57 protein-coding genes (2 of these 57 only partly in view) are annotated in these 55898 nt (G+C 59.5%); 27 read left to right on the plus strand and 30 right to left on the minus strand.

All coding sequences use genetic code 11. The features are described 5' to 3' along the window. The 3 genes from PY308_RS17510 to PY308_RS17520 all read left to right on the plus strand — a co-directional run. A protein-coding gene (locus PY308_RS17510) for a MaoC family dehydratase (RefSeq protein ID WP_275785117.1) crosses the window boundary here: on the plus strand, positions 1-10 show its 3' end. The gene continues 479 nt to the left of window position 1, outside the view; 10 of the gene's 489 nt are visible here — the last part of the coding sequence; its start codon lies off the left edge, out of view; it ends in the stop codon at positions 8-10. A 112-nt stretch (positions 11-122) separates the two neighbouring features. Continuing rightward, a complete protein-coding gene (gene rpsB, locus PY308_RS17515) occupies positions 123-986 on the plus strand; it encodes a 30S ribosomal protein S2 (protein WP_338051074.1) in 864 nt (287 codons plus the stop codon). A gap of 17 nt (positions 987-1003) precedes the next feature. Beyond that, on the plus strand, positions 1004-1594 hold the full coding sequence (locus PY308_RS17520) for a hypothetical protein (protein ID WP_275785120.1): 591 nt from the start codon (positions 1004-1006) through the stop codon (positions 1592-1594). Between the two features lie 16 nt (positions 1595-1610). On the opposite strand, the gene PY308_RS17525 is transcribed toward PY308_RS17520, so the two are convergent. The 4 genes from PY308_RS17525 to PY308_RS17540 are packed head-to-tail and all read right to left on the minus strand — an operon-like array spanning position 1611 to position 6788. Further along, positions 1611-2195: a sarcosine oxidase subunit gamma gene (locus tag PY308_RS17525; RefSeq protein WP_275785122.1), complete on the minus strand. Its 585-nt coding sequence runs from the start codon at positions 2193-2195 to the stop codon at positions 1611-1613. Next, positions 2188-5181, minus strand: a complete 2994-nt coding sequence (locus PY308_RS17530; protein WP_275785125.1) for a sarcosine oxidase subunit alpha — start codon at positions 5179-5181, stop codon at positions 2188-2190. Before PY308_RS17530 ends, PY308_RS17525 begins: the two co-directional genes overlap by 8 nt. Next, positions 5178-5522: a sarcosine oxidase subunit delta gene (locus tag PY308_RS17535; protein WP_275785129.1), complete on the minus strand. Its 345-nt coding sequence runs from the start codon at positions 5520-5522 to the stop codon at positions 5178-5180. Before PY308_RS17535 ends, PY308_RS17530 begins: the two co-directional genes overlap by 4 nt. A gap of 12 nt (positions 5523-5534) precedes the next feature. After that, positions 5535-6788 (minus strand): sarcosine oxidase subunit beta, encoded by a 1254-nt coding sequence (locus PY308_RS17540; protein ID WP_275785132.1) that lies wholly within the window; start codon positions 6786-6788, stop codon positions 5535-5537. A gap of 378 nt (positions 6789-7166) precedes the next feature. Here PY308_RS17540 and rpsU point away from each other — a divergent pair, with 378 nt between their 5' ends. After that, positions 7167-7439 (plus strand): 30S ribosomal protein S21, encoded by a 273-nt coding sequence (gene rpsU / locus PY308_RS17545; protein ID WP_275791188.1) that lies wholly within the window; start codon positions 7167-7169, stop codon positions 7437-7439. Positions 7440-7723: 284 nt separating this feature from the next. Further along, positions 7724-8614 (plus strand): tetratricopeptide repeat protein, encoded by an 891-nt coding sequence (locus PY308_RS17550; RefSeq protein ID WP_434064166.1) that lies wholly within the window; start codon positions 7724-7726, stop codon positions 8612-8614. A 117-nt stretch (positions 8615-8731) separates the two neighbouring features. On the opposite strand, the gene PY308_RS17555 is transcribed toward PY308_RS17550, so the two are convergent. Together PY308_RS17555 and PY308_RS17560 are read right to left on the minus strand one after the other, a co-directional pair. After that, positions 8732-8878 carry a DUF1127 domain-containing protein gene (locus tag PY308_RS17555; protein ID WP_275785137.1) on the minus strand — a complete coding sequence of 49 codons (147 nt, stop codon included), beginning with the start codon at positions 8876-8878 and terminating at the stop codon, positions 8732-8734. 172 nt (positions 8879-9050) lie between these two features. Beyond that, positions 9051-9755 (minus strand): transcriptional regulator NanR, encoded by a 705-nt coding sequence (locus PY308_RS17560; protein WP_275785139.1) that lies wholly within the window; start codon positions 9753-9755, stop codon positions 9051-9053. A gap of 166 nt (positions 9756-9921) precedes the next feature. On the opposite strand from PY308_RS17560, the gene oiaX reads away from it, so the two are divergent. Together oiaX and PY308_RS17570 are read left to right on the plus strand one after the other, a co-directional pair. Beyond that, the gene (gene oiaX, locus PY308_RS17565) at positions 9922-11175 is read left to right on the plus strand and encodes a 3-oxo-isoapionate-4-phosphate decarboxylase OiaX (protein ID WP_275785141.1); all 1254 of its coding nucleotides are present in this window, start codon (positions 9922-9924) and stop codon (positions 11173-11175) included. Positions 11176-11179: 4 nt separating this feature from the next. Continuing rightward, on the plus strand, positions 11180-12520 hold the full coding sequence (locus PY308_RS17570; protein WP_275785143.1) for a four-carbon acid sugar kinase family protein: 1341 nt from the start codon (positions 11180-11182) through the stop codon (positions 12518-12520). 3 nt (positions 12521-12523) lie between these two features. On the opposite strand, the gene PY308_RS17575 is transcribed toward PY308_RS17570, so the two are convergent. Further along, positions 12524-13531, minus strand: coding sequence for a cyclic di-GMP phosphodiesterase (locus PY308_RS17575; protein ID WP_275785145.1), 1008 nt, complete (start codon positions 13529-13531; stop codon positions 12524-12526). 289 nt (positions 13532-13820) lie between these two features. Between PY308_RS17575 and PY308_RS17580 the strand changes: the two genes are divergently transcribed. The 7 genes from PY308_RS17580 (at position 13821) to apnL (ending at position 22107) form a co-directional block, all read left to right on the plus strand. Beyond that, the gene (locus PY308_RS17580) at positions 13821-14648 is read left to right on the plus strand and encodes a phosphogluconate dehydrogenase C-terminal domain-containing protein (RefSeq protein ID WP_275785148.1); all 828 of its coding nucleotides are present in this window, start codon (positions 13821-13823) and stop codon (positions 14646-14648) included. 80 nt (positions 14649-14728) lie between these two features. Beyond that, on the plus strand, positions 14729-15670 hold the full coding sequence (locus tag PY308_RS17585) for a D-ribose ABC transporter substrate-binding protein (protein WP_275785150.1): 942 nt from the start codon (positions 14729-14731) through the stop codon (positions 15668-15670). 75 nt (positions 15671-15745) lie between these two features. Beyond that, positions 15746-16390 (plus strand): DUF2291 family protein, encoded by a 645-nt coding sequence (locus PY308_RS17590; RefSeq protein ID WP_275785152.1) that lies wholly within the window; start codon positions 15746-15748, stop codon positions 16388-16390. A gap of 1 nt (position 16391) precedes the next feature. Then, positions 16392-17954, plus strand: coding sequence for a sugar ABC transporter ATP-binding protein (locus PY308_RS17595; RefSeq protein WP_275785155.1), 1563 nt, complete (start codon positions 16392-16394; stop codon positions 17952-17954). Next, positions 17951-19015: an ABC transporter permease gene (locus PY308_RS17600; protein ID WP_275785158.1), complete on the plus strand. Its 1065-nt coding sequence runs from the start codon at positions 17951-17953 to the stop codon at positions 19013-19015. Before PY308_RS17595 ends, PY308_RS17600 begins: the two co-directional genes overlap by 4 nt. A 186-nt stretch (positions 19016-19201) precedes the next feature. Then, on the plus strand, positions 19202-20236 hold the full coding sequence (locus tag PY308_RS17605) for a Gfo/Idh/MocA family protein (protein ID WP_275785160.1): 1035 nt from the start codon (positions 19202-19204) through the stop codon (positions 20234-20236). Further along, positions 20233-22107 (plus strand): D-apionate lactonase, encoded by a 1875-nt coding sequence (apnL, locus tag PY308_RS17610; protein WP_275785162.1) that lies wholly within the window; start codon positions 20233-20235, stop codon positions 22105-22107. The genes PY308_RS17605 and apnL overlap by 4 nt, the downstream gene beginning before the upstream one ends. 58 nt (positions 22108-22165) lie before the next feature. On the opposite strand, the gene PY308_RS17615 is transcribed toward apnL, so the two are convergent. The 4 genes from PY308_RS17615 to PY308_RS17630 form a co-directional block, all read right to left on the minus strand. Beyond that, the gene (locus tag PY308_RS17615; RefSeq protein ID WP_275785163.1) at positions 22166-23566 is read right to left on the minus strand and encodes an NAD(P)(+) transhydrogenase (Re/Si-specific) subunit beta; all 1401 of its coding nucleotides are present in this window, start codon (positions 23564-23566) and stop codon (positions 22166-22168) included. Positions 23567-23579: 13 nt separating this feature from the next. After that, positions 23580-23990 carry a proton-translocating transhydrogenase family protein gene (locus tag PY308_RS17620; RefSeq protein WP_275785166.1) on the minus strand — a complete coding sequence of 137 codons (411 nt, stop codon included), beginning with the start codon at positions 23988-23990 and terminating at the stop codon, positions 23580-23582. Between the two features lie 61 nt (positions 23991-24051). Then, a complete protein-coding gene (locus PY308_RS17625; protein WP_275785168.1) occupies positions 24052-25209 on the minus strand; it encodes a Re/Si-specific NAD(P)(+) transhydrogenase subunit alpha in 1158 nt (385 codons plus the stop codon). A 170-nt stretch (positions 25210-25379) separates the two neighbouring features. Then, positions 25380-25604 (minus strand): aa3-type cytochrome c oxidase subunit IV, encoded by a 225-nt coding sequence (locus PY308_RS17630; RefSeq protein ID WP_275785170.1) that lies wholly within the window; start codon positions 25602-25604, stop codon positions 25380-25382. Between the two features lie 295 nt (positions 25605-25899). On the opposite strand from PY308_RS17630, the gene PY308_RS17635 reads away from it, so the two are divergent. After that, positions 25900-26682, plus strand: a complete 783-nt coding sequence (locus PY308_RS17635; protein WP_275785172.1) for a gamma-glutamyl-gamma-aminobutyrate hydrolase family protein — start codon at positions 25900-25902, stop codon at positions 26680-26682. On the opposite strand, the gene PY308_RS17640 is transcribed toward PY308_RS17635, so the two are convergent. The 3 genes from PY308_RS17640 to PY308_RS17650 form a co-directional block, all read right to left on the minus strand. Beyond that, positions 26663-27631, minus strand: a complete 969-nt coding sequence (locus PY308_RS17640) for a 2-hydroxyacid dehydrogenase (RefSeq protein ID WP_275785174.1) — start codon at positions 27629-27631, stop codon at positions 26663-26665. The genes PY308_RS17635 and PY308_RS17640 overlap by 20 nt on opposite strands. Positions 27632-27653: 22 nt before the next feature. Beyond that, positions 27654-28682 (minus strand): LacI family DNA-binding transcriptional regulator, encoded by a 1029-nt coding sequence (locus PY308_RS17645; RefSeq protein WP_275785175.1) that lies wholly within the window; start codon positions 28680-28682, stop codon positions 27654-27656. Between the two features lie 102 nt (positions 28683-28784). After that, on the minus strand, positions 28785-29285 hold the full coding sequence (locus PY308_RS17650) for a MarR family winged helix-turn-helix transcriptional regulator (protein WP_275785177.1): 501 nt from the start codon (positions 29283-29285) through the stop codon (positions 28785-28787). A gap of 93 nt (positions 29286-29378) precedes the next feature. Here PY308_RS17650 and PY308_RS17655 point away from each other — a divergent pair, with 93 nt between their 5' ends. The 3 genes from PY308_RS17655 (at position 29379) to PY308_RS17665 (ending at position 32394) form a co-directional block, all read left to right on the plus strand. Next, positions 29379-30176 (plus strand): creatininase family protein, encoded by a 798-nt coding sequence (locus PY308_RS17655; RefSeq protein ID WP_275785178.1) that lies wholly within the window; start codon positions 29379-29381, stop codon positions 30174-30176. Between the two features lie 92 nt (positions 30177-30268). After that, positions 30269-31405, plus strand: coding sequence for a CobW family GTP-binding protein (locus tag PY308_RS17660; protein WP_275785179.1), 1137 nt, complete (start codon positions 30269-30271; stop codon positions 31403-31405). Beyond that, positions 31405-32394, plus strand: coding sequence for a WD40 repeat domain-containing protein (locus tag PY308_RS17665; RefSeq protein ID WP_275785180.1), 990 nt, complete (start codon positions 31405-31407; stop codon positions 32392-32394). The genes PY308_RS17660 and PY308_RS17665 overlap by 1 nt, the downstream gene beginning before the upstream one ends. Positions 32395-32571: 177 nt before the next feature. Here PY308_RS17665 and PY308_RS17670 read toward each other — a convergent pair whose 3' ends face one another. Both PY308_RS17670 and odc2 read right to left on the minus strand, forming a co-directional pair. Beyond that, the gene (locus PY308_RS17670; protein WP_275785183.1) at positions 32572-33162 is read right to left on the minus strand and encodes a GNAT family N-acetyltransferase; all 591 of its coding nucleotides are present in this window, start codon (positions 33160-33162) and stop codon (positions 32572-32574) included. An 87-nt stretch (positions 33163-33249) separates the two neighbouring features. Next, entirely contained in the window at positions 33250-34383 is a 1134-nt protein-coding gene (gene odc2 / locus PY308_RS17675; protein ID WP_275785185.1) for an ornithine/lysine decarboxylase, read from the minus strand. 544 nt (positions 34384-34927) lie between these two features. Between odc2 and PY308_RS17680 the strand changes: the two genes are divergently transcribed. From PY308_RS17680 to PY308_RS17690, 3 genes are all read left to right on the plus strand, one after another. Beyond that, complete coding sequence (locus PY308_RS17680; protein ID WP_275785188.1) at positions 34928-35827, plus strand: LysR family transcriptional regulator; 900 nt, start codon at positions 34928-34930, stop codon at positions 35825-35827. Between the two features lie 107 nt (positions 35828-35934). Next, complete coding sequence (locus PY308_RS17685) at positions 35935-36576, plus strand: DUF1007 family protein (protein WP_275785189.1); 642 nt, start codon at positions 35935-35937, stop codon at positions 36574-36576. Further along, positions 36570-37592: a nickel/cobalt transporter gene (locus PY308_RS17690; RefSeq protein WP_275785190.1), complete on the plus strand. Its 1023-nt coding sequence runs from the start codon at positions 36570-36572 to the stop codon at positions 37590-37592. The genes PY308_RS17685 and PY308_RS17690 overlap by 7 nt, the downstream gene beginning before the upstream one ends. A 5-nt stretch (positions 37593-37597) precedes the next feature. On the opposite strand, the gene PY308_RS17695 is transcribed toward PY308_RS17690, so the two are convergent. From PY308_RS17695 to PY308_RS17705, 3 genes are all read right to left on the minus strand, one after another. Continuing rightward, positions 37598-37813: a hypothetical protein gene (locus tag PY308_RS17695; RefSeq protein ID WP_275785192.1), complete on the minus strand. Its 216-nt coding sequence runs from the start codon at positions 37811-37813 to the stop codon at positions 37598-37600. Continuing rightward, positions 37810-38502: a GNAT family N-acetyltransferase gene (locus PY308_RS17700; protein ID WP_275785195.1), complete on the minus strand. Its 693-nt coding sequence runs from the start codon at positions 38500-38502 to the stop codon at positions 37810-37812. The genes PY308_RS17695 and PY308_RS17700 overlap by 4 nt, the downstream gene beginning before the upstream one ends. A 131-nt stretch (positions 38503-38633) precedes the next feature. After that, positions 38634-39404, minus strand: coding sequence for a tellurite resistance TerB family protein (locus PY308_RS17705; RefSeq protein ID WP_275785196.1), 771 nt, complete (start codon positions 39402-39404; stop codon positions 38634-38636). Positions 39405-39581: 177 nt separating this feature from the next. Here PY308_RS17705 and PY308_RS17710 point away from each other — a divergent pair, with 177 nt between their 5' ends. Next, on the plus strand, positions 39582-40022 hold the full coding sequence (locus tag PY308_RS17710; RefSeq protein WP_275785197.1) for a hypothetical protein: 441 nt from the start codon (positions 39582-39584) through the stop codon (positions 40020-40022). Here PY308_RS17710 and PY308_RS17715 read toward each other — a convergent pair. Next, positions 40012-40650, minus strand: coding sequence for a 2-dehydro-3-deoxy-phosphogluconate aldolase (locus tag PY308_RS17715; protein ID WP_275785198.1), 639 nt, complete (start codon positions 40648-40650; stop codon positions 40012-40014). The two genes, PY308_RS17710 and PY308_RS17715, sit on opposite strands and share 11 nt — an antisense overlap. Positions 40651-40852: 202 nt before the next feature. Between PY308_RS17715 and PY308_RS17720 the strand changes: the two genes are divergently transcribed. The 4 genes from PY308_RS17720 (at position 40853) to trhO (ending at position 43509) form a co-directional block, all read left to right on the plus strand. Further along, entirely contained in the window at positions 40853-41317 is a 465-nt protein-coding gene (locus PY308_RS17720) for a CYTH domain-containing protein (RefSeq protein WP_275785199.1), read from the plus strand. 34 nt (positions 41318-41351) lie between these two features. After that, positions 41352-42044: a helix-turn-helix transcriptional regulator gene (locus PY308_RS17725; protein WP_275785200.1), complete on the plus strand. Its 693-nt coding sequence runs from the start codon at positions 41352-41354 to the stop codon at positions 42042-42044. A gap of 67 nt (positions 42045-42111) precedes the next feature. After that, a complete protein-coding gene (locus PY308_RS17730) occupies positions 42112-42480 on the plus strand; it encodes a VOC family protein (protein WP_275785203.1) in 369 nt (122 codons plus the stop codon). Between the two features lie 84 nt (positions 42481-42564). Continuing rightward, entirely contained in the window at positions 42565-43509 is a 945-nt protein-coding gene (trhO, locus tag PY308_RS17735) for an oxygen-dependent tRNA uridine(34) hydroxylase TrhO (RefSeq protein WP_275785206.1), read from the plus strand. Between the two features lie 116 nt (positions 43510-43625). Here the strand turns inward: trhO and PY308_RS17740 are convergent, their stop codons facing one another. From PY308_RS17740 to PY308_RS17775, 8 genes are all read right to left on the minus strand, one after another. After that, positions 43626-45002 carry a GH1 family beta-glucosidase gene (locus tag PY308_RS17740; protein ID WP_275785209.1) on the minus strand — a complete coding sequence of 459 codons (1377 nt, stop codon included), beginning with the start codon at positions 45000-45002 and terminating at the stop codon, positions 43626-43628. A 115-nt stretch (positions 45003-45117) separates the two neighbouring features. Beyond that, positions 45118-45417: a type II toxin-antitoxin system RelE/ParE family toxin gene (locus PY308_RS17745; protein WP_275785210.1), complete on the minus strand. Its 300-nt coding sequence runs from the start codon at positions 45415-45417 to the stop codon at positions 45118-45120. Beyond that, positions 45414-45677: a type II toxin-antitoxin system ParD family antitoxin gene (locus PY308_RS17750; protein WP_275785211.1), complete on the minus strand. Its 264-nt coding sequence runs from the start codon at positions 45675-45677 to the stop codon at positions 45414-45416. The genes PY308_RS17745 and PY308_RS17750 overlap by 4 nt, the downstream gene beginning before the upstream one ends. 78 nt (positions 45678-45755) lie before the next feature. After that, the gene (locus PY308_RS17755) at positions 45756-46940 is read right to left on the minus strand and encodes a Gfo/Idh/MocA family protein (RefSeq protein WP_275785212.1); all 1185 of its coding nucleotides are present in this window, start codon (positions 46938-46940) and stop codon (positions 45756-45758) included. 67 nt (positions 46941-47007) lie between these two features. Then, positions 47008-48060, minus strand: coding sequence for a sugar phosphate isomerase/epimerase family protein (locus PY308_RS17760; protein WP_275785214.1), 1053 nt, complete (start codon positions 48058-48060; stop codon positions 47008-47010). A gap of 237 nt (positions 48061-48297) precedes the next feature. After that, entirely contained in the window at positions 48298-49251 is a 954-nt protein-coding gene (locus tag PY308_RS17765; protein ID WP_275785217.1) for a substrate-binding domain-containing protein, read from the minus strand. Positions 49252-49314: 63 nt separating this feature from the next. After that, entirely contained in the window at positions 49315-50319 is a 1005-nt protein-coding gene (locus PY308_RS17770; RefSeq protein WP_275785219.1) for an ABC transporter permease, read from the minus strand. 73 nt (positions 50320-50392) lie between these two features. Continuing rightward, entirely contained in the window at positions 50393-51913 is a 1521-nt protein-coding gene (locus tag PY308_RS17775) for a sugar ABC transporter ATP-binding protein (RefSeq protein ID WP_275785222.1), read from the minus strand. Between the two features lie 163 nt (positions 51914-52076). On the opposite strand from PY308_RS17775, the gene PY308_RS17780 reads away from it, so the two are divergent. Then, complete coding sequence (locus tag PY308_RS17780) at positions 52077-53108, plus strand: LacI family DNA-binding transcriptional regulator (protein WP_275785224.1); 1032 nt, start codon at positions 52077-52079, stop codon at positions 53106-53108. Positions 53109-53263: 155 nt separating this feature from the next. Here the strand turns inward: PY308_RS17780 and PY308_RS17785 are convergent, their stop codons facing one another. Both PY308_RS17785 and xylA read right to left on the minus strand, forming a co-directional pair. Next, positions 53264-54889 (minus strand): nucleoside 2-deoxyribosyltransferase, encoded by a 1626-nt coding sequence (locus PY308_RS17785; RefSeq protein WP_275785226.1) that lies wholly within the window; start codon positions 54887-54889, stop codon positions 53264-53266. 195 nt (positions 54890-55084) lie between these two features. Then, positions 55085-55898, minus strand: the 3' portion of a protein-coding gene (xylA, locus tag PY308_RS17790) for a xylose isomerase (protein WP_275785227.1). It continues 497 nt past the right edge of the window; 814 of the gene's 1311 nt are visible here — the last part of the coding sequence; its start codon lies beyond the right edge, outside the window; the stop codon is at positions 55085-55087.

The following is a 55898-nucleotide window of genomic DNA, read 5'->3' on the forward strand; positions in this document are numbered from 1 at the left end:
GGATGTTTAACGATAAAATTAACGCTTTAAATTCCAAATGCACAGTTTTATTTATGTAAAAAAACTAGACGAATATTAGGAATTGTGTAGATTTTTTAAAACTAAAATATTTGGATTATTTAATGGCATTGCCTGATTTCAGCATGCGTCAGCTTCTGGAAGCTGGCGTTCACTTTGGTCACCAGACTCGGCGCTGGAACCCGAAGATGAAGCCGTACATCTTCGGCGCTCGTTCGGACGTTCACATTATCGACCTCGCTCAGACCATTCCGTTGCTATCGCGCGCCCTGCAGGTTGTCAGCGACACGGTTGCCAAGGGCGGCCGCGTTCTGTTCGTCGGTACCAAGCGTCAGGCATCGGAAATCATCGCCGATGCGGCCAAGCGTTCGGCCCAGTACTACGTCAATGCCCGCTGGCTCGGCGGCATGATGACCAACTGGAAGACGATTTCGAACTCGATCCAGCGTCTTCGCAAGCTGGACGAAATCCTGACTTCGGAAGCTTCGGGCTTCACCAAGAAGGAACGCCTGAACCTCGAGCGAGAGCGCGAGAAACTGAACCGCGCCCTCGGCGGTATCCGCGACATGGGCGGCGTTCCGGACCTGATGTTCATCATCGACACCAACAAGGAATCGATTGCGATCAAAGAAGCCAAGCGTCTTGGCATTCCGGTCGTCGCGATCATCGATTCGAACTGCGATCCGGACCGGATCGATTTCCCGATCCCCGGCAATGACGACGCGTCGCGTGCGATCTCGCTCTATTGCGATCTGATCTCGCGCGCAGCGCTTGACGGGCTTGCCCGCAGCGTTGAAAAATTGGACGTTAAATTTGACGAAACGCGAATCAGCAACACTTCTGATATGGTCTTGGCGGAAGGCCTGGAAGTTTCGACCGCAATTCAAGACTGGCCAGCGCCCATTCCTACTCGACCAAAACCGCGGCCAGAATTGCCCACATCACCCTTGCCTAAACCACGACGCTAACGGACTATGGAGAATACATGCTTGATCCCATCGAAATTGATGAAAATTTCGAACAGCTAGAATTCTTTATTGAGCAAGACATTCGTTACTATTCAAAGAGACGAATTTTCTTTGAAAGGATGCACAGGCTTGCAATGTTATTTGTGCTCATCACAAGTGGCAGCGCATCCGTTGCGCTAACCGGGTTTTTCTTTTCTACCGAGGTTTCTCAGCTCGTTGCAGTTTTGTTAACCTTTTTTAATGGCGTGATAGCTGCTTTAGATATCGTTATTGGTTTTTCGACGAAAGCCAGGGCCAACGAATCTATTTACAAACAACTTTCTAGGCTCTTAGATTCAGCACAAAACATAAAAAACACGGAACGAAACGAAGATTTGCTAATAAAAATAAAAAATTCCTATACTGAATACACTATAGAAAACCCTCCGGTATATAAAGCGCTACGGGCAATGAGTTATAACGAGGCAATTGTATCAAGGGCATACGATGAAGACAAATTCAGAAAAATAAGTTTTTGGAAAAAAATCTTTTCTAACGTACTGCCATTTTCTGATTCAAACTTTCCACTACTACAACAGTCGATAACTGGTAACCATATTGCGAATTGATTAACTCGCGCGGAGATTACTCCCCGCACGAAGATTTTGAGCTTAGCAGCAAGCAATTCCCAGCGTCTTCCGCAGCCTCGGAAAGCAACCGAAATACATAGGGCGAAAATGACCGCCAGCATTCGACCCGGAACGCATCCTCGGCGGTACGCAGAAGCACGATCTCGGCCTTGGCCAGCACGGTGCGCGAGCAGGCACCGACAGGAAAGGCAGCCAGCGACAGGTCCTGCGGGCAGCCGCCGTTGATCGCCGTTTCGGCGGCGCGTCCCTTGACGAGGATAGCCGTGTTGCGATGTGAAATGTCCGTCGCCGAATGCAGCACATTGCTCGACGCAACCGCCGCCATCAGGTCGGCCTCGTTCTCGTCAATGACAAGCCATTCGTCCGGCCCGAGCCAAAGCGCATGGCGTGTGTCTGACGATGCCGAGGTTTTCGGCTTCGTGGGAAGCGGAAGAGCAAGCGCACTGGACAGCGCGTCTACGGCATCTGGCTTGGCGCGCAGCGAGATGCGGGTGGCGGGCTTCGCCACCGACAAAGACGCAGCGCCGGAGCCACCGTGAAAACCTGCAAGCGGCAGGGTGCGTTGAGCCAAATCAGCCATGGAGACGGCCTCCTTCCTTGTCAAAGAACACCATATCACTGACCTCGACGGCAATCGTTCCGTCGGGCATGGGCACATAGAGCGTTTCGCCGATGCGGGCCTTGCCTCCGGCCACCAGCGCCAGTGCAATTGAACGGCCGCAGTTTTCCGACCAGTAAGCCGAAGTCACGTGACCGATCATCGTCATCGGCACGGTCTGGTTCGGATCGGCCACGATCTGCGCGCCTTCTTCCAGCACGACCTTCGGGTCCTTGGTCAGGAGACCGACCAGCTGCTTGCGGCCATCGGCCACCAGATCCGGGCGGCGCAGGCCGCGGATGCCGACAAAGTCCGTCTTCTTCTTGCCCACAGCCCATCCGAGCGAGGCATCATCCGGTGTGACCGTGCCGTCCGTATCCTGGCCGACGATGATATAGCCCTTCTCTGCGCGCAGAATATGCATCGCCTCGGTGCCATAGGCGCAGGCCCCGAGCGCTTCGGCGCGTGCGTAAATCGCAGCCCAGACGGCCGGGCCGAAATCGGCGGGAACGTTGACTTCAAAGCCTGCCTCACCGGTAAACGACATGCGGAAAAGCCGGGTCGGCACACCGCAGATCGTTCCCTCGCGGACGCTCATATGCGGAAACGCCTCGTTCGACAGGTCGATGCCTTCGACCAGCGGCGCGATGATTTCGCGCGCCTTCGGACCCTGGACGGCGATCACAGCCCATTGTTCGGTGGCGGATGTCAGCCAGACGTTCAGATGCGGGAATTCTGTCTGCAGATAGTCTTCCATGTGGTTCATGACGCGGGCGGCACCGCCGGTCGTCGTCGTCACATGAAAGCGATCCTCCGCCATGCGCCCGACGACGCCGTCGTCATAGACGAAGCCGTCTTCGCGCAGCATGATGCCGTAGCGGCAGCGGCCAGGCTTCAGCGTGTCCCAGCTGTTGGTGTAGATCAGGTTGAGAAACTGCGCCGCATCAGGGCCGACGACCTCGATCTTGCCGAGCGTCGAGGCATCGAACATGCCGGCGACCTCGCGCACGGTCTTGCACTCGCGGTTGACGGCCTGATGCATGTCTTCGCCCGCCCTTGCATAGTACCAGGCGCGCTTCCACTGGCCGACATCCTCGAACACAGCGCCTTGGCGCTCTTCCAGTGCGTGCATCGGCGTCTTGCGGGTCGGATCGAACAGCTCGCCACGCGAATGGTTGATCAGCGTGCCGAAGGTCACCGGCGTATAGGGCGCGCGGAAGGTGGTGAGACCGATCTTCGGAATTTCGCGACCGAGCGTTTCGGCGGCGATCGCCAGACCGTGGATATTGGAGAGCTTGCCCTGGTCGGTCGCCATGCCGTTGGTGGTGAAGCGCTTGATATGCTCGATCGAGTGCATGCCTTCGCGCACCGCAAGACGAATATCCTTGGCGCAGACGTCGTTCTGGAAATCGATGAAAGCCTTGACCGTCGTATCCGGTCCCGCCCCCTCGGCACTGCCCGCCATGCCACCGCTCCAGGCGAAGGCATTGCTGGCCTGAATCTCGATCTTGTCCATTGCCGTGAAGCCGGATGCGTTCGACATCAGTTCACCTGCGGCCAGTGACTCCTCAATGGTCGCTTGCAGGTCATTGGTGCCGTTGCAGGCCCCGACCGACAGGCAATCCTGCGCATAGGTTCCCGGAAGGAAACGCTGGCTTTCGAAGTCATAGGCAACCTTGCCGCGCGACTGCGAAAACATGTGCACGGAGGGCGTCCACCCGGCCGAAGTCAGCAGCGCGTCGATGGCAATCTTGCGGGGAGCACCGCCGCCGTTGCGGGTGACCGACATGGAGGAGATCCGCAGCTTGCCGGCGGTATCAACCACCGCATGGCCGGTGAGAACCTCGATGTCGAGCGCGCGGGCCTCCGCCAGAACACCCTCGCCCGGCTTTTCACGGCTGTCGACGATGGCGGCGATGGCGATACCCGCCCGCTTCAGGTCGAATGCGGCTTCATAGGCCGAGTCATTGGCCGTGTAGACGCCGATCTTCTTGCCGACGGCGACGCCGAAATGGTTGAGGAAGGTCCGTGCGGCAGACGCCAGCATGATGCCAGGGCGATCATTGTTGGCAAAGACCATATGACGTTCGATCGCACCGGTGGCGATGATCACGCGCTTGGCGCGGACCTGCCAGAGGCGTTCGCGCGGCAGCTTGCGGTCGGGCTTCGCCAGATGTTCGGTGACGCGTTCGGAAAGGCCGACGAAGTTCTGGGCGTAATAGCCGAAGGCTGTCGTGCGCGGGAGAATCCTGACATTCGCCAGTGCAGCCAGCGCGGACGCCGTCTTCTGCGTCCAGGCAAAACCATCGAGACCGTCGATGACGACGCTCTTGTCAAAATGCAGGGCGCCGCCGACTTCCGGCTGCTCATCGCAGATGATCACGCGCGCGCCCGTTCTGGCAGCGGCGAGCGCTGCCGAAAGACCGGCTACCCCGGCGCCGATGACGAGCACGTCGCAATGGGCGTAACGGCTGGAATAATGATCCGTGTCGTCTTCATCAGGCGAAACGCCAAGACCGGCGGCGGCCCGGATGCGCGGCTCGTAGACATGTTTCCAGGCCTGTTTCGGCCACATGAAGGTCTTGTAGTAGAAACCGGCGGCAAAGAACGGCGCCAACAGATTGTTGACCGCCCCGACATCGAAAGCGAGCGACGGCCAGCGGTTCTGCGAGGCAACCTTCATGCCGTCGAAGACTTCCTGGACAGTGGCGCGCACGTTCGGCTGCCGACGGGCGGCATCACGCTGCACATCGATCAGGGCGTTGGGCTCCTCGGCACCGGCCGAGACGATGCCGCGCGGGCGGTGATATTTGAACGAGCGGCCGACGAGATGCACGCCGTTGGCAAGAAGCGCGGACGCGACGGTATCGCCCTCAAGGGCGGCATAGCTTTTGCCGTCGAAGAAGAAACGGGCAGTCTTTGCAGGAACGAGACGGCCTGCACCGGGAATACGATTGGCGCCGCTCATTTCGCGTCTGACTCCGTGGCTTCATAAGTTTCGACAGGGGCCGATGCGGCGGGGCGCAACGTGCTGACATCGGGGCGCGGCAGGCCGGCCTTGTAGGTGGTCAGGAACTTGTCGCTGACGGTATCGCGGGCGGCGTTGAAGAAGCGGCCGCAACCGTTGAGATGCCGCCAGCGCTCGAAGGTCAGACCCTTCACATTGTCGCGCAGGAAGAAGAACGCCTCGAAGTCCTCGTCGGACATCTCGGTCATCGTGGTCGGACGCGCAATATGGGCGTCGCCGGCCTGGCGGAATTCGAGCTCGGAACGCTCTTCCTCGCAATAGGGACAATAGATCAGAAGCATTGTGTTTCCCCTTTAATGCGCAACGGCGGCGGCGGCCGCTTCGTCGATCAGGCGGCCCGAGCGGAAGCGTTCCAGCGTGAACGGCGCGTTGATCCTGTGGGGCGCGTCGTTGGCGATGGTGTGGGCAAAGACATTGGCCGAACCCGGAGTTGCCTTGAAACCGCCGGTGCCCCAGCCACAGTTGACGTAAAGGCCCTGGACAGGCGTTTTTGCCAGAATCGGCGAGCGATCCGGCGTGACATCGACGATGCCGCCCCAGGAGCGCATCATCTTCATGCGCCGGAAGATCGGGAACAGCTCACAGATCGCGTCGAGCGTGTGCGTGATGATCTGCAGGCCGCCTGTCTGGGAGTAGGACGAATACTGGTCCGTTCCGGCTCCGATGACGAGTTCGCCCTTGTCGGACTGCGAGATATAGGCATGCACGGTGTTGGACATCACGACGCAGGGGAAGATCGGCTTGACCGGCTCGGAGACCAGCGCCTGCAGCGGATAGCTGACCAGCGGCATGCGCACGCCGGCCATTTCCATCAGCACCGAGGTATGACCGGCCGCAACGACGCCGACCTTCTTGGCATTGATCTGGCCGCGATTGGTATCGACGCCGGAAACCGAACCGTCCGGATTGCGGCGAATACCGGTGACTTCGCAATTCTGGATAATGTGTACGCCGCGATCGGCAGCCGCGCGGGCATAACCCCAGGCGACCGCATCGTGGCGGGCCGTGCCGCCGCGGCGCTGCAGGGCGGCACCATTGATCGGGTAGCGGGCCGAGCGGGAAATATCGAGCGGCGGGCAAAATTCCTGCGCCTGCTCGGGCGTCAGCCACTCGTTGTCGATTCCGTTCAGGCGGTTCGCATGGATGTGCCGCTTGAAAACCTGCTGGTCATGAATATTGTGCGACAGCATCATCACGCCGCGCGCCGAATACATCACGTTGTAGTTGAGGTCCTGGCTGAGGCCATCCCAGAGCTTCAGCGCATGGTCGTAGATGCCGGCGCTCTCGTCATAGAGATAGTTGGAGCGGATGATGGTGGTGTTGCGGCCGGTATTGCCGCCGCCGAGCCAGCCCTTTTCCAGCACCGCAATGTTGGTGATGCCATGTTCCTTGGCGAGGTAATAGGCAGTGCCCAGACCGTGGCCGCCGGCACCGATGATGATGACATCATATTCCTTGCGCGGCTCGGGCGAGGTCCACTGCGCCTCCCACCCCTTGTGTCCGCGCATCGCTTCGCGAGCGACAGCAAAAACCGAATATTTGCGCATGCGCCTTCACACTCCGTAGATCCCGCCGACAGGCCGGTGAATTCTTGTCGTCGTCGTTAGAAATCGCAAATCCCGAGCGTCCGCAACGTTTCTTTTGCGACGCGAGACGACGCTGGTCGCATCCGTTGCGACATGCGACGCCTGTATCGCACGAGGCGGTTCCGGCGTTCGGCGGTTATACGACCCTAAAGGCAAAGAGCATCGACGACCTCCGCGTATCAAGGCATCCATGGAGATCTTGTCGTCACTTTTTGATCGAGGCTACAAGTCCCGACTGGACTTCCGCCAATCGATCTGGTATCCGCTCTTCTCAATCGTAAAGCCCTGTGGCTCCGCGAACATTATTTTTTTGCCTCGTTGACCTGACTTCATGAGGCGATCACTCGAAACCAAAGGAACGGGATTAACGTGCAGGTACTAGTCCGCGACAACAACGTCGATCAAGCGCTTCGCGCACTCAAGAAGAAGATGCAGCGCGAAGGCATTTTCCGCGAAATGAAGATGCGTGATTTCTACGAAAAGCCGTCCCAGAAGCGTGCCCGCGAAAAGGCCGAAGCGGTCCGCCGCGTTCGCAAGCTGGCGCGCAAGCGTGCACAGCGCGAAGGTCTCATTCCGGGCGGCCGTCCTGCTGCGGCTGCTCCGGCACGCTGATCGGCGCGTCAGGCGCAAAAAGCGCTAATCCCGGCGGGGGCGACAGGTTCGCCGCCGCCGTTTCCGTTTGAATACGCCTCTGTGCATTCCAACCACGGATTTCCGGACATTGTCTGGAAAAGGGCAGCAGTTAAACTATACTGCAATGTCTTGCGCGCGACATGGAACCGGCATCGAGACCGATGTCTGAAAAGCGCTTAGACTGAACCGCGCATGTCAATCCGCATAGCCGCAAGGCGCATCGGAGCATGCGCCCGAGGCTTCGCTTAATTGAGGGATCGACCTTGACATCGACTGCCAAGACTGCGGATTTTTCCGATCGTTCCGTGCGCTTTCCTGCTCAGAGGAGCCATGCCTACCGGCTGTTCGGCGCATCGCTGCTGGCCGTCACCACGCTGATTCTTTCGGGCTGCCAGACCGCGGATCCGTCAAGCGACATGATGCGCGTCGAGCGGGCGCAGGGGTCGGAGCAGAACATCGCTTCGCTTTCCAGCGTGATAGCATCCAATCCGAACGATCCCGAAGGCTACAATGTCCGTGGCTCTGCTTATGGCCGTGCCGGCGAATTCCGCCGCGCGCTTGGCGACTTCAACAAGGCGATCGAACTGAACCCCCGTTTTTACCAGGCCTATGCGAACAGAGCTTTGGTCCAGCGGAACATGGGAGATCAGTCGGCGGCCCAGTCCGATTACAACGCCGCCCTTCAGCTCAATCCGCGCTATGACGTCGCCTATATCGGTCGCGGCAATCTCTACCGCCAGGCTGGCCAGCTCGACCGGGCCTTCAGCGATTTCAACAAGGCGATCGAACTCGACACGACCGACCCGCGCGCCTATCACAATCGCGGCTTAATCTATCAGGCGCGCAAGCAGCACACCCAGGCGATCGAGGATTTTTCGACCGCGATCTCGCTGTCGGCGAACTCGCCGGAACCGTATAATGGCCGCGGCTTGTCCTATGTCGCCACCAATGACGACGACAACGCATTCTCGGACTTCAACACCGCGATTACCTTGAACGGCAGGATCGCCGAATCCTGGGCAAATCAGGCGCTGGTCTACGAGCGCCGTGGCGAAACGGCGAAGGCTATAAAATCCTATTCGCATGCCCTCAAGCTCGACCCGAAATATGAACCGGCCCGGACCGGCCTGGCACGGGTCAAAGGCGGCGCCTGACGGCGCCACCCGGAACGACAGACGACCAGCGCGTTTCGGAAAGAAGCATCGCTTCACATGCAAAACGCCCGCTTGAGGCGGGCGTTTTATGTGAGATAGAGGTGTTAGATGCTTGCTTCAGCCAGCGACAGAAGCGCGTGCAACAGTCTGGATATCGGCGCGATCAATGCCAAGGTCGCGCAATTCGCGCGAGGACATGCGGCCGAGTTCGGTGACTGTCTGACGGTATTTGCGCCAGTTGTTGAAGGAGCGAGCGACGTTCATGATGATCCCCTTTCGTGAGGTTCGGTGGCGACGTCAGCAGCTTGTTGCCCCGGCGTCTTTTGATGAGGACAACATACCCTCGCCCGCTTGCCTGAAACAGCGCCAATGCAACAAGCCAGCCCTGTCGTCGGCGCATAGGTGATTCGGCTGCATCGACGCCAATCTCCGAGCCTCATCTCGCCGAATAGAGAGCCCTCGACCGCTCCAGGTGCTTCGAGACCGCCTGCTCGGCTTCTTCGGGATTGCCAGCCTCTAGACAGCTGATAATTTCTTCGTGCTCGACAAGCGTGAATTTCTCCTTGCCGGTCCAGATCAGCATATCCGTGTGATATTCCTTGAGCCATGCCAGCATTGCGTCGCTGACTGCGGCATAGATCGGGTTTCCGGAAATCCGGGCAATGCGCGTGTGAAATTCCATATCGGCGGAAATAAAGGCTTCCGCATCACCGAGCGATCCGCGTTGACGCTCGAGGATTTCCCGCAAAGCTGCAATATCGGCCAGGCTGCGCTTTTGCGCCGCCTCGCGTGCCATGCCGCGCTCGAAGAAAATGCGGGCGCTTTTCAGATATTCGAGCGAGTCCGAGGACTTCGCCAGCATGATCTTCGCCGTCATGTCCATCTGCCGGAAAATCGATTGCGCGGTGAGTTCCAGCACCTTGGCGCGTTCGCCATGCGAAATCGCGACAAGCCCCATGCCGGCCAGCGCCTGCATCGCCTCGCGAATCGCCGGTCGGCCAACCCCGAAGCGCTCCATCAGTTCCCGTTCAGACGGCATTTCGTCGCCGGGCTGCAGTTCCCCCGTGGCAATCATGGCTTTCAGCCGCGCGAAAACCTCATCGGACAGCTTGCGGCGAACGATCAGTTCAGTCTGGCTCATGGTGCCCCGCCGTTTCTCTGTGACCACATCTCTACGACCTGAATAACCCAACGGCATATATTTTCAATCCGTCGAGCAAAGCCACCTTGCGTCAATTGATATACTCATTATACCAGTTGCAAAAATTGCGCCAGCGACATCGGCGCTCAAGGAGGAATGGGCCGCCATGATCGTCGTGACCTACAGGATCGAAACCCCCGGCAGTATCGAAGCAATGGCGGAAAAAATCGCCAGCGACCAGTCGACCGGCACCTTTGTGCCCGTTCCCGGCGAAACGCCGGAACTGAAAGCCCGTGTCGCCGCGCAAGTCCTGGCTCTTCGCCCGCTTCCCGAAACCAGAACGCCGAGCTGGCCCGAGGCGCCAGCCGGTCACGGTGCCATCCGCCGCGCCGACGTCGATATCGGCTTTCCGCTCGATGCCGTGGGCACCGACCTCGCCGCGCTGATGACGATTGCGGTCGGCGGCATCTTTTCGATCCGCGGCATAACCGGCCTGCGCGTCGTCGATCTGAAGCTGCCCCACGAATACAAGGCCGCCTATCCCGGCCCGCAGTTCGGCCTTCCAGGCAGTCGTCGGCTCACCGGCGTCCACGACCGTCCGATCATCGGCACCATTGTCAAACCGGCGCTCGGCTTGCGTCCGCATGAAACAGCCGAACTTGTCGGCGAGCTGATCACGTCCGGTGTGGATTTCATCAAGGACGACGAGAAGCTGATGAGCCCCGTCTACTCGCCCTTGCGCGAGCGCGTCTCCGCCATCATGCCGAAGATCCTCAATCACGAACAGAAAACCGGCAAGAAGGTGATGTATGCCTTTGGCATCTCGCACACCGATCCCGACGAGATGATGCGCAATCACGATCTGGTCCTTGAAGCCGGCGGCAATTGCGCGGTTGTCAATATCAATTCGATCGGCATGGGTGCCATGTCGTTCCTTCGCAAACGCTCGGGGCTTGTCCTTCACGCCCATCGCAATGGTTGGGATGTCCTGACGCGCCACCCAGGCATCGGCTTTGATTTCAAGGTTTGGCAGCAATTCTGGCGCCTGCTCGGTGTGGATCAGTTTCAGATCAACGGCATCGGCGTCAAATACTGGGAGCCGGACGACAGCTTCGTCGAAAGCTTCAAGGCCGTCACCACGCCTCTGTTTGACCCATCCGACTGCGCCCTTCCCGTCGCTGGCTCTGGCCAGTGGGGCGGGCAGGCGCCGGAAACCTATCGCCGCACCGGCCGCACGACCGATCTGCTGTATCTCTGCGGCGGCGGCATTGTCAGCCATCCGGGCGGCCCTGCCGCCGGCGTGCGCGCAGTGCAGCAGGCGTGGGCCGCAGCCGTCGCCGATATCCCATTGAAAACCTACGCCAAAGATCATGGGGAACTCGCTGCCTCGATCGAAAAATTCGGTGGCAAGGGAGAATGACCCGATGAACGCCAGCAATCTCCTTCTTTCCTACTATGGCGACGATCTTACCGGCTCTACTGATGTCATGGAGGCGCTCTCCTCCAATGGCGTCGATACCGTACTTTTCATGAATGTTCCGGACGCCGCATTGCTCGACCGGTTCCGTCACTGCCGCGCTGTCGGACTGGCCGGCACCAGCCGCAGCGAAACGCCGGAATGGATGGAGGAGAACCTGACCCCGGCCTTCCGGTGGCTAAAAAGTCTCAATGCCGCCATCTGCCACTACAAGGTCTGTTCGACTTTCGATTCCAGCCCGGCAATCGGCAATATAGGCAAGGCCGTGGAAATCGGCAGAAGGCTGTTCGGTCAGACCTATGTGCCGCTGCTCGTCGGCGCGCCGCAACTGAAGCGTTATACGGCCTTTGGCCACCTCTTCGCCGCCTATCAGGGAGACATCTACCGCATAGACCGCCACCCGGTCATGAGCCGTCATCCCGTGACACCGATGGCCGAGGCGGATCTTCGTCTGCATCTCGAAGCCCAAACTCCGCTTCCCATGCTCCTTGCCCATCTCTCCATGCTTTCGGCTGACGACGCAGACAGGCAACTGGACGCCCTCTGCGCCGCTGCGTCCGGCATGGTGCTTTTCGATGTGGACAGCCTTGAAAGCCAAATCCGTGCCGGCCATCAGCTTTGGCGGCTACGGCGTGAGGGCGGATGGTTCATCGCGGGATCATCCGGCGTCGAATATGCCTTTTTGACGGCCTGGGCCACTGCAGGCCTCACGGCGGCCCGGAAACCCTTTCCGCTGCCCGGCAAGGTCGATCGTATCGCAGTGGTCTCCGGCAGCGTTTCACCAACGACAGAGCGGCAGATCCGCCATGCCGTGGCGAACGGTTTTCATGGGATCGACCTCGATCCCCTGAGGCTTCTCGGCGAAAGCGGCGACAAAGCTGTGGACGATGCGGTTGCTTCCGGTTTGAAACGTCTGAAGGCCGGGAACAGCGTCATTCTCAACACCGCGCTCGGCCCGAAAGCCGATCGCGGTGGCGACATCGACAAGGTGCCGGGCAGCCGCCATCGCCTCGGGCGGATGCTGGGGACGATCCTGCGCCGGCTGGTCGAAGAGCAGGAATTGAAGCGCGCCGTCATTGCCGGCGGCGACACGTCAAGCCATGCATTGCGGGAACTGCACGTGGAAGCCCTGACGACCCTCTTGCCTCTGCCGCAGACTCCAGGTTCGCCGCTGTGCACCGCCCATGGCGCATACACGCCAACCAACGGCCTGCAGATTGCTCTCAAGGGCGGACAGGTTGGCTCGGACGGCTATTTCACCCAGATCCGCGACGGACGGCAGGAATAGGGTTTAGTCTGCTTCGCCCGGATGGCCGATCTTGGGGGCGGATTCCGCAACTGCCGTGGTGACCGGAGAGTCGAGGCGACGCTTATACCCTCTCATGCTTGAAATGAACTCGCGTAACAGTGCCCGGTCGAATTGGCCTTCGGATTTCATCATCATCTTGATGGTTTCCGCGGGTGAGAAGGCTTGCTTATACGGGCGCACGGATGTCATGGCGTCGTACACATCGCAGATCGACGCGATACGGACAGCCAGGCTCAACTGATCGCCCTGCAGACCCTTGGGATAGCCTTTGCCATCCATGCGTTCATGGTGATGCAGGCAGATATCGAGGACCGTCTCCGGCATGTCGCCCTGCCGCAGGAGCTGCTCGTAACCCCGGACAGGATGCAACCGGATCATGCCCATTTCCTCACCCGTCAGCGGCCCCTTTTTCACCAGGACCTTGTCGGGAACCGCCATCTTGCCGATATCATGCAAGAGGCCCCCGATTCCAAGCATCCTGACCATGGACTCTTCAAGGTTCAGAAATCGTCCGAAATGCACCATGAACGCACTAACGGCGATGGAATGCAGGAAGGTATATTCGTCTTTTTTCTTCAGGCGCGTAATGCCGATCAGCGCCGCCGGATTTTCCTGCACCGACCGCGTAACGTGATCGACAGCAACATCGGCATCCTGAAATGCTGCCGCGCCGCCGCCACGAGCCCCGGAAAACAGGTTGTCCAGAAGCGGCTTCGTCTGTTTGAGGGTCTCGATCGCCTGCCTGACTTCTTCATTTGTCAGCTTCGGGCCAGTCGCTGTTTTGGGAGGGACGTCCGCATTGTCGGTATCGGCGCCTTTCCGTGTATCGATCACGAGACTGATGATACTGCTGGCTTTGACATGCGCTACATCTGTTGCACTTGTCAGCACGAATCCGCAAAGCTTCGCGGTGGCTTCCGGAATCTCGCCCTCAATATCCGCGATGAACATTCCGGTGCGGACCTGATGCCGCTTTATGCGCTTGAGCATGCCTGGATTTTCCGCTCGCCTTGCTGGGCGTCTCAAAGACGCAACGACATCCTCGATATTTCAGTTCGCTTTCCGATGGAGGAGAGCGGGACAGGTCGGCTGAGGTTAGACGATTCAGCACGGCGTCCTCTCTTTCAGATCTTTCTAAGGTAAACAGGTTTAACCGCCGTTAACAACGGCAGTTAGCATATCAGCAGCAAATAAAATATAAAGAGTATCTGATCTGCTGATTGACTCATTATACCAGTTACTCTAGAGGATGACGAAAGAAATCCGCAGGTGAGGAATCATGACTTCGATCGCACTCTTTGGCGCCGGCGGCAAAATGGGCTACCGGCTTGCCAAGAATCTCAAGGGCTCCCGCTTCGACGTTCGCCATGTCGAACTCAGCGATGCCGGCAGGGGACGTCTTCAAACCGATCTCGGCTTGGCCTGCGTTGACGCCGACACTGCCCTTTCGGGTGCGGACGTCGTCGTTCTCGCGGTGCCGGATACGGCCATCGGCAAAGTGGCGGCCGGTATCGTCGACAAGCTGGTTGCCGGCACGATCGTCATCGTTCTCGATGCCGCCGCCCCGGCAGCCGGACATCTCCCGAAGCGCGACGACCTCACCTATTTCGTGACCCATCCCTGCCATCCGCCGATCTTCAACGACGAGACTGACCCCGCCGCCAAGCGCGACTTTTTCGGCGGCGTTGCTGCCAAGCAGCATATTGTCTCCGCCCTGATGCAGGGTCCGGAAGAGCATTTCGCGCTGGGCGAGGAAGTGGCCAAGGTCATTTGGGCGCCTGTCATGCGCTCGCATCGGGTCACCGTCGAACAGATCGCGCTTCTGGAGCCAGGTCTCTCGGAAACCGTTTGCGCCTCGCTCCTGGTCGTCATGCGCCAGGCAATGGACGAGTGTGTCGCCCGTGGCGTGCCGAAGGAAGCCGCACGCGACTTCCTGCTCGGTCATATGAATGTGCTTGGTGCGGTGATCTTCGAAGAAACGCCCGGCGTCTTCTCCGACGCCTGCAACAAGGCGATCGAATTCGGCATTCCTGTCCTGATGAAGGACGACTGGAAAAAAGTCTTCGAACCCGAGGAGATCGCCGAAAGCATCCGGCGCATCACCTGACCGCCATCAGCCGTAAAGCTTTACCGTCATCGACCCCGCCGGGAACGGGGTCTTTGCTCAACTCAACTGGGAGGAATACCATGAAACTGACACGCAGACTGACCCTTGCCGCTTTCGCCGGCGCTCTTTCGCTTGGCGTCGCAATGCCGGCCTATGCAGCAGACCTGATCGCCATCATCACACCGAGCCATGACAATCCGTTCTTCAAAGCGGAAGCTGTTGGTGCGGAAGCCAAGGCAAAGGAACTCGGTTACGAAACGCTGGTTCTTGTCCATGACGACGACGCCAACAAGCAGAGCCAGTTGATCGACACCGCTATCGGCCGTGGCGCCAAGGCCATCATCCTCGACAATGCCGGTTCGGAAGCCTCGATCGCCGCCGTCCAGAAGGCCAAGGATGCTGGCGTTCCGTCCTTCCTGATCGATCGCGAAATCAACGCCACAGGCGTTGCCGTCTCGCAGATCGTTTCCAACAACTACCAGGGCGCGCAGCTCGGCGCCGAAGAGTTCGTCAAGCTGATGGGCGAGGCCGGCAACTACGTCGAACTTCTTGGCCGCGAAGCCGATCTGAACGCCGGCATCCGCTCCAAGGGCTATCACGACATCATCGACGAATATCCCGAAATGAAAATGGTCGCCCAGCAGTCGGCCAACTGGAGCCAGACGGAAGGCTACTCCAAGATGGAGACCATCCTGCAGGCAAACCCTGATATCAAGGGCGTTATCTCCGGTAACGACACGATGGCCATGGGCGCGATAGCAGCACTTCAGGCTGCAGGCCGCAAGGACGTTATCGTCGTCGGCTTCGACGGTTCCAACGACGTCCGCGATTCGATCACCTCGGGTGGCATCAAGGCGACCGTTCTGCAGCCTGCCTATGCCCAGGCGCAGATGGCCGTCGAGCAGGCCGACGTCTACATCAAGACGGGCAAGGGCCCAGCTGAAGAAAAGCAGTTGATGGATTGCGTGCTGATCAACGGCGACAACGCCGCCAAGCTCGAAACCTTCGCGCTCAAGGATTGATCCTCCCAAAGGATGCGCGCACGGGGCAGATACTCTCTGCCTCGTGCGTTCTTGCCATGTGACGGAGTGACTGACATGCCGAACTTCCGGGCTGCCGCCGCGATCTCGCTTGCCCTTACGCTTGCCTTGCCCGGCTGCAAGATCATCAAAACGCCGACAGCGGAAGAGGCTGCGGCCGAAGCCAGCGGCGGGTTCGACCCCGCCCGCCAGGTTGCCGACATCTGGGACGCCAAGGTTGTCCCCTTCCTCGACAAGCGCGCTGGAGCCTTTCAGGACGTGTCATCCCTCTCGGCCAGCGATCTCGACGCCGCAGCGGCGAAATACGGGCATAAGGAAAAGGACAGCACCGCGCCCTGGACCTTTGCCGCGAAGATCTCCGGCACGATCGTCAAGGCGGAAACGAAATCCCGCGCAGCATATCTCGACACGGATGTGGACGGCGACGGCAAGGCGGACGTTCGCATCCAGATTGGCCCGGTCATCAAGGGCACGGCGATCCGCGACAGCCTCGATTTCGTCAATTTCAACGAATTCAAGAACCAGATCCAGTGGGCCGAATTTGGCAAGGCGTTCAACACGCACATCAATGGCGTGACCCTGGAAAAACTACCGCGCGAGGGCCTTGAGGGCAAAAAGGTCGAGGCCCTTGGCGCCTATCCGCTGCCGTCCAAGGGACAGCCGGCCCTTCTGACGCCCGCCACCATCACGATCGGCGGCTGACATGGCGACAAGCGTAACCCATGAAACGATCCTCAAGCTCGATGACGTCACAAAGGTTTATTCCGGTATCGTTGCCGTCAAGCATGCGAGCCTTGAACTGAAGCGCGGCGCCGTCAACGTGCTGGTCGGCGAAAATGGCGCCGGAAAATCGACATTGATGCGCATGATCGCCGGCGTTGAAAAGCCCTCGCTCGGCCGCATCCTGCTCGACGGGCAGGAAGTCGAGTTCAACTCGCCTGCCGACGCCCAGAAGCACGGCATCGGCATGGTTTTCCAGGAGCTGAACCTCTTCGGCAATCTTTCCGTCGCCGAAAACATCTTCGCGACCCGGGAAATCATGCGCGGCATCCGCGGCATCGACCACAAGGCGCAGATCGAAAGAGCCAATCATTTCCTGGACCGGCTCGACGCCGGCATCAGCGCCGAAACCATGGTCGAGGACCTGCCGATAGGCCAGCAACAGCTTGTCGAAATCGCCAAGGCAATATCGCTCGACACACGCATCCTCATCCTCGACGAACCGACCTCGGCACTTTCGGCGGCAGAGGTGGACATCCTTTTCAAGGTAATTGCCGAACTGAAGGCGCAAGGCGTGGCGATTGTCTACATCTCCCACCGCCTCGAAGAGCTGATGCGGATCGGTGATTACATCACCGTTCTTCGCGATGGCCAGATCACCGGCCAGGCCATGGTCAAGGACATCGACACCAAGTGGATCGTGCGTTCGATGATCGGCTCGGATGCGAAGGACTTTGCGAAATCGGTCGATCACAAGCTTGGAAAGGAGGCTTTCCGGGCCGAGGACATCTGCCTGCCGCGCAGGACCGGCGGACTTGCGGTCGACCATCTTTCGCTCAGCGTCAAGGCAGGCGAAGTGCTCGGCATCTATGGCCTGATGGGTGCCGGCCGCAGCGAATTCTTCGAATGCGTCATCGGCCAGCACGCCCATTCGACGGGTCGGATCTTCGTTGCCGGCGAGGAAATCCTCGCCAAGGACACCTCCACACGCATCAAGAAAGGTCTGGCGCTGATCCCGGAAGACAGGCAGCGCGAAGGGCTCGTACAGGTTCTGTCGATCGCCGCGAACCTGACGCTGGCGAGCCTGGAAAAATTTACAAAATTCGGCTTTCACATCTCCGGCGAGCGCGAACGATCGGCGATCAAGGAATCGATTCGGGATCTTTCGATCAAGGCGCCGAACCCGGATTTCGATGTGACCTCCATGTCCGGGGGCAATCAACAGAAGGTGGTCATCGGCAAGGCGCTGATGACCAACCCGAAGGTTCTCCTGATGGACGAGCCGAGCCGCGGCATCGATGTCGGCGCCAAGGCCGATGTGTTCCGCACCATGCGCCGCCTTGCCGGCGAAGGTCTCGCCATCCTGTTTTCGACATCCGACCTTGAAGAGGTCATGGCGCTGTCCGATCGCATCGCCGTGATGAGCAACGGCAGGATAACGACAATCCTCGACCGGGCGGATGCGACGGAGGAGTTAATCGTCAAGGCCGCGTCCGAGGGGCACAGGACGGCCAATACCCCATTGAAAGAGGAAATTGCACGATGACCACTGCAACCGCCACCGGGAAAGCGCCCGCAGCCGACAGCGGCTCGATCCTGCTGACGCTGATGAAGGCCAGAACCTTCATCGCGCTCTTTGCCGTCATCGCCTTCTTCTCGATCTTCGCGCCGAACTTCCTGTCGACGGCGAACATCATCCTGATGTCGAAACATGTGGCGCTCAACGCCTTTCTCGCGATGGGCATGACCTTCGTCATCATCACCGGCGGCATCGACCTTTCGGTCGGCTCGATCGTCGGCCTCTGCGGCATGGTGGCCGGCAGCCTGATCCTGCACGGCATCGATCTGCAGATCGGCTATACGATGTATTTTAACATCGTCGAGGTCTGCCTGATCACCCTTGCCGTCGGTATCCTCATCGGTGCCGTCAACGGGTTGCTGATCACCAGGCTCAACGTAGCGCCCTTCATCGCCACGCTCGGCACGCTCTACGTCGCGCGCGGCTTCGCGCTGCTGTCCTCCGACGGACAGACCTTCCCGAACCTGATAGGCAAGCCGGAGCTTGCAACCACCGGCTTTTCCTTCCTCGGGTCCGGCCGCATTATCGGCCTGCCCGTCTCCATCTGGATCCTCATCGTCGTTGCGCTTGCCGCAGCCTATTTGGCGAAATACACACCGATCGGCCGGCAGATCTTTGCCGTTGGCGGCAACGAGCGCGCCGCCCGGATGTCCGGCATCCGCGTCAATCGCGTCAAGATGTTCGTCTACATGTTCTCCGGCTTCTGCGCCGCCATCGTCGGCATCGTCATCTCGTCAGAACTGATGGCCTCGCACCCGATGACCGGCAACTCGTTCGAGCTGAACGCGATTGCCGCAGCCGTTCTCGGCGGCACCTCCATGTCCGGCGGCCGGGGCACGATCGGCGGCACCATCGTCGGCGCCTTCGTCATCGGCATCCTGTCTGACGGCCTGGTGATGATGGGGGTCTCGTCCTTCTGGCAGATGGTTATCAAGGGTATCGTCATCATCGTCGCCGTGGTGGTCGATCAGGCTCAGCGCCGGTTGCAGCAGCAGGTGGCATTGATACAGCTGGCGAAGAAGGGCTAAGGTTTCAAGAAAACACCTCCCCAACCCCTCCCCACAAGGGGCTAGGATGTGGCACCTCTGCAACCACACCAGTGCCTTCAGCGATTGAAGATATTGATGGGATAGCAGAGCGGCGCCACGAGTTAAGCCCCTCCCCCTTTTTGGGAGGGGTTGGGGAGGGGTTCTGCCATTCAGAAGGAAACGCATATGTCTCATCTCAAGGGCGCCCTGATCGGCTGCGGCTTCTTCGCGGTCAACCAGATGCATGGCTGGAAGGACGTCAAGGGTGCTGATATCGTCGCCATCTGCGACCGTGATCCCGAGCGCCTGAGGATCGTTGGCGACCACTTCGGCATCGAGCGGCGCTACACCGATGCGGTGCAGATGTTCGCGGACGGCGGATTTGATTTCGTCGATATAGCCACCACCGTGAACAGCCACCGCGCACTGGTTGAAATGGCGGCCGCCCATAAAATTCCGGCGATCTGCCAGAAGCCGTTTGCCCCCACGCTTGCCGACGCAAAGGCCATGGTCGCCGCCTGCAACGCCGCCGGGATTCCCCTGATGATCCACGAGAATTTCCGTTGGCAGACACCGATCCAGGCTGTTCGCCAGGCGCTCGAGTCAGACGCGATCGGCACGCCCTTCTGGGGCCGATTTTCCTTCCGGTCCGGCTACGACGTCTTTTCCGGCCAGCCGTATCTGGCGGAAGGCAAGCGTTTCATCATCGAGGACCTCGGCATCCACACGCTGGATATCGCCCGCTATATCCTCGGCGACGTCGTGTCGCTGAGCGCGCGCACGAAGCGCGTCAATCCTGCCATCAACGGTGAGGATGTCGCGACCATCCTGCTCGATCACGCCGATGGCGCGACCTCCATCGTCGATGTCAGCTATGCGACGAAGCTGGCGATCGAGCCTTTCCCGGAAACGCTGATCGAAATCGACGGGACCGAAGGCTCGCTGCGCCTGTCGCAGGGATACGAACTGCAACTCACCAACGCTGAAGGCACTGTCAACACCGATGTCGCGCCGGCGCTCCTGCCCTGGGCGTCTCGCCCCTGGCACAACATCCAGGAGAGCGTCTATGCCATTCAGCAGCATTGGGCCGACAGCCTGATCGCATCCAGGGAAACCTCGACCTCCGGCGCGGACAATCTGAAGACATTTGCGCTCGTCGAGGCGGCCTATGAAAGTGCGGCGACGAAGGCGACGGTGGATATCGGAGCGCTTCTCGCATGAGCGAAACCGCAGCACAGCTCGCGCTTTTCGGCACAGTCAGGCAGGACGACACCCCGCGCCTGCTGAAAGCCGGGAAACTGACAGCGGAGCTTGCCGGCGGCAATCTGCGCAATATTCGTTTTGATGGCGTCGAGGTCTTGCGCGCAATCTCCTATCTGGTGCGTGACCGAGACTGGGGGACCTATGCGCCTGCCATTGCTGATCTCGAAATTCATGAAACCGAGATGGGCTTCATCGTTTCCTATTCGATGACGTGCGACGGACCGCACGACACGGTGCTGCATATTGCTGCCGCGATCGAAGGCGATGCTACAGGAAAGCTTGCTTTCAAGGTCGAAGCGCACACTGCTACGGGCTTCGAAACCAACCGCTGCGGTTTTTGCGTGCTGCATCCCATTGTCGGTGTCGCCGGAACGCCGGTGGCTGTAGAGCATGTGGACGGTCGTCTTGAGCACACGATACTTCCCGACCTGATCGAGCCTTGGCAACCCTTCAAGGAGATGCGGGCCATCACCCATACCGTGTTGCCCGGCGTCACCGCCGCCTGCCGCATGGAGGGCGATACGTTCGAGATGGAGGATCAGCGCAACTGGTCCGACGCTTCCTACAAGACCTATGTCCGGCCGCTCGCTCTCCCCTGGCCCTACCGGATAGCCGTGGGCGAGCCCGTTGTCCAGCATGTAGAACTCACGATCGCTGACAGCCGCACCGACAAACCAGTCTCTCCCGGAGACGGCACACCCGAAAGCGACGGGATTATTCGGATCTCTCCAGACATTGCGACCGGTGCAATGCCGGCCATCGGGCTGTCGATCACTCCCGAGGAGGCGAAGACCAGCCTCGCTGCACTCCTACAGCCAGATACGCTCCGGATACAGCACCTGCTGTTCCATTTCGATCCCGGCGCGGGCCATGGACCGCAGGCATTTATCGACTTTGCCGCCATCGCGGCGATCCACAAGGGCGCAACGACGCTCGAGATCGCCGTGCCGTGCAGGCGCCCGCTGAATGATGAAATGCAGGAGATTGCCGCGTTGATGCGAAACGCCGGCTTCCGGCCGGACGCGATCATGGTTTGCCCATCGGTGGACCGCCAGTCCACCCCGCCCGGCAGCGCCTGGCCGGACTGCCCGCCGCTTGATGACGTCTATGCCGCCGCGGCACAGGCATTTTCCGGCATCCGCCTCGGCGGCGGCATGCTGAGCTATTTCACCGAACTCAACCGCAAGCGGGTGCCGCCAGCACAACTCGGTTTCATCAGCCACTGCACCAATCCCATCGTCCACGCGGCCGACGATATCAGCGTCATGCAGACGCTTGAGGCCCTCCCCTTCATCACCCGCTCGGTCCGGGCGATCTACGGCAGTCTGCCGTACCGGATCGGCCCCTCCACAATTGCCATGCGGCAAAATCCCTATGGCAGCCGCACGATGGATAATCCCGACGGCGGCCGAATATGCATGGCCAAGCGGGATCCCCGGCACAATGGCCGCTTTGCAGAGGCTTTCGCGCTGGGCTATGCCGCAAATGTGCTGGATGCTGGCCTCGAATGCCTGACGCTGTCTGCGCTGACAGGTCCGTTCGGCCTCTTTGCCGATATAGACGAACCCGTTGCCGCTGGCCGGCCGCGGCCGCTTCACAATACGGTCGCCCTGCTTGCCCGGCTTTCTGGTGCCCAATGGCGGGCATACCGCTCGTCGTCGCCTGCAGAGGTTTTGGCGTTCTCAACGAACAGCGACGGACAGCGCAGCCTGCATCTCGTTAACATCACGGGCGCCAGCCAGCATGTAGAGATCACTGAGGAAGGCGCGGGCGCATCCAGCCAGACAACGCTTGGCCCGTTCGAAACGCGGACACTACCCCTCGTTTGATACCCGTATACGGAAACCTTTCAGCGCACCTCCAAACAGGTGTGCTGAAAACGCTTGTTCAGTGATTCATCGCCTTGACGATATCGTCAGTCATCTTCTTGGCGTCGCCCAGCAGCATCATCGTCGCGTCCTTGTAGAACAGCGTGTTGTCGATGCCGGCATAGCCGGAGCCGAGCGAGCGCTTGACGAACAGGCAGGTCTTGGCCTTGTCCACGTCGAGGATCGGCATGCCGTAAATCGGCGAGGTCTTGTCGTCGCGGGCGGCCGGATTGGTCACGTCGTTGGCGCCGATGACATAGGCCACGTCGGCCTGGGCAAATTCGGAATTGATGTCTTCCAGCTCGAAGACCTCGTCATAGGGCACGTTGGCTTCGGCCAGCAGCACGTTCATGTGGCCGGGCATGCGGCCTGCGACCGGATGAATGGCATACTTCACCTCGACACCCCTAGCCTTCAGCGCATCCGCAAGCTCGCGGACGGCATGCTGTGCCTGGGCGACGGCCATGCCGTAACCCGGCACGATGATCACCTTGGAAGCATTCGCCATCAGGAAGGCCGCATCGTCTGCCGAGCCCTGCTTGACAGTCCGCTGCACGCCGTCATCGCTTGCGGCAACACCGCTCTCGCCGCCGAAGCCGCCAAGAATGACCGAAACGAAGGAACGGTTCATGCCTTTGCACATGATGTAGGACAGGATCGCACCTGAAGAACCGACGAGAGCGCCGGTGATGATCAGCGCGAGATTACCAAGCGTGAAGCCAATGCCGGCCGCAGCCCAGCCGGAATAGGAATTCAGCATCGACACGACGACCGGCATGTCGGCGCCGCCGATCGGAACGATCAGCAACACGCCGAGCGCCAGCGACAGGACGACGATGGCCCAGAAGTCGAAATGGCTTTCGGACGCGGCAAGCCCGACGATGAAAAACACGATCAGCAGCAAAAGCACGATGTTGATGGCATGGCGGTAGGGGAGCATGATCGGCTTTCCCGACATGCGCCCATCGAGCTTCAGGAAGGCGATGATCGAACCCGTGAAGGTGATGGCGCCGATGGCAACGCCCAGCGCCATTTCGACGAGCGCCTGCCCGTGGATCTGACCGATTTCACCGATACCAAAGGAGGACGGCGTGTAGAGCGCCGAGGCCGCGACCAGAACCGCCGCAAGCCCGACCAGCGAATGGAATCCCGCAACCAGCTGGGGCATGGAGGTCATCGGAATCGAACGGGCGATATAGGCGCCAGCCCCGCCGCCGATCGCTAGACCGAGCAGGATGAGCATCAATCCGCCGAACGAGGGTGTCGCCAGGAGCAGGGTCGTGACGATGGCGATGCCCATGCCGACCATGCCGAGGATGTTTCCGCGGCGCGAAGTGGTGGGATGCGACAGGCCGCGCAGGGCCATGACGAAGAGGACACCGGAAACGAGATAAAGGAAGGCCGCGATATTGGGTGACATCAGCTTCAGGCCCTCACTTGTCTTTTTTCTTGTACATGGCGAGCATGCGCTGAGTGACGAGGAACCCGCCGAAAATGTTGACCGAGGCAAGGACCAGCGCCACGAAGCCGAAGCCGGTGGCAAGCCCTGACGCCGAGATGCCGACGGCCAAAAGAGCCCCGACCACAATAACGGAGGAGATGGCATTGGTGACCGCCATCAGCGGCGTGTGAAGAGCGGGCGTCACCGACCAGACGACATAGTAGCCGACGAAGATCGACAGAACGAAGATCGCAAGTTGAAAGACAAAGGGGTCGATCGCGCCGCCGCTCAGCCCATGGGCAGCGGCACCCGCCGCTTCCGGAACATATTCGGCTGCCGTTCGCACAGCTTCGACCGCCCGGTCCAGGTCGCCGATTGCCTTGTCGAGTAGCTCATTGGCCATTACCATACCTCCCTTGGGCGGCAGTGCTTCCCCCGAAGCCCCGCGCGACCCTCTCCAAATCTCAAACTGTCTCGGAAATCGCGACAGGTGCTGGCGCAAAAGCCGGATGCACGACGACACCCCCATGCGTCAGCATTGTCGCCTTGACGAGTTCGTCGTCAAGGTCGAGCGCGATCGTCTTCGTTTCCTTCGAGACCATGGTCTCCAAAAAGGTGACAAGGTTCCTTGCGTAGAGCGCCGAGGCCGAGGCCGCGATACGGCCAGGCACATTGGTATAGCCAACGACCTTGACGCCTTCGACATCGGCGACCTGGTCGGCGACAGAACCTTCGACATTGCCGCCACGCTCGACAGCCAGATCGATGACGACGGAGCCTGGCTTCATCGCCTTCAGCATCTCATGGGTAATCAGCCGGGGCGCAGGACGGCCAGGAATCAGCGCCGTCGTGATCACGATATCCTGCTTGGCCAGATGCTCCGCCGTCAGCACCGCCTGTTTGGCCTGATAGGCTTCCGACATGGGCTTGGCATAACCGCCTGATGTCTCCGCCGCCTTGAATTCCTCATCCTCGACGGCAATGAATTTTGCGCCAAGCGAAGCCACCTGTTCCTTGGAGGCAGGGCGGACATCGGTGGCGGAAACGACGGCCCCAAGACGGCGCGCTGTGGCGATCGCCTGCAGGCCGGCAACTCCGGCGCCCATTACGAAAACCTTGGCCGCAGGCACCGTGCCCGCCGCCGTCATCATCATCGGCATGGCGCGATCATATTCATAGGCGGCGTCGATCACTGCCTGGTAGCCGGCCAAATTCGCCTGGCTCGACAGGACGTCCATTGATTGCGCGCGCGTGATGCGCGGCATCAGTTCCATCGCAAAGGCCGACACACCGGCACGGGCCAGTTCCGACAATGCGCTCTCGTTGCCATAGGGATCCATGATCGCCAGCACGATGGCGCCGGACTTGTAGAGGACAACTTCAGCGGAGGTCGGGCGGCGCACCTTCAAAACCACATCGGCCGAGCCGGCGTCGGTAGAGGATCCGATCCGCGCCCCCGCCTTTTCGAACTCAACGTCCGGAATACGGGACAAGGCACCGGCGCCCGCTTCAACGACAATGTCGAAACCAAGGCCGCTCAGCTTCTTCACGCTATCGGGCGATGCCGCAACCCGCGTTTCGCTCGATGTCGTTTCCAATGGAATGAATATGGTACCTGTCATTATGCCCCTCCCCTGACGCCGGCGCGGGAACGGACCGCGCCGCACCCGAACCAACCTGTCGATAGTCGCTTCCGTGACCGGCTGGCCACAGACGCTTATCCGGTCCGAAATCGGGCCGGATTGCACGGTCGCTCCCGGCGCGTCCGCTTCCTTGAAAATTAAACGGCCGATCAGCGCAGAAGCATGAAACCGGCGATGTTGAGGATGATGAACAGCAGGGTGGCGCCGAAGAACCCGACGCTGCTGAAAAATCCGGCTGCCATGGCGATCAGCAGCGCAACGCAGAAAATCGTGCCGAGCTTCGCGGCTCCGATAAAGAAATTATAGGTCTTCTCGTGCTCGGCATAATCCATCGGAGCGCCCGTCTCAGCCGGTCCGGAATGATGTTCAGCCATGGTGCCTGTCTCCCTCAATCTCATGGTCCCGACGCGAATGCCGCACACCATGCCTCGTCCAGAAATCTTCGCCCGCGACAGTGGCGGCCTGCAGGCCGTTTCCCGGTCATAGTTGCCCTTACACAATGTGACGGTCAAGCGCAACGAAAACTCGGCAAATCGGCCCGCGGCAAAAGTCGTCCGCCGCCCGGGTAGCCGGGACAAGGAAATGCCTTTGCGAATTCCCCTGCGGCATGGCAAAACGCGATCAGCCAAGCCCGCCGCGCCGCGGGTATTCCTTCCGTGGAGACCTTCGATGCCGAAGCCTGTCATTGCCATACCCGCCGATTTCAGAAGCTTCGATGGCAATGTCTGGCATGCCACACCGCATCAATATGTCCGCGCCGCAGTGGAAGGCTCAGGCGTAATGGTCTTCCTCGTTCCGGCGCTGGAAGCCGGCAATGACGCGGACGAGATTCTGGATCGGGTCGATGGCGTTCTGATCAGCGGGTCGCGCACCAATGTGCATCCCGCACTCTACGGAAAAGAAGCCAGCGAAACCGACGGGCCATTCGATCCCGGCCGCGACGCGACGAGCCTGCCGCTGATCCGCCGGGCCTTGGAGCGCGGTGTGCCGCTTCTCGCGATCTGTCGCGGCATACAGGAACTGAATGTCGCGCTGGGGGGTACGCTCGCCAGCGAAATCCAGGAAATGCCCGGCATATGGGATCATCGCAAACCCGACGTTCCGGACCTCGACATGGCCTACGGCATCCGCCAGACGATTACCGTCAGGGAAGGAACATGCCTTGCTTCCGTGCTGGGGGCCGGCGAAGTTCAGGTGAACTCCCTGCATCGCCAGGCGATTTCCCAGACGGCGCCCCGTCTCGCGGTCGAGGCAGTTGCAGAGGACGGAACCATCGAGGCCGTCTCGGTGATCGACGCCAAAGCCTTCGCCGTCGGTGTCCAGTGGCATCCGGAATACTGGGTCGGCCGCGACGGGCCGTCCTCGACGCTTTTTCAGGCCTTTGGCGACGCGGTCAGGACCTACGCCGCCGCGAAAGGCAAAGTCTGCCCTGTCAGCCTGCCTGCCGCTTAAACGGCGTTTCCGGCACCGGCGTGAGCGCAGCGCCGGTTTCGAACCATGCGACCAGATTATCGACAACCAGATCGCCCATGGCATTCCGCGTTGCCTGCGAGGCGGACCCGACATGGGGCAACAGCGATACATTCGGCAGCGCCAGCAGGCCATCCGGCACATGCGGCTCGGCTTCGAAGACATCAAGCCCTGCACCGGCGATGACGCCGCGTTGCAGAGCATCGACCAGGGCTGCCTCATCCACGGTCGTACCCCGGCCCATGTTCACAAGAATGCCATTTGCGCCAAGCGCTTGCAGCACCTCGGCATTCACCGTCCGGTAGGTGCTGTCCGTCCCAGGCACGATCACGACGATCGTATCGACGGCTTGCGCCATGCTCAACAGCGTCGGATAGTGCTTGTAGGCGAGCCCCTCGCGCGGCGTGCGGGTATGGTAAGCGATCGCAACGCCGAAGCTTTCGAGGCGTTTTGCAATTGCCAGCCCGATACGCCCGAGCCCGTAGAGGCCGACCGTGCGACCGCGCAACGTCAGCGGCGAGAGCGGAAAGGCGCCGTCACTCACCCAACGGCCGGCGCGCAGCCATTGTTCGGCCGCGGGAAGCCGGCGCAGCGTATTGAGCAAGAGCGCAATGGTCGTGTCTGCAACCTCGTCCGTCAGAACATCGGGTGTATTTGTCACAACAACGTTGCGGCTGGCTGCGCGCTCGACATCGACACCGTCATAGCCGACGCCGAAATTCGCAATGATTTCAAGATCAGGCAAAATATCGAAAAAAGCCGGCGCAAGTTTGCCCTGTACGGCAATGCCGCCGATTCCTGAAGCAATCTCGGGTGTGATCAGCGCCGGGTCGGATGAAACCGGAACCAGTTCGAAATGCTGCGGAAGACGGTCGAGAACGTGTTTGTTCATGTTTCCGGGCACGAGAATGCGGTGACGGCCTTGCGGCATTGCTTGCTCCTTGCGTGTTGCGTCAGTCGTTCGGGTTAGGTCGCAGCGGGCCGGTCGATTGGCGAATTCGCATTTCCGGCTTGATCAGGTGGATGCCGTCCGGCTCATGGCTGCCATTCAGCTTGTCGAGCAGCGCGCGGGCAGCGCTCCGGCCGACATCGGACTGACCGTTCCACACGGTGGTCAGCGCCGGAGTGGATAGGGAGGCTTCCTCAAGATCGTCGTAACCGGTAACCGACACGTCTCTGCCAGGGACAAGGCCGGCGCGGGCGATGCCGTTCATCATGCCGATGGCAACCAGGTCGTTCCAGCAGACGACTGCCGTCGGCTTTTGCGGCAGGGAAAGCAGATGCACCGCAGCCTCGAAGCCGCCTTGCATCGAACGCGGGCCGGGAATGCGCAGGTCGGGATCGACATCGATATTGGCTTTACGCAAGGCGTTGACATAGCCTTGGTGCCGGTCCCGCCCGGTGGACGTCTGATCGGTGCCGCCGACCATCGCGATAACCTTGTGGCCAAGACTGATCAGATGATTGGTGGCAAGCTGTATTCCGTAAGCATCATCGCCGCGGAAGATCGGGACATCAAGCCCTTCGATCGAGCGGGCGATCAGGATAGCCGGCATGCCGTTGTCCTCGGCCAGCAGAATATCTTCCGGGGGCGTGCCGATGGCCGGCGACATGATGACACCGTCACCGCCGAGTTGCAGAAGGGTCTCGATAAACGCCCTTTGCTTTTCGACGGAATCATAATGGTTGGAAAGGATGAAAGTCTGCCGGTCGCGATCGAGTTCGGCTTCGATCGCCTTGAGAATTTCACCGTAGAACGGGTTCATGATGTCGTGAACGACAACGCCGATGATCCCGGAGCGTGATGTGCGTAGACTGGCGGCGCGGCGATTGTAGATGTAGCCCAGCGCCCTCGCCTGCTCCTTGATCTTGTCGCGGGTCATGGCGGCGACCAGCGGACTGTCGCGCAGGGCCAGCGAAACCGTTGCCGTGGACACACCAAGTGTTTCAGCAATGGTCGAAAGCTTGATCTTTTGCGCCACGTTTCCCCCCTGACGACGATCGGCTGTATACCGCTTGTTTTTTAATTACGCTTTAAACTGTTTAAATTGGCAGGGCAACCGACAAGTCAAGGCCTGCTTCAATCACTCCTCAAGACCGGTTCCCTGCAGGTTCGCGTCCACGGCGCGCAAAAGCTTCATCAATGTCTTCATCTGCTTTTCAGTCAGTCCCCTCGTCGCCATTTCCTCGGAGGCTCTGCCCGCTTCGGCGATCAGTTGAAGCCGGTCCCGACCGGTTGCCGTCAGATAGACCTTCGTCAACCGCGCGTCGTCGTCATCGGCCCTGCGCTCGACAAAACCCTGGGCTTCCATCCGACCGATCGTCCGGGTCATGGTCGGCGCCTTGACGCCCAGTTTCGCCGCAAGCATTCCGGCAGTCAGACCGTCGTTTTCGGCCAGCGCCAGCATGACGCCGTCCTGACCGGCATAGAGGCCGCTTTCCAGAAGATTGCGGGACAGCACCGTGCGCATCGAACGCGCCGCCTGGACAAGGACGGAAGCAAGATCCGGCGCATCGGCGACAATGTCGTGATGCTTCTTCTTCAGCGCCTTGGCCTTCTTTTCGGCCTTGCTCTTCTTTCCCATCGGTCCTCCACCAAATTTCTTGCGCAGCCGCCGGTCCACTGTATGACTCGACACCATCACCGCCGCAAGTAGACCAGGGGACGAAAGACAACCATGGCACTCCCCGCACCGCATTGGAAAGACAATGTTTCCGGTCTTTCACCCGAAGCGCGCGCAGACTGGATCGCGGTTTTGCCGCTTGGCGCATACGAGCAGCACGGGCCGCATCTTCCCTTCGACACCGATACGCTGATTGCGCAAGGTTTGGTCGAAAGGATCATTTCCGACCTGCCACAGGATCTGCCGGCGACTTTCCTGCCGGTCGAGCCTATCGGTTATTCGATCGAGCACATGGATATCCAGGGCACCCGCACGCTCGGCTATGACGATGCGATTGGGCGCTGGATCGGGATTGCGGGTGAATTGCACCAACTTGGCATCCGCAAACTTGTCATGCTGAATGCCCATGGCGGCAATGCTCCGCTGATGACCATCGTTGCCACCGAGGCACGGGTAAGGTTCAATATGCTGGCGGTCGCGACCAGCTGGACGCGCTTCGGGCAGCCGGACGGCTGGATGACACCGCAAGACAAGGCGATCGACATTCATGGCGGCGATATCGAGACATCGGTGATGCTGGCACTTCACCCTGGAAAGGTCATGATGGCGAAAGCAGACCGGTTCGGCTCGCGGCAAAGCGAATTTTCTGCAAGATTCAAGCACCTGCGTGCTTACGGTCCACATGCCTTCGGCTGGAAGATGTCCGATCTCAACAAAACCGGCGTCGCCGGAAACGCCTTGGCGGCAACGGCAGAGCGCGGCGAGCAACTGATTGGCCATGCGGTTTCGGGCTTCATCGAGTTGCTGGAGGATGTGGCAAGCTTCGATCCTTCCGTCCTTTCAAACCGGTGAAAGTTTGAGCGCGGGATTTGCGCTGGCGTCTCCCATCTCCTATATCAGCAGCTACCGGCGCAAAACGCGCATCCAAAATTCAAGGTTTTCCCATGACCGAAGCAACGCCCGTCAAGCCCATTCCCGTCACCGTACTCACCGGCTATCTAGGTGCCGGCAAGACGACGCTTCTCAATCGGATTCTGTCGGAAAGTCACGGCAAGAAATATGCGGTCATCGTCAATGAATTTGGCGAGATCGGCATCGATAATGATCTGATCGTCGAGTCGGACGAGGAAATCTACGAGATGAACAATGGCTGCGTCTGCTGCACGGTGCGCGGCGACCTGATCCGTGTTGTGGAAGGCCTGATGCGCCGCCCCGGCCGGTTCGATGCGATCATCGTCGAGACCACGGGCCTTGCCGATCCGGTCCCCGTCGCGCAGACCTTTTTCATGGACGACGACGTGCGCGCCAAGACCGAGCTCGATGCAGTCGTTGCGCTCGTCGACGCAAAGCACCTGCCGCTGCGCCTGAAGGACAGCCGCGAGGCGGAAGACCAGATCGCCTTCGCTGACGTCGTGCTTCTCAACAAGACGGACCTCGTGACACCGGAGGAACTGGCAAAGGTCGAAGCGACGGTCCGCGTCATCAATCCCTATGCGCGCATCCACCGGACGCAGCGCTCGGAAATCGACCTGTCTCAGGTTCTGAACCAGGGCGCCTTCAACCTGGAGCGGGCGCTGGAAAACGATCCGCATTTCCTCGATCAGGACGATCATCATCACCATGATCACGCCTGCGGCCCCGACTGCAACCACGACCATGGGCACGACCATGCGCACGACCACCATGGTCACGATCACCACAATCATGATCACGACCATCATGACCATAGCCATCACGACCACGCTCCCTCCGCGATCCATGATGTCACGGTCCAGTCGGTATCGTTGCGCGGCGGCGAAATGAACCCGGACCGCTTTTTCCCCTGGATCCAGAAGATCACCCAGACGGAAGGCCCGAACATCCTGCGGCTGAAGGGCATCATCGCCTTCAAGGGCGATGCCGAGCGCTACGTCGTCCAGGGCGTGCACATGATCATCGAGGGAGATCACCAGCGGCCGTGGAAAGACGGCGAAAAGCATGAAAGCCGTCTCGTCTTCATCGGACGGGAGCTGGACAAGGAAAAGCTGGAGCGCACCTTCAAGGCCTGCGAGGCCGCGCCGGCAGAGGTCGCAGCCGAATAATGCCCACAGTTGCTCCTCTCGATCTTGAAGGCCACGTCGCAGGCGTGGCCTTTCTCGGCGACATCCCCGTGTTCGCCGAATCCTCCGGCTTGATCCATCGTCTCGACCACGGCCATAAAACCGTGGAGGCGCATGAGGGCCTTCTCGCCTGCATACGCGACGAGGCGAGCGACACGCTTTTGACCGGCGGCGAGGATGGCAGGGTGCTGCGCGTGCAGGCCGATGGCACGGTGACCGAACTCGCCAGCGTCCCGCGCAAATGGATTTCACAGGTTGCGGCGGGACCACAAGGCGCTGTCGGCTACGCCTATGGCAAGACGGCGCATGTGCGCCTTGCAGACGGCACGGTGAGGGACTTCGCCGAGGAACGCACCGTCGAAGGCATAGCCTTTGCCCCGAAAGGCATGCGCATCGCGCTTGCCCGCTACAATGGCGTGTCGATGCATTGGGTGGCCATGGCCGGCCAGCCGGTCGAGCTGGAATGGAAAGGCGCCCATACCGGCGTCACCTTCTCCCCCGATGGCCGTTTTGTCGTGACCACCATGCAGGAAAACGCCCTGCATGGCTGGAAGCTCGATACCAAACCAGGCGCCGAGACGCGGCACATGCGCATGACCGGCTATCCGGCCAAGGTCAAATCCGTGTCATGGTCTGCCAAGGGGAAATGGCTGGCCTCTTCCGGCGCGCCGGCCGCTATCGTCTGGCCCTTCCAGGCCAAGGACGGCCCGATGGGCAAGGCGCCGCTGGAACTCGGCACCCGCGCCAATATCATGGTGACGCAGGTCTGCTGTCACCCGGTCGAGGACATCGCCGCGATCGGCTATGCCGATGGCATGATCATGGTGGTGCGCTTTGCCGACAGCAAGGAAGTGCTGTTGCGCCGCCCCGGCAAGGGCGCGATTACCGCCATGGCCTGGAACAGGAACGGCCGCCAGCTGGCATTCGGCAGCGAAGCCGGCGATTGCGGCGTGGTCGATATTTCGGGGTGAACCAACTAAATCTGTGACGCAAATCAGCATCACAGCTTCGAAGGCCCCAAGAACCCTCCACCTGCGGCCGAACAAGGCAACAGTCTGTCAACCTTGTGAAAAGGGCCTGCTTGCAATGTCCTGCATGGAGTGGCAGGCGAGATGCATCATCACAAGATGCATCCCCGAAGCCTGAAATCAGGCTGCCCGGCGCAATTTCGGCACGGCGAGCTTTCGGCCGCTGGCAACCAGCATGCCAGCAGCATCTTCCAGCCAATCTTCTGTGAGTTCCAGCGCCAGGAACCGGTGGCGCTCGAAAGGACCCGGCATGACAAGATGCTGGGCCTTTGCGGCAAAGAAACCGAAACGCTCGTAGTAGGGTGCATCGCCGACCAGCAGGATGGCGCCATGGCCGCGGCTCTTCGCCTCGGCGATCGCGGCCCGCATCAGCGCGCCACCGATGCCCTTGCCCTCATGGGCAGCGTCCACGGCAAGCGGACCGAGCAACAGGGCATTCACTGCCAAGCCATCGCGGCCAACGCCGGCTTCGACATTCCACAGGCGCACCGTGGCAATCACATGCCCGTCCGGATCGCGGGCGACGAGCGCCAGCCCTTCGGCAGGCACGCGGTCGCGGCGCAAGGTCTCGGACGACTTGCGGCGGCGGTTCGGACCCATGGCACGGTCCAACAGGTTTTCGCGCGCGACGACGTCGCCCGGATTCTCTGTGTCGATGATGAAGGCATTCTGCGCCAGGAAAGCGCGGACAGAATCAAGAACAGCGGCCATGTCGGCCTCCCGTACCCAATACCGTGATAAGCGGCGATGAAAGATGATTGTGAATTTGGCTGCTCCGGCCGAAGCCGGAGCAAACCCTTAGATGACGTAGGACTTCAGCGGGTCGAAGCCGTTGAAGGCGACGGCCGAGTAGGTCGTCGTATAGGCGCCGGTGCCTTCGATCAGAACCTCGTCGCCGATCGTCAGGGACAGCGGCAGCGGATACATGTTCTTCTCGTACATCACGTCGGCCGAATCGCAGGTCGGGCCGGCGAGCACGCACGGTTCCATTTCGCCGGCGTCGTGCGCCGTGCGGATCGGGTAACGGATCGCCTCGTCCATGGTTTCGGCGAGACCGCCGAACTTGCCGATGTCGAGGAACACCCAGCGGTGGTTGTCGTTATCCGACTTCTTCGAAATCAGAACGACTTCAGCCTTGATGACGCCGGCATTGCCGACCATGCCGCGGCCCGGCTCGATGATGGTTTCCGGCAGGTTGTTGCCGAAGTGCTTGCGCAGCGCCGAAAAGATCGCCTTACCGTAGGCTTCCGCCGACGGCACGTCGCGCAGGTACTTGGTCGGAAAACCGCCGCCCATATTGACCATCTTGAGCTCGATGCCCTGCTTGGCCAACTGCACGAAGACGCGCTTGGCATCGGAAAGAGCCGAATCCCACGCATCGACCTTGGTCATCTGCGAACCGACGTGGAACGAGACGCCGTGCGATACGAGACCAAGCTGATGGGCATAGACGAGAACGTCCACGGCCATCTGCGGAACGCAGCCGAACTTGCGCGACAGGGGCCATTCGGCGCCTTCTCCATCGGTCAGGACACGGCAGAACACACGGGCGCCGGGAGCGGCACGGGAAATCTTCTCAACTTCCTCATGGCTATCGACGGCAAACAGCGAAACGCCGAGCGCATGCGCCTTGGCGATGTCGCGCTCCTTCTTGATGGTGTTGCCGTAAGAAATGCGCGAAGCGGTCGCGCCGGCGTCGAGCGCCATCTCGATTTCAGCCACGCCGGCGCAATCGAAGTTGGAGCCCATCGATGCGAGCAGACGCAGGATTTCCGGCGACGGATTTGCCTTGACGGCATAGTAGATCGAGCTGTCCGGCAGGGCATGACGGAAAGCCTTGAAATTGTCGCGCACGACATCGAGATCGACCACAAGGCATGGGCCTTCGGGACGTCGGGTGTTCAAAAAGTCGATGATGCGTGCAGTCGTCATGGTAGTCCCCAATCTGTTAGGCTCCGGAAACCGGAGGACAAAGGGCATATGCGAGCACGTGCTGGGACCAGCCGGTGGAGACCCCGGAACCAGACATGCGCATAATGCGCGGTTGTGTGAACAACGCTCCGCCAAGAGCTTCGTTCGGCTTTGTCTGCCATGGATTGGAGGGGGAACCCTACCGCACTTCAGGCAATGAAGGTGTGCCTCTTCAGTAACCCCCGCTGATGGAAAGCAGGGAGAGAACAAAAAGGCCCGCACCGTCGTTGCTTCAGATGTCCTCGCATCTTCCGGTTGGCCGGAGGAGCGACTGGAGGGGTTAATTCCAGGTACCTTACCGATTTCCTCACCAAATTCGAGGGTCGGCGGACACCCATGGGCACGTGCGACTTTGGGCTGAGGGGGAGATAAGAAAAAACCGTGTCGTAATCAAGGCCTTTTTTCTGTCAGAGCAGTTTTTTTGAATGGACAGGATCGGGCGAACCGTTCACATTTCCTGAACAGTCGCGTCAAGCGCCATCAACATGCACGGAACCCGTCTTTCATGGATACACTAACCCGCATTCGCGCCTTTATTGACGTGGTGGATGCAGAGGGCTTTTCCGCCGCTGCCCGAAAGATCGGGCGCTCCAAGGCGCTGCTGTCCAAATATGTGCGTGAACTGGAGGACGAACTCGGTGCCCTCCTCCTCAACCGCACCACACGGCAATTTTCGCTGACCGAGGCTGGACATGTCTATTATCGCACGGCCTCGGAAATCCTGAAGGAAATCGATAACCTCGCCGACCTCGTGCGCGCCGGCAATTCCGATCTCAAGGGGCGCTTGCGCATTTCGGCGCCGCGAACTTTCGTCGATGCGGAAATCGGGCAGTCGCTGATCGATTTCGGCAAAGCACATCCGGAATTGTCGCTCGAGATCATTTCCGACGACCGGTTTGTCGATCTCGTCGAGGAAGGCTTCGACGTGGCGATACGCATCACGAAACTCGAAGACTCAACGCTGATCGCCCGGAAGCTTGACGACTTCCAGGTACAGATTTGCGCCTCGCCGGATTTTCTGAAGAAAAGCGGACCTATCGACCATCCCTCGGAATTGTCGCGCCATGCCTGTATCATCGACACCAACGGCCGTTCCTACAGCAATTGGCGCTTCGTCGATCCTGACGGCACCAGCTTCAGCGTTCCCGTCGGCGGTCCGATCGAAATCAACAGCCCCCTTGCTGCGGTACGCGCTGCCGAATCGAGCATGGGCATTGCCGCAATCCCTGAATTCATCTCGCGACCGAAGATTGCGGCGGGCTTGCTCGTTCCGATCCTGCAAACCTATTTGCCCAAGGATCGAGGTATCTACGCAATCTATCCGCATCGGCGCTACCTGCCGACGAAGGTGCGCACGCTGGTCGATTTCCTGCATGACTGGTTTCGGAAAAACGCGACGGCGTAACGAATGTGCCGCAGGCAAAGTCCCAATTTCGTCCCATTTTGCAAACAATGCATAGGGCATCACCAGAAGGTGCGCGCGACGCGGACAGCGAAGAGATTGATGAACCCATGAAGCCATCCTCCCTTGTTCTTGTATCCGCGGTTTGTCTTGCTCCCTGCGCCGCCCTCGCGCATCCGCATATCTTTGCCGAAGCACGGCTGGAAATCGTGGCGGATGCCACCAATCAGATCACGGAATTGCGCAATGTCTGGCGATTCGACGAATTGTTCTCTTCCAGCGTCGTCATGGATTTCGACAAGAATTCCAACGCGCAGCTGGACGCCGACGAACTGCAGGAGGTCGGCCAGACGGTTCTCGATTCGCTTCAGGAGTATAATTATTACACGACCATCATGGACAACGGAAAATCGGTAAAGGTCACCAGGCCCGACGCGATCGCCGCCGACTACAAGGACGGGCAGCTACTGTTGATGTTCTCCGTCAAGCCGGCAGAGCCTGTTCCGCTGAAGGGCAGCATGTCCTTCGGCGTTTACGATCCGACAATGTACACAGCCATGGACTTCCCGACGGACGGGGATCTGGTCGCGGTTGGCGAGCAATTGAACGCCTGCGCGCACAAGGTCGTTCGGCCGGACCCAGACGAAGTCCTGGCGCAGAATCAGGCAAGCCTGACCGATGCGTTTTTCACCGACCCGACGGGAACAGACATGTCGAAGATGTTTGCGACGAGGATCGAGTTCCAATGCTGAGCACGCCGCATCGGGGACGTGTTTTCCTCACGGCGCTCGCGGTAACGGCCCTTTTCGCTGCTGCCGCCCACGCACAATCGCCGCTCGGGATCGGCACTGCGGAGCCATCCTTCCAGACGACGGGCATCTTCGGCGGCTTCTTCGCCTGGGTGAACATGGAGCAGCAACGCTTCTACCATACACTGACGACGGCGCTGAAGGGAATGCGCGAAAACCCTTGGCACCTCTGGTCGTTGATCGGCCTTTCCTTTGCCTATGGCGTCTTCCATGCCGCCGGCCCCGGCCACGGCAAAGCCGTGATCTCCTCCTACATGATCGCCAACGAGACCGAGCTAAAGCGCGGCGTCTTTCTCTCCTTCGTTTCGTCCTTGATGCAGGGCGCCGTTGCCATCCTTCTGGTCGGCGCCGCCTATCTCGTGCTGCGCGGATCGTCCATAACGATGACGCAGGCGACCCATTTTCTTGAAGTGACGAGCTACGCGCTGATCGCCGCTTTCGGCGGCTGGCTGCTGTTTCGCAAGATCAGAAGCTTACTGGAGACCCGGTCGTCCGTCACCGACAGCCATAGGCATCGGCACGATCTCTATTCAGGCCACGGCCATCATCATGAGGCCGGACACAGCCACGCGGCCGGCGACGTCTGCGCGACCTGCGGTCACGCCCATGCGCCCGATCCGTCCATGCTGAAAGGCGACCGCTTTGCCCTTCGCGAAGCCTGGTCTGCTATCGTCGCCGTCGGGCTGCGCCCCTGCTCCGGCGCGCTGATCGTCCTCAGTTTCGCGCTGTTGAACGGGCTGTTTCTCGGCGGCGTCCTGTCCGTCTTCGCCATGTCCATCGGCACCGCCATCACGGTGTCGGTCCTTGCGACGCTTGCCGTGACAGCCAAAGATTTCGCCGTCCGCTATGCCGGGAACGGTAACGCGGCAATGCGTATCACGAACGGGATCGAAATATCGGGCGCGGTGCTGGTTCTCGTGCTCGGCATCGTGTTGCTCGGCGCGGCTCTGCAGGGCTGAGAACGTCAAAGCCCCCTGCGCCGCTGGTAGCGGGCCCGCAGCCAAAATATCATGAAGAAAGCCAGCACGAAAGCGGCCCCGACCGCAGCCGCAAGCCAGGGCGAGATCTCGCCCAGGAACAGCATGATTGCCGGCAGCACGAAAAAGCCGGCGCCGACGACCAGCAGGATAATCGCCGCAGCGATAGCCGGCGACCGCTCTTTCTTCTCTGGAAGGCTCATGCCGTCTCCTCTTTCACCAAGGCCGCGCGAATATCATCGAGCCTGCGTTTCTGGCTGCCGTCTTCCGCAAAATTTTCCGGTGAAAGCCAGGACTCGAACGCTTCCCTCAGCAACGGCCACTCACCGTCGATCATCGAAAACCAGGCCGTATCGCGATTGGCGCGCTTTGAGAGCATATGCTGGCGGAAGACACCTTCAAAGGTAAAACCAAGGCGACGGGCCGCGGTTTTGCTCGGCTCGTTGCGGTTGTCGCATTTCCACTCGTAGCGGCGGTAACCCAGATCCTCGAAGGCGTGCTTCGCCATCAGATAATGGACCTCGGTCGACAGCGGCGATCGCGCCATGGCCGCGGAATGTGCGACGCCGCCGACTTCGACCACGCCGTTGGCTGGATCAGGGCGCATGTAATTCGCCATGCCGGCGACGGCCCCGCTACTCCTGTCTAGGAACACTTCCGTGATCCAGCCGGATTTCTGAACCGCCGTCAGCCATGCATCGAAATCTTCGACGCCACGGAAATCGTCCTGTGCAAAATATTGGAGACGGGCATTGATGGCGAGGCCGCCGAAGGCCTGCCAAAGCGCGCCCAGATGCGCTGTGCGATCATAGGGTACGATGCGGACATAACGGCCTTCGAGTGTCACCGGCGCCGGCGCCGGACAGCCTGTCCAGTTGGTCAGATCCTGCATTCTCCGCTCTCCTGTCAAACGTCCGAAACCGGCGAACCTGACAGCCAACCGGTTTGCGATAGATTTCAGGAGGCATAGGACAGCTCAGACGGCTGTACAAATGCAAACTGGTGATGGATCCATCACCGGGATCACCAAGGTGATTTGATCGGTGTTTCGCCTGTCTGGGGAACCGAACTGCGTGGCGCAGCCACAGCGACATCGCCGGCCGCGGTTTTGGCAGATGATACAGTTGCCTCGATATGATCGACCAAGGCATCGGGAAGACCGAGACGGCCAGCCAGAAGATCGAGATAACCGCGCTCCGCCCGGCTGTCGGGCTCGATAGCGAGGCGCGATGCCGTGTACAGTTCAACCCGCTCTTCCTCGGTGCGAGCGGCAGAGACGATGGTATCAAGATCGACCGGACTTGCCAGCTCGTCCTTCAGGAACTGTTCGGATTCCGAATCCAGGCCGGAAAGTTTGACCTTGTCCATGATCCGCGCCCGCTCGGCCTCGTCTATGTGACCATCGGCGCGGGCGGCTGCGATCATGGCCCGCACAAGCACGAGAACGAAGTCGTTGCGGATGACCGCTGGCTCGAAACCGGAGTCTGCCGGCGGCGGCAACAGTTCCGGCTGTGTCTGTGGTGTTGTCGCCACGGGCGCGTTGCCAGCCTGGTAATTCTTGTAAGCCTGGTAGCCGAGGCCGGCAATGGCAGCGAGGCCGCCAAGTTTCAGGGCCGTGCCTGCCACCTCCCGGCCCGTGCCTGTGCCAAGCAGGATTGCGGCAAGGGCACCGGTCTTCAGGGGATTGTCCTTCGCAACCTGCGTCAACTGTCCAGCGCGATCACGTACGGAACCGCCTGCTCCCGGAACCTGAGAGCCGAGGAATTGGTCCAGCAATTTCTTCGCGTCAAACATACGGGCACACTCCGTTGGCCGGTTGAACTTGGATGTGAAATAGGAAGGACGGAAAGCAAACTCAATGAAACAGGTGTTTTAACCGTGTGTTCGTCTTGAAACCCGGGACGCCGGATCTCGCCATCTGTGATTTTCCGTCAGCGTGAAGTCGGTGCGATATTTTCGAAGATTGTGGTCATGAACGACAGTAATCTCTATCCAGTCCGGCAGTACAGACTGGTGCAGGAATGGCAGGCACCAATGAAAAGGCGTGTCACCCCAAAAAATCGTAACGGGGTCCGTTTCGGCGTTCTCGACCCGGAGAACTTCGCAGAGCACATCTTTAAACACAAAAGCTCGTTTATGGAAAAATGCTTTTTCGTGAACGACCCTGAAGACGTCGGGCTTTTCTTCGACAAAAGCATCGAGCGCCGAGAAATCGCCGGCTCGATACACAAGGTCGAGATCACGATGTGGTCCCGGAGGGCGGAGGCCCAAAAGCTCTTCGGCCCAGCCGCCGAAGAGATCGACGACGATACCGCCGTCACGCAAGGCACCGACGGCTTCCCGAACCAGTGCTGTCGTATTGCTCATATCCGCCCCCGACATGGGCCAAGACAGATGGACTTCAACCCCTGAGCGCGAAGGCTTCGGCGGCAAGCCTTGTAATGCCGGCCCAATCACCCTTTGCGACGAGATCCTTCGGCGCGACCCAGGAACCGCCGACGCAAACGACGTTCGGCAGCGACAGATACTCCCTGGCATTCGACAGGGAAATCCCTCCGGTCGGGCAGAACAGCGTTCCGGCGAGCGGGGATGACAGCGATTTCAGATAGGCCGCGCCGCCAGCCTGTTCGGCCGGGAAGAACTTCATTACCTCGTAGCCTTCCTCGCGCAAGCCCATGACCTCGCTCGCAGTGGCAGCACCCGGCAGCAAAGGAATGTCGGAATCGTTGGCCGCATCGATCAGTTCCTGCGTCGTGCCGGGGCTAACGATGAACTGCGAGCCTGCCTCGACGGCGGCTTCGAACTGAGCCGCATTGAGAATGGTTCCGGCGCCGGCCACGGCGCCTTCCACCTCGTTTGCGACAGCCCGGATGGCTTCCAGTGCCGCCGGCGTGCGCAGGGTAATCTCGATTGCCCTCAGACCGCCCGCGACCAGCGCGCGTGCCAACGGGACCGCAATCGACAGGTCATCGATGATCAGCACAGGAACGACGGGCTGCAGTTTCAGAACGGAAAGTAGGTGATCCGATTTCTTGCTCATGGCGAACGCCTCTGTCTTTAAAACGATTGAAATGTGCAGTCGAAATACGCCTCCCGTCCAGATTTGTCGAGACGGAAGACGTGAATCCTATCCGATAACGGCATCGCTGTCATGACAACCGCATCACCCGTCCGATCGGCCAGGCCATGCCTTGCTGCGGGGCGAAAATTCTATAATCTGGCCGAAAGGATATGGGACGCGCATGGCCAAGGAAATAGAACGGAAATTTCTTGTCTCATCCGATGGCTGGCGCGCACGGGCCGATCGTGGCACATCTCTGCTTCAGGCCTATGTCGTTACGATGGACGACCGCTCGACACGCGTCCGGTTGCTGGACGATGCCCATGCCAGATTGACGATAAAGATTGGCAGCGGGCCTCTGACACGCGACGAGTTCGAGTACGACATTCCCGTTGCCGATGCCAGAGATCTGATCGCAAAGGCGATCGGCGTCATCATCGAGAAAACCCGCTACAGGGTGGAGCACGAGGGTTTCATGTGGGAAATCGATGTCTATGCCGGCGTCCATCTCGGACTGGTTATTGCGGAGGTTGAAATGAGGACGGAGGCCGACAAGCCTGATCTGCCTCCATGGCTGGGCACCGAAGTGACCGGCGACCCGCGCTATTCGAACCAGTCCCTTGCGACCCTCCCTGTCGGGTTTTAAGCGATCTTGCCGATCCACGGCCATATGGTGAGACATGTCACGTTCCGCCCGTTTGCTCGATCTCATCCAGCTTTTGCGCACCCATCGGCGCCCGGTCAGTGGCAGTGTTCTGGCCGAGCGCATGGGGATCAGCCTGCGCACGCTCTACCGGGATGTCGCGACGCTGCAGGCGCAGGGTGCCGATATCCAAGGCGCGCCGGGGTTCGGCTATGTCCTGCGGCCCGGTTTTCTGATGCCGCCGATGATGCTCAGTGAGGAGGAAATCGAGGCGCTGGTGCTTGGCGCCCGCTGGGTGGCGGCCTGTGCCGATGATGGACTTAAGGACGCGGCCCGCAACGCCATTACGAAGATCGCCGCCGTACTGCCTGCCGATCTCAGGCACGAGTTGGAGACCAACTCGCTGCTCGTCTCCTCAAAACTCAGACCGAAGGTCGGCAGCACGGACATGGCCGTCCTGCGCGACGCGATCAGGCAGGGGTTCAAGCTCGACATCGGCTATGCCGATATAAATGGCCGCACGACAAGCAGGCGCGTCTGGCCCTTCGCGCTCGGCTACTTCGAGGAAACGCGCGTGCTCGCCGCCTGGTGCGAACTGCGCGACGATTTCCGCCATTTCCGCGCCGAACGGATCGGCTCCATGATCGTGACCGACCAGCGCGTGCCGCAGACGCGACAACAGCTTTTGGCCGAATGGCGGCGTGTGCACAACATCCCGAGCGACATGTAATTCCTGCTGCCAGAAACTGACAGCATGCCGCGATAGACCGTCTCTGCTCATATGAGGGAGACACATCATGAAAGCAGACTATATCCTCCTTGCCGTCGATAATCCGGCTGAAAGCGCCAATTTCTATCAGCTGGTATTCGGCGCCACACCACTCGAACTTTCACCCGGTTTCGCGCTTTTCGAGATGAACGAGACCACCAAGCTCGGTCTCTGGGCCAGAAAGAACATAGAGCCGAAGGTGATCGTGGATGCAGGCGGAAGCGAAATCGCCATATCCGTCGAGGGTCGCGAAAGCGTCGACTCTTTGCATTCCGAATGGATCAGGAAAGGCGTTACGATCCTGCAGGAGCCCGTGGCGATGGACTTTGGCTACACCTTTACCGGCAGCGATCCCGATGGTCACCGTTTGCGGGTCTTCACACCGGATGGCATCTGAGCAGGCATGCGGCCCGGAGCACGTCCGGGCCGCATTTCCTCTGGGTGATTGCACGAAAACGCCGAACGCTGTATTTCACGCCCCATGACAGACAATGCACATACACCCCTGCAGGACACCGCCGGCCAATTTCTGGTAGCGGCCCTCTACCATTTCGTTGCGTTCGAGCGGTTCGCGGATTTTCGGGCTCCGCTGCAGCAGGTCTGCGACGACAACGGCGTGAAAGGCACGCTGCTTTTGGCGCATGAGGGCATAAACGGCACCATCGCCGGCACGGACACCGGCATTCACGCCGTTCTCGCCCTCCTCCGCAGCCAACGCGAATTCTCGAGCCTGGAGCACAAGGAAAGCCGGGCATCCGCCATGCCGTTCCTGCGCATGAAGGTGCGACTGAAAAAGGAAATCGTCACCATGGGCGTCGAGGATATCGACCCCAACCGGATCGTCGGTACCTATGTTGCACCGGCGGATTGGAACGCTCTGATTTCGGATCCGGATACATTGGTCATCGACACGCGCAACGACTATGAGACGGCAATCGGCACCTTTCGCGGCGCGCTCGACCCCAAGACCAAAAGTTTCCGCGACTTTCCGGACTGGGTGAAGAACAATCCCGGCCTGCACAATAAGCCGAAAATCGCCATGTACTGCACCGGCGGTATTCGCTGCGAAAAGGCGACGGCCTTCATGAAGGATCAGGGCTTTGAGGAGGTTTACCACCTCAAGGGCGGCATTCTGAAATATCTGGAGGACATGCCGGAAGAGGACAGCCTGTGGGATGGCGCCTGCTTCGTCTTCGACGACCGGGTCTCTGTGACCCATGGACTGAAAGAGGGAGACCACACCCTCTGCCACGCCTGCCGCCAGCCCCTGACGCCGGAGAGCCTCGCATCGCCCCACCACGAAGAAGGCGTTTCATGCGTGCACTGTTACGACACCCGCACACCGGAAGACCGGATGCGCTACCGCCAGCGCCAGCAGCAGATCCAACTGGCGAAGAAGCGTGGTGGCAGGCATCTGGGAAGTTGAACGTCGCAGTGTCGGGTGTTCCCGATCGTCGCCTGGAGATCGGGGAGGCTTCCCCCCTCTGTCGGCGGCGCCGACAGAGGGGGGAAGCCTCCTAGATTTCAGCCGTCGCCAAGGTATCACCCGCCAACCGCATGATTACCCTTCGGAAACTGCTGGGCCAGTTCCTTGTACCAGTGTCCGCTCTTCTTGATCGTGCGGACCTGTGTATCATAGTCCACGTGAACAATACCGAAGCGCATCGTGTAACCCTCGGCCCATTCGAAATTGTCCATCAGGCTCCAGGCAAAATAGCCCTTCATCGGATAGCCCTCCGAAATCAGGTCGGCCGTAACGGCGAGGTGCTCGGCGATGTAGTCGAGCCTTGGCTGATCGTCGACGACGCCGTTTTCGACGCCCATATTATAGGCCGCGCCATTCTCGGTGATGTAACAATCCGGCAATGAATAGCGTTCGTTGACGGTGCGGATGAGATCGCCCAGCGCCTGCGGAAAGATTTCCCAGCCGATATCGGTCTTTTCCGGACTGACGAAGGACGCTGCAACAGTTGCCGGGAATTCCGCGCCCTCGGCCGGATCGTGGGACACGCGCATCGGCGTGTAGTAATTGACGCCCCACCAGTCGATCGCCTGGCTTATCGTCTCCATGTCGCCATCCTCGATCCGAGGCATGCGATGGCCGAGGGCGGAGAGGAACCGGTCAGGGTATTCGCCCTTGAAGATCGGACCGAAGAAGGCGCCGTTGTGGAAGTCGAAGGCCCGCTCTGCCGCGGCCTGATCCTCCGCGCTGTCGCTGCCGGCATAGACATGCATGGGGTTGATGACGATGCCGACGGGCAGGTTCGGCTGTGTCTCACGGATGGTCGCCACGCCCAGCCCATGAGCCAGATTGGTGAAATGCAGCGCATGCAACGCTGCATCCATGTTGCGCTCGCCGGGAGCGTGGATGCCATAGAGATGGCTGAGCCAGACGGAGCACCAGGGCTCATTGAATGTCGCCACCGCATCGAGGCGATCGCCGAGCCGGGCAATCACCGTCTTGGCATAGCGCTGGTAGGCATAGGCCGTGGAACGCGCCGTCCATCCGCCGTCACCCATCAGCGCCAGCGGCAGGTCCCAATGATAGAGCGTTGCGAAAGCCTTGATATTGCGTGCTTTCAGGCCATCGACGAGACGATCGTAGAAATCCAGGCCCTTCTCGTTGATCGGGCCGGTGCCTTCCGGGATGATACGCGGCCAGGCGATCGAGAAGCGGTAGGCCTCGACGCCAAGGCTCTTGATCAGATCGAGATCTTCATCCAGACGGTTGTAGTGATCGCAGGCCGTGTCGCCATTGTCGCGGTTGTGCACCCGGCCCGGCATGTTGGAGAAGGCATCCCAGATGGACGGCTTGCGGCCATCGGCCTTGGTCGCACCCTCGATCTGGAACGAGGCCGTCGCCACGCCGAAAATGAAATCGCCGGGAAAGCGTGCTGCAAGGGTCTTGGGGTCGGTCATGGAATACTCCGGATGGACGGCATAACTGCAACGTTGCAGTAAAATGGTCTGTGAAAATGTCAACCGCGCGTTTTGCGAAACGCGGTAGGATTTGTTCGGGACAAAGATGCGATATTCATGTTTCAGGAAAAAGAATGGCTTCATAGTCCTGGACGCCATTCGGTATGTGCAGGATTTCGATCCTGTCTGCGCCGACTGTATAAAAGATCAGGTAGCCGCGATAAGGACGCCTTCGAACGCCGGAATTCGCGTAGCGCGGAACAAGCGGAAAAGCATGCGGCGATTGGGACAACCGCTCGCAGCGATCGATCAACTCCCGAACAAAGGTTACTGCACGCGCCGGGTTATCATGGGAGATATAATCCGCGATAGTCTCGATATCCGCCTCGGCTGCGTCGGTAAAAACGACGATCACGAATCGCCGTCTTTCATCCCACCTTCATATTTCGCGACAAGGCGTGCGAGCACATCCTTGGCAGGTTTCACTCGGCCAGCCTCTACATCCGCAAGCCCGCGGGCGATCGAAAGATCGAGTGCGGCCAGTCTCTTCTCGCGGTCCTCGATCATCCGGACACCTTCTCGCAGCACTTCGCTTCGAGACTTGTAGCGCCCGTTTGCCACCAGATCGGTCACATAGTCTTCCAAATGCTGCCCAAGGTTCGCGCTGCTCGCCATGCCCTTTCCTTTCTGCCAGCCAAGGAGACAATAATAGTTAGCATAACAGCAAGCGCGAACCGGATAAAGCCCGGCAGACTAAACCCTGATCCAGGCGCCGTTGCGCTTGGAAGACTGGACGCAGGCATCAACGAACACCATGCCCTTCATACCATCGTCGATGGTCGGATAGATGACAGCCGGATCGACGGCCTCGCCCTTACGCTTGGCGAAGATTGCACGGGCAGCCTCTGTGTATATGTTGGCGAAGCCTTCCAGATAGCCTTCGGGATGGCCGGATGGAATGCGGGAAACACGGGCGGCGGCGGCACCGGCACCGGCACCGGCGCGGGTAATCAGGCGCTTGGGCTCGCCGAACGGCGTGTACCAGAGGTAGTTTGGGTCCTTCTGGGTCCATTCGAGCCCACCCTTGGTGCCGTAGACGCGCACCATCAGACCGTTCTCGTGGCCGGGAGCAACCTGGCTGCACCAGAGCATGCCCTTGGCACGCTGGCCGTCCTTTTCCTTGAAGCGCATCATCACATGCGCATTGTCATCGAGCGCCCGGCCCTCGACGAAGCTGTCAAGATCGGCGGCAAGCTCCTCCAGCTCGAGACCGGACACAAAGGCGCCGAGATTATAGGCGTGGGTGCCGATGTCCCCGGTGGAGCCCCCGGCTCCGGACTTCGACGGGTCGGTGCGCCACGCAGCCTGTTTCTGGCCGGACTGTTCGATATTCTCGGTCAGCCAATCCTGCGGATATTCCATCTGGACCAGGCGGACGGCACCGATATCACCATTGGCAATCATTTCACGGGCCTGCCGTACCATCGGATAGCCGGTGTAGTTGTGGGTCAGCACGAACAGCGCGTCGCTTTCGTCCGCCAGCTTCTTCAGCTTGCGCGCATCCGAGAGCGTCGAAGTCAGCGGCTTGTCGCAGATGACGTGGATGCCACGCTTCAGGAATTCTTTAGCCGCGTCGTAATGCACATGGTTCGGCGTGACGATCGCAACCGCCTCGATACCGTTCTTCAGCTTGGCCTCTCGGATCGCCATGTCCTTGAAATCGGAATAGCTGCGGGCCGGATCAAGGCCGAGTTCGGCACCCGACGCCTTGGCTTTTTCCGGTGTGGACGACAGCGCGCCGGCCACCAGTTCGAAATGATCGTCGAGCCGAGCGGCCATGCGGTGGACGGCGCCGATAAAGGCGCCCGACCCGCCGCCGACCATGCCGAGGCGAATGCGCTTGTCTCGGGTTTCCGAAGAGCTTCCTTCGATGGGCATTGTGTTTCTCCCTTGAATTTCTGAGTTTGCGGAGGGCTACCCCGCCTCAAACGGAATGGTCTGAGCCTCAAAGCCCCAGCATGCGCCGGTTGGCTGCATCGTCCGTGCCGCTATCGGCAAAATCGTCGAATGCCTTTTCCGTCACTCGGATGATGTGATGCCTAACGAACTCGGCGCCTTCGCGCGCGCCGTCTTCCGGGTGCTTGAGCGCGCATTCCCATTCGACCACGGCCCAGCCGTCGAAGTCATTGGCCGTCAGTTTCGAGAATACGGCGCCGAAATCGACCTGGCCGTCGCCCGGTGAGCGGAACCGTCCGGCCCGATTGACCCAGCCCTGGTAACCGCCATAGACGCCCTGGCGTCCCGTCGGATTGAACTCCGCGTCCTTGACGTGGAACATCTTGATGCGCTCGTGGTAGATGTCGATGTTCTCCAGATAATCCAGGCACTGAAGGATATAGTGCGAGGGATCGTAGAGCATGTTGGCGCGAGGATGGTTGCCGACGCGATCAAGAAACATCTCGAACGTCACGCCATCGTGCAGATCCTCGCCGGGATGGATTTCATAGGCGACATCGACGCCGCAGTCTTCAGCATGATCGAGGATCGGCTTCCAGCGGCGCGCCAGTTCGTCAAACGCGGTCTCCACCAGACCGGCCGGGCGTTGTGGCCACGGATACATGAAGGGCCAGGCAAGCGCGCCGGAAAAAGTCGCATGCGCCTTGATGCCGAGATGCTGTGACGCGGTCAGCGCCATCTTCACCTGTTCGACCGCCCATTCCTGCCGCGCCTTCGGATTGCCGCGCACTTCCGGCGCCGCAAAACCGTCGAAAGCCTCGTCATAAACCGGGTTGACCGCGACCAGCTGGCCTTGGAGATGGGTCGAAAGCTCGGTCACTTCGATACCGTTTTCCCGTGCCTTGCCGGCAAATTCGTCGCAATAATCCTTTGAGGATGCGGCTTGTTTCAGGTCGATCAGCTGACTGGCCCATGTCGGGACCTGAACACCGATATAGCCGCAGTCTGCAGCCCATTTGGTGATGGAATCCCAGGAATTGAAAGGAGCGGCATCACCCGCGAACTGCCCGAGAAAAAGCGCCGGGCCCTTGATGGTCTTCATCTGTCGTCTCCTCCGTCGAAAGAATGACCGCTCGCCCCGGCCACTGAAACACTTTGAACCATCTCTGGTGTACGTACATCCGATAGTAATGGCTTGACCTGAAACGTTACAGGGAGACGGGAAACTAGCACGTTTGCGCCTACCGGCAATCTGCCTCAGATCAAATTTCAGAAAAACTCCCCGACAAAAAGCTGCCCGCAGCGTCATGCCACGGGCAGCTCAGATGTCAGGCCCGGATCAGAACGGTGAATCGGGGAAGTAGAAGTCCTTGGCATTTTCCTTGGTGACGAGCGTCGCGTCGATCGTATAGACGCCGCGAACCGGAACCTGACCGTAGAAATTGGCAACGGTCATCTCGAGCGCCGTACCGACCATTGCTGGCGGATAAAGCACATCGACCGGGATCATCTTGTCGCCGTCCATGACCTTCTTGATCATGTCCTTCGAGCCGGCACCGGCCACGACATACTGGATGTCGGTGCGCTTGGCCTGATCGATCGCCTGCAGCACGCCGACAGCCATATCGTCGTCCTGGCACCAGACCACGTCGATCTTCGGATATTTGGTCAGATAATCCTGCATGACCTTGAAAGCGTCGTCACGGTTCCAGTTGCCGAACTGACGATCGAGAACCTTCACATTGGAGCCTTCGATGCCCTTGTCGAAACCGTCCTGGCGCTGCTGATCGATCGGGATCGGCAAGCCCCGGATGATCACCACTTCGGCGTCCGGCGTGGTTGCCTTGATATACTCGCCGGCCGTCTGGCCGAGCGCCGGATTGTTGCCCGCCACATAGAGGTCACGGACCGTATTGTCGTTGACCGACGGTGCGCGATCGACGATGGCGACGAACGTGCCCTTGCTCTTGACTTCCTTGATGGCATTGACCAGCGGATCCGGATCGGATGGCAGGATCACGAGCGCATCGATGCCCTGGGTCTCGAGATCCTGTACGGCATTCGCCTGGCTGGCCGGATCCGGCGAGGTCTTGACGATGACGTTGAGGCCCGGATGCTGTTCCATCAATAGCTTTGCGACACGCTCGGCATGGAAGACCACACCGGACGTCCAGCCATGGTCGGCGGCCGGGATCGAAACGCCGATCGTGACCTTCTTTTCCTCCTGCGCGTTGGCGACGCCTGTCAGCGCCATCATGGCGACTGCGGCAACGCCGAATAGTCCTTTACGCATGTTCTCTCTCCCTAGCAGTTCAGGTCATTTTTCTTGAAGCGGGCGACCCATGGACCCGCCAGTTCACGATTTCCGTACCAGCGAGCGCTGAACGAGCATCGCAATGATGATGATCGAGCCCTGTATGGCGCCGATCAGATATTCGCTGATGAAGTTGGACAGCAGCATGATATTGCCGACCAGTTCCAGGATGAAGGCGCCGCAGATGGTGCCCCAGACCCGGCCCGCGCCGCCTTTCAGCGCCGTGCCGCCGACCACGACCGCGGTGATCGCCTGGAGTTCCCAGAGAATGCCCGTCGTCGCCGACGTCGAACCGAGGCGCGGTACGTAAAGAAGAACCGCAATGGCCACGCAAAGCCCCTGGATGACAAAGGCGATGGTGCGCACCCGATTGACCGGAATGCCGGAGTAGCGGGCGACATCGGCGCTGGAACCCACCGCCACCACATGCCGGCCGTACCGGGTTCTGTAAAGGATGAAGGCGGCGACGGCGGTCACGGCCAGAATGATGGCGATCGGCACCGGCAGGCCGAGGATGGAGCCGAAATAGACCGGGCGGTAAAGCTCCTGGAGCGCCGGCTCGCGCAAGGTGATCGCGCCCCCCTGCGACAGCCACGTCGTCAGGCCGCGGTAGATGCCCATCGTGCCGAGGGTGGCGATAAACGGCTCGATCCTGCCGACGGTGGTGATCAGACCGTTGGCAAAACCGCAGAGACCGCCCGCGACGATCGTAAACGCCATGGCAGCCGTCAGCATCAAGGCAGGGTCGGCGATAACGCCGGAATTCATGAAGATGATCATCAGGCTGGCAACGAAGGCGACCATCGATCCGACAGACAGATCAAGATCCCCCGACGAGATGACAAAGGTCGCGCCAACCGCGATGATCGCGATGAAGGCGCTACGGGTCGCGACATTCGCAAGGTTGTTGATGCTGATGAAATTCGGATTGACGAGCGCCCCGAGGATCAGAAGCAGGATCAAAGCCGCAAAGGGAGCTATGGCCCGAAGATCGACATCCCGCCAACTCCGGCGCCGTATTTCTCTTGTTTCCTCATTCACGTTCATTGAGTAACCCGCCTCCCGTCCCATTATCCCTGGGAACTCGCTTTTAATGCCTTTTCGCAGATACAAGCCGCGATCAGGCAACCGCCTTTTTCTTCAAACCGGCTGCATAACGCATGATTTCCTGCTCGGAAATTTCATCGCCCTCCAGCATCCCGACGATCCGTCCCTCGCGCATCACGGCCACACGCGTGCAAAGGCCGATGACCTCCGGCATCTCGGACGACACGACGATGATCGACCGTCCGTCGCGGGCCAGCGCCGAGATAAAATGATAGATCTGCTGCTTGGTGCCGACATCGATGCCCCGCGTCGGCTCGTCGATGATGATGACGTCCGGCTCGGTTTCCATGACCTTGGCAAGAAGCAGCTTTTGCTGGTTGCCGCCGGACATGCGGCGGGCAGCGATACTGCCGTCACGAACGCGGATATCGAAACGACGGCGGGCGCGCTCCAGGGCCGATGCCTCGCTTTTCGGGCTGAGGTAGCCAAACTTCCCGTGCCTGTCGAGCGACTGAAGTGTCAGGTTTGCCGTCATGCCGGAGTTGAGCAGAAGTCCCTTGGACTTGCGATCCTTGGTCATATAGGCGAGGCCGCAACGGTTTGTCGCGTGCACGTCGCCGGAGGACACGGTTTGCCCCTTGATGACAACCTCGCCGGACGCCCTGGCCCGCAAGCCGGCCACCGCCTCCATCAGTTCGGTGCGGCCGGATCCGATCATTCCGGAAAAGCCGAGGATTTCACCCTTGCGGACGGAGAAGCTTGCGTCCCTGACATAGCCGGTCGACAGGGATGTCACGTTGAGCATGATCTCTTCGTCAACATTGGGCTCGTTCTTGGCCGGATAGAGGCTCGAAAGCTCGCGGCCGACCATCAGCTGCGCGATGGATTCTCCATCGAGGACCGATGTGGGCGACGTCTTGATCCACTGGCCGTCACGCAGCACGGTCACCCGGTCGGTCAGTTCCATGACCTCGTCAAGCTTATGCGACACGAACACGAAGCTCGTGCCCTGATCGCGCAGCTTGCGCACCTGCTTGAACAGAAAACTGGTTTCCTCGCGCGACAGCACGGCGGTCGGCTCGTCCATGAACACCACCCGGGCATCCCGGCTGATCGCCTTGGCAATCTCAACCATCTGCTTGTCAGCAATCGACAATGTGCCGATCATCGCATTCTCATCGACATGCGACCCGAGCAGATCGAGAACGCGGCGTGTTTCGGAGCGCATATGGGTGCGATCGAGCATGCCGAAGCGCGTTACCTCGCGGCCGAGAAACAGGCTCTCGGTAACGGTCAGATGCTCCGCAAGATTGAATTCCTGGTGAATGATTACAATGCCGAGCGCTTCAGCCGCACCATTGGCGGGCAGCTTGACCGGCTGGCCGTCCAGCAGGATTTCGCCGGAGGTCGGCTCCTCGAAGCCCGACAGGATCTTGACCAGAGTCGATTTCCCAGCGCCGTTCTCGCCCATGAGCGCATGAATTTCACCAGCGCGAAGATCGAAATTGATACTGAAGAGAACCTGCACGCCGCTGAACGACTTGCTGATGCGTCTCGCGGACAACACGATGGTGTCGGCGGCCTCCGAAATCATAGCTCCTCCTGCGCGGCTCCCATCCGCTTCGACCTCTGTAAACCTTTACATTATGCATGTAAAGGTTTACATCGTTGGATACGGCAGAAAACCCGCAGGTGGGCTTTGACCTCCCGGGTAGTCTGTGTAGTGTCCGGCGCAGACCAGACCAAGGCGGACTGCATTGTCGAATTCCACGCCCGCAACGATTGAAGATGTCGCTCGGATCGCCGAGGTTTCCATCGCGACTGTCTCGCGGGCAATCCATATGCCGGAGAAGGTGGCGAACTCGACGCGGCTGAAGGTGAACCAGGCGATCGCCATCACCGGCTATACCACCAATGCCATGGCACGCAGCCTGAGGCTTGGTCGCTCAAACATGATTCTCGTCGTCGCGCCGGATATCGGCGATCCGAATTTTTCCAATATTCTCGTCGGGCTTGAAAACGAAGCGCGCGCTCACGGCTATGGCATCCTCATCGGCCACACGCAGAACGACGCGCAACGCGGCCTGGAATACCTGAAGTTCCTCAATTCGAACCAGGCGGCGGGGCTGATTCTGTTCACGGGAATTCTGCCGTTTGGTCATCAGACGATGACGGCGAGACTTCCGCCCAGCGTCGGCGTCTTCGAGCCGGTCTTCAATGGCGGCATTCCCTATGTCGGCGTCGATGACACCGAGGGCGCCCGCAAGGCTGTTGATCTCCTGCTGGCCGAAGGGCATCGAAAGATCGCCTTCATCGGCGATTCCCGCACGCGGCTTGCCTATAGCCGGCGGCGCATGGGCTACGAGGCGGGCCTGGATGCTGCAGGCGTCGGAGTGGAGTTGCGGACCGTTCTTGAGGGAGACGGCACCGTGGAAAGCGGCCGGCTGGCCATCGAGCAGCTTTTCATGCGCGACACCCTGCCCACCGCTTTCATGTGCGTCAACGACCAGACGGCGATTGGCGTGATGATCGGTCTCAGCGCCCGCGGTTACGATATTCCGGTCGATTTTTCGGTGACGGGTTTTGACGACGTGCCGCAGGCCGCCTTCATGTCGCCGGCGTTGACCACGATCCGCCAGCCACGCACGATGATCGGCAAGCACGCCATGGCCCTGCTGCTGGAACTCCTGTCCAACGGCCAGCCAGCCGAAACGGAAATTCTTCTACGCCCTGATCTCGTGGTGCGAAACTCGGTCGCGGCGCCATCGCGCCGGTGGATCAAGCGGTGACCTAACGTGAAGCGTAGGGATCTGTCTGCTGGGCCTGGGAGCTTGGGGTCGCACCGCGAATGACGGCTACCGGCCCATTGCGGACATTGCAAAAAAACAGGCAGCCTGCCGCCTTTACGACGACCGCCCTTCACGCACACAGCGTTACATAAGCTCTATATAAGTCCATCGACCATAAAAGCCCTTAGAGAGGAAGCCAGTTTCGCCCCTCCCGCCATCACATCTTTTTCTTTCCAACCGTGCATCCAATGGTCTTCGTAAGAAGTGGAAGTTGCATCAGGGATAGCCGAATCCAGCATTATTCCAACTATTTTTTTCATCTTGGCTGCGCAAAAACCGATCTGCCAAGAGGTATCCATGCCGTATCTTGGCAGTATAACCGCCAAGACGTCGGAATTGTTAAGTTGGTTCACAGCGGTCGCTCGAGTGATCAGCGGATAATCCTTCGGCATTCCAATATTTTCAGGAATGTACTTTCTCGGGAAAATAATTTCCTTAATATTTCCCGCCGTTGCTTTCTCCAGTTCGCTAATTCTAGGGTTTCGAAATGAGCCTGCTATATACACCCTATCTTCTGAATGATTTTCAATAAACTCCTCAAACGTCTCGTAGACTGGATAGGCTTTCCTCCCTGTCCAGTTGTGCATGAAGTTGTCAGTATAGGGACGGATATTCACTAATCTTTTAGTCTCGCGTGAACTATACGAGCCACACACACCGACAACAGTTTTTCCCGATCCCTCCGCAAACCCAATCTCCCACGCAGTATCCAATCCGTAATGGTCTACATCTACAACTATCGCATCTGATGACAAAATCGCGTCAACGCAAACTTGTCTTACTTTTGTTGCGCTTGTCGTCTCAGGTGAGGGGGTGCCTATGTGCTTTTTTACTTCATCGTAAGGCAATTTCACTGTTAAGCCGGCGCTTCCGAGTTTGGCAGCATACGCAGAGTTGGACTCAGTATTCTTGTGTGGTGCTGCGAAATATACAATCTTATCAATATCTTTTGAAATGCTAAATATCCGTTCTAATTGAGAATTCCTTTCATTAACGGAGAACAATTCTCCAAAGTAATAAAGGCAACTATCAGCAAATTTTGAATATATAAAAGGATCGTTTTTTGACAGATTAGAGAATCCATCTCTAATAATTTGCAGTGACCCATTTTGTCTTATCGCATCGAAAAGCAAAGACGCGGAGAAATTCTTATTATTTGTTAGATCGATAAAATCTGTGAAGTCTTTTCTGGATTTCTCGGGGTTCTTTTCATATCTACTGACAAAAGATATAAGTTTAGTGTATGCGAGCTTGTGAGCGGTTGGAACACGGATATTCTTTAAGAACTCGTCGCCTTTGGCTCTAAATTTGACACCGTCTTCAAGAAGGTTGCCCCAGGGAAGGTTGGGATATTCTCCCCTTTCCTCAACTTTGGGGCCAAAATATATTTTCATATTTTTCACTCTATGAGTGATTTGATAGTTTGGACGATAATCATCCCCCTTATTCTCAACGTCCCAATCTCGTGATGGATAAAGGTCACGCACCAGACGCATGACGGTACTAGCGTCACACACCAAGTCGATATCGCGAGAATCTCGCGAGTCCTGGTACTGTTGCACCGCCAGTCCCCCAATTAGAACTACAGGAGAATCCAGTAAATCATCTATTCTTTTCAACTCTTCTTTCGCTACCGCTCGATCTATATACCCGGCTACCATCAGCGCTACGCCCCAAACCCAAAGAATCGTATTCTTGGTTGTATCTATTAAGGTTTGCAAGTGGAATCAGATTCCAACGGCGACTTAGCTGGTTGATAAGTTTTTTAGATAAGCGAGGAGACCGCTCCTTGGTCAGCTATTGGCGCAAGGCTGCCGCTACTTCTCGCAACCGCTGGCACATCACATTGCCTCTTCTGGTCACAAAAGTCGGGAAACCTTCGCTCCCCGACTTCCTTTTTGAATATCAAGCCTGCGTCAAACGTAGCGGTTAACGACGTTTTCCAGCAGTTCCTGCTTGCCGGAGCGCGGCTGCGGGTTGACGTCCTTGGCTTCGACCCACTGCGCGATCTCGTCCAGCGAGTATCCGCCGCTTAACAGCTTCTGGCCCTCGGCCGAATCCCAGCCGGCATAGCGATCGGCCAGCGGTTGCGACAAGGCCTTGTCCTCGATCATCTTTGCAGCGGCCTTCAGTCCGCGGGCGCAGCAGTCCATGCCACCGATATGACCGATCAGCAGATCTGCCGGATCGAGCGACTGGCGGCGCAGCTTGGAATCGAAGTTGGTGCCGCCCGTCGTGAATCCGCCGCCTGCCAGAACATGGTAATAGGCCAGTGCCATTTCCGGGACATTGTTCGGAAACTGGTCCGTGTCCCAGCCGGACTGGTAATCGTTGCGGTTCATGTCGATCGAGCCGAAGATGCCAAGCGCATTGGCAAGCGCCAGTTCGTGCTCGAAGGAATGGCCGGCCAGGATTGCGTGGCCCTGCTCGATATTCAACTTCACCTCGTTTTCGAGGCCGTTCCTCTTCAGGAAGCCGTAGACCGTCGCGACGTCGTAGTCATACTGGTGCTTGGTCGGCTCCTGCGGCTTTGGCTCGATCAGGATCGTGCCCTTGTAGCCGATCTTGTGCTTGTACTCGACCACGAGGTTGAGGAAACGGCCGAGCTGGTCCAGTTCGCGCTTCAAATCCGTGTTGAGCAGCGTCTCATAGCCTTCGCGGCCGCCCCACAGGACATAGTTCTCGCCGCCGAGCTTCTGCGTCGCATCCATGCAGGTCTTCACGGTCGCC

The organism is Pararhizobium gei (genome assembly GCF_029223885.1).
GTDB classification, from domain to species: Bacteria; Pseudomonadota; Alphaproteobacteria; order Rhizobiales; family Rhizobiaceae; genus Pararhizobium; species Pararhizobium gei.

What these genes read in the sequence shown, in the direction of transcription:
- rpsB (WP_338051074.1), top strand. Translation starts at nt 123, where the DNA reads ATGGCATTGCCTGATTTCAGCATGCGTCAGCTTCTGGAAGCTGGCGTT.
- PY308_RS17520 (WP_275785120.1), top strand. Translation starts at nt 1,004, where the DNA reads ATGCTTGATCCCATCGAAATTGATGAAAATTTCGAACAGCTAGAATTC.
- PY308_RS17525 (WP_275785122.1), bottom strand. Translation starts at nt 2,195, where the DNA reads ATGGCTGATTTGGCTCAACGCACCCTGCCGCTTGCAGGTTTTCACGGT.
- PY308_RS17530 (WP_275785125.1), bottom strand. Translation starts at nt 5,181, where the DNA reads ATGAGCGGCGCCAATCGTATTCCCGGTGCAGGCCGTCTCGTTCCTGCA.
- PY308_RS17535 (WP_275785129.1), bottom strand. Translation starts at nt 5,522, where the DNA reads ATGCTTCTGATCTATTGTCCCTATTGCGAGGAAGAGCGTTCCGAGCTC.
- PY308_RS17540 (WP_275785132.1), bottom strand. Translation starts at nt 6,788, where the DNA reads ATGCGCAAATATTCGGTTTTTGCTGTCGCTCGCGAAGCGATGCGCGGA.
- PY308_RS17555 (WP_275785137.1), bottom strand. Translation starts at nt 8,878, where the DNA reads ATGAACGTCGCTCGCTCCTTCAACAACTGGCGCAAATACCGTCAGACA.
- PY308_RS17560 (WP_275785139.1), bottom strand. Translation starts at nt 9,755, where the DNA reads ATGAGCCAGACTGAACTGATCGTTCGCCGCAAGCTGTCCGATGAGGTT.
- oiaX (WP_275785141.1), top strand. Translation starts at nt 9,922, where the DNA reads ATGATCGTCGTGACCTACAGGATCGAAACCCCCGGCAGTATCGAAGCA.
- PY308_RS17570 (WP_275785143.1), top strand. Translation starts at nt 11,180, where the DNA reads ATGAACGCCAGCAATCTCCTTCTTTCCTACTATGGCGACGATCTTACC.
- PY308_RS17575 (WP_275785145.1), bottom strand. Translation starts at nt 13,531, where the DNA reads ATGCTCAAGCGCATAAAGCGGCATCAGGTCCGCACCGGAATGTTCATC.
- PY308_RS17580 (WP_275785148.1), top strand. Translation starts at nt 13,821, where the DNA reads ATGACTTCGATCGCACTCTTTGGCGCCGGCGGCAAAATGGGCTACCGG.
- PY308_RS17585 (WP_275785150.1), top strand. Translation starts at nt 14,729, where the DNA reads ATGAAACTGACACGCAGACTGACCCTTGCCGCTTTCGCCGGCGCTCTT.
- PY308_RS17590 (WP_275785152.1), top strand. Translation starts at nt 15,746, where the DNA reads ATGCCGAACTTCCGGGCTGCCGCCGCGATCTCGCTTGCCCTTACGCTT.
- PY308_RS17595 (WP_275785155.1), top strand. Translation starts at nt 16,392, where the DNA reads ATGGCGACAAGCGTAACCCATGAAACGATCCTCAAGCTCGATGACGTC.
- PY308_RS17600 (WP_275785158.1), top strand. Translation starts at nt 17,951, where the DNA reads ATGACCACTGCAACCGCCACCGGGAAAGCGCCCGCAGCCGACAGCGGC.
- PY308_RS17605 (WP_275785160.1), top strand. Translation starts at nt 19,202, where the DNA reads ATGTCTCATCTCAAGGGCGCCCTGATCGGCTGCGGCTTCTTCGCGGTC.
- apnL (WP_275785162.1), top strand. Translation starts at nt 20,233, where the DNA reads ATGAGCGAAACCGCAGCACAGCTCGCGCTTTTCGGCACAGTCAGGCAG.
- PY308_RS17615 (WP_275785163.1), bottom strand. Translation starts at nt 23,566, where the DNA reads ATGTCACCCAATATCGCGGCCTTCCTTTATCTCGTTTCCGGTGTCCTC.
- PY308_RS17620 (WP_275785166.1), bottom strand. Translation starts at nt 23,990, where the DNA reads ATGGCCAATGAGCTACTCGACAAGGCAATCGGCGACCTGGACCGGGCG.
- PY308_RS17625 (WP_275785168.1), bottom strand. Translation starts at nt 25,209, where the DNA reads ATGACAGGTACCATATTCATTCCATTGGAAACGACATCGAGCGAAACG.
- PY308_RS17630 (WP_275785170.1), bottom strand. Translation starts at nt 25,604, where the DNA reads ATGGCTGAACATCATTCCGGACCGGCTGAGACGGGCGCTCCGATGGAT.
- PY308_RS17635 (WP_275785172.1), top strand. Translation starts at nt 25,900, where the DNA reads ATGCCGAAGCCTGTCATTGCCATACCCGCCGATTTCAGAAGCTTCGAT.
- PY308_RS17640 (WP_275785174.1), bottom strand. Translation starts at nt 27,631, where the DNA reads ATGCCGCAAGGCCGTCACCGCATTCTCGTGCCCGGAAACATGAACAAA.
- PY308_RS17650 (WP_275785177.1), bottom strand. Translation starts at nt 29,285, where the DNA reads ATGGGAAAGAAGAGCAAGGCCGAAAAGAAGGCCAAGGCGCTGAAGAAG.
- PY308_RS17655 (WP_275785178.1), top strand. Translation starts at nt 29,379, where the DNA reads ATGGCACTCCCCGCACCGCATTGGAAAGACAATGTTTCCGGTCTTTCA.
- PY308_RS17660 (WP_275785179.1), top strand. Translation starts at nt 30,269, where the DNA reads ATGACCGAAGCAACGCCCGTCAAGCCCATTCCCGTCACCGTACTCACC.
- PY308_RS17665 (WP_275785180.1), top strand. Translation starts at nt 31,405, where the DNA reads ATGCCCACAGTTGCTCCTCTCGATCTTGAAGGCCACGTCGCAGGCGTG.
- PY308_RS17670 (WP_275785183.1), bottom strand. Translation starts at nt 33,162, where the DNA reads ATGGCCGCTGTTCTTGATTCTGTCCGCGCTTTCCTGGCGCAGAATGCC.
- odc2 (WP_275785185.1), bottom strand. Translation starts at nt 34,383, where the DNA reads ATGACGACTGCACGCATCATCGACTTTTTGAACACCCGACGTCCCGAA.
- PY308_RS17680 (WP_275785188.1), top strand. Translation starts at nt 34,928, where the DNA reads ATGGATACACTAACCCGCATTCGCGCCTTTATTGACGTGGTGGATGCA.
- PY308_RS17685 (WP_275785189.1), top strand. Translation starts at nt 35,935, where the DNA reads ATGAAGCCATCCTCCCTTGTTCTTGTATCCGCGGTTTGTCTTGCTCCC.
- PY308_RS17690 (WP_275785190.1), top strand. Translation starts at nt 36,570, where the DNA reads ATGCTGAGCACGCCGCATCGGGGACGTGTTTTCCTCACGGCGCTCGCG.
- PY308_RS17695 (WP_275785192.1), bottom strand. Translation starts at nt 37,813, where the DNA reads ATGAGCCTTCCAGAGAAGAAAGAGCGGTCGCCGGCTATCGCTGCGGCG.
- PY308_RS17700 (WP_275785195.1), bottom strand. Translation starts at nt 38,502, where the DNA reads ATGCAGGATCTGACCAACTGGACAGGCTGTCCGGCGCCGGCGCCGGTG.
- PY308_RS17705 (WP_275785196.1), bottom strand. Translation starts at nt 39,404, where the DNA reads ATGTTTGACGCGAAGAAATTGCTGGACCAATTCCTCGGCTCTCAGGTT.
- PY308_RS17710 (WP_275785197.1), top strand. Translation starts at nt 39,582, where the DNA reads ATGAACGACAGTAATCTCTATCCAGTCCGGCAGTACAGACTGGTGCAG.
- PY308_RS17715 (WP_275785198.1), bottom strand. Translation starts at nt 40,650, where the DNA reads ATGAGCAAGAAATCGGATCACCTACTTTCCGTTCTGAAACTGCAGCCC.
- PY308_RS17720 (WP_275785199.1), top strand. Translation starts at nt 40,853, where the DNA reads ATGGCCAAGGAAATAGAACGGAAATTTCTTGTCTCATCCGATGGCTGG.
- PY308_RS17725 (WP_275785200.1), top strand. Translation starts at nt 41,352, where the DNA reads ATGTCACGTTCCGCCCGTTTGCTCGATCTCATCCAGCTTTTGCGCACC.
- PY308_RS17730 (WP_275785203.1), top strand. Translation starts at nt 42,112, where the DNA reads ATGAAAGCAGACTATATCCTCCTTGCCGTCGATAATCCGGCTGAAAGC.
- trhO (WP_275785206.1), top strand. Translation starts at nt 42,565, where the DNA reads ATGACAGACAATGCACATACACCCCTGCAGGACACCGCCGGCCAATTT.
- PY308_RS17740 (WP_275785209.1), bottom strand. Translation starts at nt 45,002, where the DNA reads ATGACCGACCCCAAGACCCTTGCAGCACGCTTTCCCGGCGATTTCATT.
- PY308_RS17750 (WP_275785211.1), bottom strand. Translation starts at nt 45,677, where the DNA reads ATGGCGAGCAGCGCGAACCTTGGGCAGCATTTGGAAGACTATGTGACC.
- PY308_RS17755 (WP_275785212.1), bottom strand. Translation starts at nt 46,940, where the DNA reads ATGCCCATCGAAGGAAGCTCTTCGGAAACCCGAGACAAGCGCATTCGC.
- PY308_RS17760 (WP_275785214.1), bottom strand. Translation starts at nt 48,060, where the DNA reads ATGAAGACCATCAAGGGCCCGGCGCTTTTTCTCGGGCAGTTCGCGGGT.
- PY308_RS17765 (WP_275785217.1), bottom strand. Translation starts at nt 49,251, where the DNA reads ATGCGTAAAGGACTATTCGGCGTTGCCGCAGTCGCCATGATGGCGCTG.
- PY308_RS17770 (WP_275785219.1), bottom strand. Translation starts at nt 50,319, where the DNA reads ATGAACGTGAATGAGGAAACAAGAGAAATACGGCGCCGGAGTTGGCGG.
- PY308_RS17775 (WP_275785222.1), bottom strand. Translation starts at nt 51,913, where the DNA reads ATGATTTCGGAGGCCGCCGACACCATCGTGTTGTCCGCGAGACGCATC.